The sequence below is a fragment of the Burkholderia sp. SCN-KJ genome (assembly GCF_024656005.1).
Taxonomy (GTDB): Bacteria; Pseudomonadota; Gammaproteobacteria; order Burkholderiales; family Burkholderiaceae; genus Burkholderia.
The window spans coordinates 1-45,194 of record NZ_JANKOG010000037.1; the positions used below are offsets into that span (position 1 = coordinate 1).

The 45,194-nt window shown below is 62.3% G+C and carries 42 protein-coding genes and 4 pseudogenes; 38 read left to right on the plus strand and 8 right to left on the minus strand.

Features of this window, described 5'->3' with window-relative positions; translation table 11 throughout:
• The 3 genes from NQV17_RS34430 to NQV17_RS34440 all read left to right on the plus strand — a co-directional run.
• Positions 1-766: YadA-like family protein (locus NQV17_RS34430; protein WP_257775654.1), on the plus strand; the 766-nt coding region annotated here is incomplete at its 5' end.
• A gap of 141 nt (positions 767-907) precedes the next feature.
• Positions 908-1,219: a hypothetical protein gene (locus tag NQV17_RS34435; protein ID WP_257775655.1), complete on the plus strand. Its 312-nt coding sequence runs from the start codon at positions 908-910 to the stop codon at positions 1,217-1,219.
• Positions 1,220-1,395: 176 nt separating this feature from the next.
• The gene (locus NQV17_RS34440) at positions 1,396-1,746 is read left to right on the plus strand and encodes an H-NS histone family protein (protein WP_257775656.1); all 351 of its coding nucleotides are present in this window, start codon (positions 1,396-1,398) and stop codon (positions 1,744-1,746) included.
• 716 nt (positions 1,747-2,462) lie between these two features.
• Here NQV17_RS34440 and NQV17_RS34445 read toward each other — a convergent pair.
• From NQV17_RS34445 to NQV17_RS34455, 4 genes and pseudogenes are all read right to left on the minus strand, one after another.
• Positions 2,463-2,915 carry a helix-turn-helix domain-containing protein gene (locus NQV17_RS34445; RefSeq protein WP_308237658.1) on the minus strand — a complete coding sequence of 151 codons (453 nt, stop codon included), beginning with the start codon at positions 2,913-2,915 and terminating at the stop codon, positions 2,463-2,465.
• A 204-nt stretch (positions 2,916-3,119) separates the two neighbouring features.
• A complete protein-coding gene (locus NQV17_RS34450) occupies positions 3,120-4,112 on the minus strand; it encodes a cyclopropane-fatty-acyl-phospholipid synthase family protein (RefSeq protein ID WP_257775657.1) in 993 nt (330 codons plus the stop codon).
• Between the two features lie 119 nt (positions 4,113-4,231).
• Positions 4,232-4,741, minus strand: a complete 510-nt coding sequence (locus tag NQV17_RS38205) for a pyridoxamine 5'-phosphate oxidase family protein (RefSeq protein WP_374692793.1) — start codon at positions 4,739-4,741, stop codon at positions 4,232-4,234.
• An 823-nt stretch (positions 4,742-5,564) separates the two neighbouring features.
• Positions 5,565-5,918, minus strand: a pseudogene (locus NQV17_RS34455) (transposase); the annotation flags it as partial.
• 71 nt (positions 5,919-5,989) lie between these two features.
• Here NQV17_RS34455 and NQV17_RS34460 point away from each other — a divergent pair.
• The 8 genes and pseudogenes from NQV17_RS34460 (at position 5,990) to NQV17_RS34495 (ending at position 15,789) form a co-directional block, all read left to right on the plus strand.
• Positions 5,990-6,287: pseudogene (locus NQV17_RS34460) on the plus strand (H-NS family nucleoid-associated regulatory protein).
• A gap of 558 nt (positions 6,288-6,845) precedes the next feature.
• Positions 6,846-8,525 carry a methyl-accepting chemotaxis protein gene (locus tag NQV17_RS34465; RefSeq protein WP_257775658.1) on the plus strand — a complete coding sequence of 560 codons (1,680 nt, stop codon included), beginning with the start codon at positions 6,846-6,848 and terminating at the stop codon, positions 8,523-8,525.
• Between the two features lie 28 nt (positions 8,526-8,553).
• A pseudogene (locus NQV17_RS34470) lies at positions 8,554-9,028 on the plus strand (chemotaxis protein CheW).
• A gap of 8 nt (positions 9,029-9,036) precedes the next feature.
• Positions 9,037-10,509 (plus strand): protein-glutamate O-methyltransferase CheR, encoded by a 1,473-nt coding sequence (locus NQV17_RS34475; protein ID WP_257775689.1) that lies wholly within the window; start codon positions 9,037-9,039, stop codon positions 10,507-10,509.
• Entirely contained in the window at positions 10,506-11,243 is a 738-nt protein-coding gene (locus tag NQV17_RS34480; RefSeq protein ID WP_257775659.1) for a chemotaxis protein CheW, read from the plus strand. The genes NQV17_RS34475 and NQV17_RS34480 overlap by 4 nt, the downstream gene beginning before the upstream one ends.
• Positions 11,240-13,618, plus strand: coding sequence for a hybrid sensor histidine kinase/response regulator (locus tag NQV17_RS34485; protein ID WP_257775660.1), 2,379 nt, complete (start codon positions 11,240-11,242; stop codon positions 13,616-13,618). The genes NQV17_RS34480 and NQV17_RS34485 overlap by 4 nt, the downstream gene beginning before the upstream one ends.
• Positions 13,615-14,622 (plus strand): chemotaxis response regulator protein-glutamate methylesterase, encoded by a 1,008-nt coding sequence (locus NQV17_RS34490; RefSeq protein ID WP_257775661.1) that lies wholly within the window; start codon positions 13,615-13,617, stop codon positions 14,620-14,622. The genes NQV17_RS34485 and NQV17_RS34490 overlap by 4 nt, the downstream gene beginning before the upstream one ends.
• Before the next feature lie 45 nt (positions 14,623-14,667).
• Complete coding sequence (locus NQV17_RS34495) at positions 14,668-15,789, plus strand: diguanylate cyclase (protein ID WP_308237662.1); 1,122 nt, start codon at positions 14,668-14,670, stop codon at positions 15,787-15,789.
• A 79-nt stretch (positions 15,790-15,868) separates the two neighbouring features.
• Here NQV17_RS34495 and NQV17_RS34500 read toward each other — a convergent pair.
• The 3 genes and pseudogenes from NQV17_RS34500 to NQV17_RS34510 all read right to left on the minus strand — a co-directional run.
• Positions 15,869-16,248 (minus strand): annotated as a pseudogene (locus NQV17_RS34500) (IS3 family transposase); the annotation flags it as partial.
• 193 nt (positions 16,249-16,441) lie between these two features.
• On the minus strand, positions 16,442-17,437 hold the full coding sequence (locus tag NQV17_RS34505) for a diiron oxygenase (protein WP_257775662.1): 996 nt from the start codon (positions 17,435-17,437) through the stop codon (positions 16,442-16,444).
• The gene (locus tag NQV17_RS34510) at positions 17,413-17,844 is read right to left on the minus strand and encodes a hypothetical protein (RefSeq protein ID WP_257775663.1); all 432 of its coding nucleotides are present in this window, start codon (positions 17,842-17,844) and stop codon (positions 17,413-17,415) included. Before NQV17_RS34510 ends, NQV17_RS34505 begins: the two co-directional genes overlap by 25 nt.
• Before the next feature lie 356 nt (positions 17,845-18,200).
• Between NQV17_RS34510 and NQV17_RS34515 the strand changes: the two genes are divergently transcribed.
• The 11 genes from NQV17_RS34515 (at position 18,201) to NQV17_RS34565 (ending at position 30,734) form a co-directional block, all read left to right on the plus strand.
• On the plus strand, positions 18,201-19,370 hold the full coding sequence (locus tag NQV17_RS34515; protein WP_257775664.1) for a PLP-dependent aminotransferase family protein: 1,170 nt from the start codon (positions 18,201-18,203) through the stop codon (positions 19,368-19,370).
• A gap of 119 nt (positions 19,371-19,489) precedes the next feature.
• Positions 19,490-20,248 (plus strand): methyltransferase domain-containing protein, encoded by a 759-nt coding sequence (locus NQV17_RS34520; protein ID WP_257775665.1) that lies wholly within the window; start codon positions 19,490-19,492, stop codon positions 20,246-20,248.
• Positions 20,249-20,286: 38 nt separating this feature from the next.
• Positions 20,287-21,255: a bifunctional 2-polyprenyl-6-hydroxyphenol methylase/3-demethylubiquinol 3-O-methyltransferase UbiG gene (locus NQV17_RS34525; protein WP_257775666.1), complete on the plus strand. Its 969-nt coding sequence runs from the start codon at positions 20,287-20,289 to the stop codon at positions 21,253-21,255.
• Positions 21,252-22,391, plus strand: coding sequence for a M50 family metallopeptidase (locus NQV17_RS34530; RefSeq protein WP_257775667.1), 1,140 nt, complete (start codon positions 21,252-21,254; stop codon positions 22,389-22,391). The genes NQV17_RS34525 and NQV17_RS34530 overlap by 4 nt, the downstream gene beginning before the upstream one ends.
• 141 nt (positions 22,392-22,532) lie before the next feature.
• A complete protein-coding gene (locus NQV17_RS34535) occupies positions 22,533-22,712 on the plus strand; it encodes a TglA family RiPP precursor (RefSeq protein WP_257775668.1) in 180 nt (59 codons plus the stop codon).
• Between the two features lie 44 nt (positions 22,713-22,756).
• Positions 22,757-23,683, plus strand: a complete 927-nt coding sequence (locus NQV17_RS34540) for a DUF692 domain-containing protein (RefSeq protein WP_257775669.1) — start codon at positions 22,757-22,759, stop codon at positions 23,681-23,683.
• Positions 23,680-24,540: a hypothetical protein gene (locus NQV17_RS34545; protein WP_257775670.1), complete on the plus strand. Its 861-nt coding sequence runs from the start codon at positions 23,680-23,682 to the stop codon at positions 24,538-24,540. Before NQV17_RS34540 ends, NQV17_RS34545 begins: the two co-directional genes overlap by 4 nt.
• Positions 24,537-27,044, plus strand: coding sequence for a lantibiotic dehydratase family protein (locus tag NQV17_RS34550; protein WP_257775671.1), 2,508 nt, complete (start codon positions 24,537-24,539; stop codon positions 27,042-27,044). Before NQV17_RS34545 ends, NQV17_RS34550 begins: the two co-directional genes overlap by 4 nt.
• Positions 27,007-28,341 (plus strand): MFS transporter, encoded by a 1,335-nt coding sequence (locus tag NQV17_RS34555; protein WP_257775672.1) that lies wholly within the window; start codon positions 27,007-27,009, stop codon positions 28,339-28,341. Before NQV17_RS34550 ends, NQV17_RS34555 begins: the two co-directional genes overlap by 38 nt.
• A gap of 186 nt (positions 28,342-28,527) precedes the next feature.
• On the plus strand, positions 28,528-29,490 hold the full coding sequence (locus NQV17_RS34560) for a fatty acid desaturase (RefSeq protein ID WP_257775673.1): 963 nt from the start codon (positions 28,528-28,530) through the stop codon (positions 29,488-29,490).
• Positions 29,487-30,734 carry a hypothetical protein gene (locus NQV17_RS34565; protein ID WP_257775674.1) on the plus strand — a complete coding sequence of 416 codons (1,248 nt, stop codon included), beginning with the start codon at positions 29,487-29,489 and terminating at the stop codon, positions 30,732-30,734. Before NQV17_RS34560 ends, NQV17_RS34565 begins: the two co-directional genes overlap by 4 nt.
• Before the next feature lie 28 nt (positions 30,735-30,762).
• Here NQV17_RS34565 and argP read toward each other — a convergent pair whose 3' ends face one another.
• Positions 30,763-31,713 (minus strand): HTH-type transcriptional regulator ArgP, encoded by a 951-nt coding sequence (argP, locus tag NQV17_RS34570; protein WP_257775675.1) that lies wholly within the window; start codon positions 31,711-31,713, stop codon positions 30,763-30,765.
• 196 nt (positions 31,714-31,909) lie between these two features.
• On the opposite strand from argP, the gene NQV17_RS34575 reads away from it, so the two are divergent.
• From NQV17_RS34575 to NQV17_RS34645, 16 genes are all read left to right on the plus strand, one after another.
• A complete protein-coding gene (locus tag NQV17_RS34575; RefSeq protein ID WP_257775676.1) occupies positions 31,910-32,833 on the plus strand; it encodes a helix-turn-helix domain-containing protein in 924 nt (307 codons plus the stop codon).
• 165 nt (positions 32,834-32,998) lie between these two features.
• Positions 32,999-33,769, plus strand: a complete 771-nt coding sequence (locus tag NQV17_RS34580; protein ID WP_257775677.1) for a Phenylacetic acid catabolic protein — start codon at positions 32,999-33,001, stop codon at positions 33,767-33,769.
• Between the two features lie 7 nt (positions 33,770-33,776).
• A complete protein-coding gene (locus tag NQV17_RS34585) occupies positions 33,777-34,928 on the plus strand; it encodes a radical SAM protein (RefSeq protein WP_257775678.1) in 1,152 nt (383 codons plus the stop codon).
• Between the two features lie 83 nt (positions 34,929-35,011).
• The gene (locus tag NQV17_RS34590; protein WP_257775679.1) at positions 35,012-35,458 is read left to right on the plus strand and encodes a PaaI family thioesterase; all 447 of its coding nucleotides are present in this window, start codon (positions 35,012-35,014) and stop codon (positions 35,456-35,458) included.
• Positions 35,455-37,134 (plus strand): long-chain fatty acid--CoA ligase, encoded by a 1,680-nt coding sequence (locus NQV17_RS34595; protein WP_257775680.1) that lies wholly within the window; start codon positions 35,455-35,457, stop codon positions 37,132-37,134. Before NQV17_RS34590 ends, NQV17_RS34595 begins: the two co-directional genes overlap by 4 nt.
• 27 nt (positions 37,135-37,161) lie before the next feature.
• Entirely contained in the window at positions 37,162-38,013 is an 852-nt protein-coding gene (locus tag NQV17_RS34600; RefSeq protein ID WP_257775681.1) for a cupin domain-containing protein, read from the plus strand.
• Positions 38,010-38,789, plus strand: a complete 780-nt coding sequence (locus NQV17_RS34605; protein WP_257775682.1) for a class I SAM-dependent methyltransferase — start codon at positions 38,010-38,012, stop codon at positions 38,787-38,789. Before NQV17_RS34600 ends, NQV17_RS34605 begins: the two co-directional genes overlap by 4 nt.
• Positions 38,790-38,891: 102 nt before the next feature.
• Positions 38,892-40,067 carry a fatty acid desaturase gene (locus NQV17_RS34610; RefSeq protein WP_257775683.1) on the plus strand — a complete coding sequence of 392 codons (1,176 nt, stop codon included), beginning with the start codon at positions 38,892-38,894 and terminating at the stop codon, positions 40,065-40,067.
• A gap of 26 nt (positions 40,068-40,093) precedes the next feature.
• Entirely contained in the window at positions 40,094-40,537 is a 444-nt protein-coding gene (locus tag NQV17_RS34615; RefSeq protein ID WP_257775684.1) for a DUF2000 domain-containing protein, read from the plus strand.
• A 4-nt stretch (positions 40,538-40,541) separates the two neighbouring features.
• Positions 40,542-41,234, plus strand: coding sequence for an AzlC family ABC transporter permease (locus tag NQV17_RS34620; protein WP_257775685.1), 693 nt, complete (start codon positions 40,542-40,544; stop codon positions 41,232-41,234).
• A complete protein-coding gene (locus NQV17_RS34625; protein ID WP_257775686.1) occupies positions 41,234-41,554 on the plus strand; it encodes an AzlD domain-containing protein in 321 nt (106 codons plus the stop codon). The genes NQV17_RS34620 and NQV17_RS34625 overlap by 1 nt, the downstream gene beginning before the upstream one ends.
• A 712-nt stretch (positions 41,555-42,266) precedes the next feature.
• Positions 42,267-42,509: a hypothetical protein gene (locus NQV17_RS34630; protein WP_257775687.1), complete on the plus strand. Its 243-nt coding sequence runs from the start codon at positions 42,267-42,269 to the stop codon at positions 42,507-42,509.
• A gap of 217 nt (positions 42,510-42,726) precedes the next feature.
• The gene (locus NQV17_RS38210; RefSeq protein WP_374692795.1) at positions 42,727-42,897 is read left to right on the plus strand and encodes a helix-turn-helix domain-containing protein; all 171 of its coding nucleotides are present in this window, start codon (positions 42,727-42,729) and stop codon (positions 42,895-42,897) included.
• A 21-nt stretch (positions 42,898-42,918) separates the two neighbouring features.
• A complete protein-coding gene (locus NQV17_RS38215; RefSeq protein WP_374692794.1) occupies positions 42,919-43,140 on the plus strand; it encodes a hypothetical protein in 222 nt (73 codons plus the stop codon).
• 195 nt (positions 43,141-43,335) lie between these two features.
• Positions 43,336-44,826, plus strand: a complete 1,491-nt coding sequence (ansP, locus tag NQV17_RS34640; protein WP_124530291.1) for an L-asparagine permease — start codon at positions 43,336-43,338, stop codon at positions 44,824-44,826.
• Positions 44,827-44,894: 68 nt separating this feature from the next.
• On the plus strand, positions 44,895-45,194 hold a 300-nt coding region (locus NQV17_RS34645; RefSeq protein WP_257775688.1), incomplete at its 3' end, for a circularly permuted type 2 ATP-grasp protein.

The window sequence follows — 45,194 nt, forward strand, 5'->3', positions numbered from 1 at the left end:
GAACAGCAACCTCACGTCGCTGTCCACGTCGACCTCGACGGCGATCAACTCGCTGTCGACGGGCCTCAGCTCGACCAACAGCAACCTGACGTCGCTGTCCACGTCGACGTCGACCGGCATCGGCTCGCTGTCGACCGGCCTGAGCACGACGAACAGCACGGTGGCTTCGCTGTCGACCGGCGTGACGAACCTCGGCGATCAGGTAAACCAACTGTCGACCACGATCAACAACAACACGACGCGTACGGCGAACAACAACGGCGTCGCGGCCGACATGAACGGCAGCGGCACCGACCGGCCGACCGTCACCGCCGGCTCGAACTCGGTGGCGATCGGCGCGAATTCGAACGACGGTGGCCGTTCGAACGTGGTGTCGGTCGGCAGCGACACGCAGCAGCGCCAGATCACGAACGTCGCGCCGGGTACGCAGGGTACCGACGCAGTGAACCTGAACCAGCTGAATGATTCGCTTTCCCAGGCGAATCGCTACACGGATCAGCGGGTCAATGAGGTATCCACGCAGGTGAACCAGGTAGCAAAGGCCGCCTATGCCGGTGTCGCCGCTGCCACCGCGTTGACGATGATTCCCGACGTGGATCTTGGAAAGACGATCGCGGTGGGTATCGGCGCCGGCACCTACAAGGGCCAGCAGGCCGTAGCCTTCGGGGCGTCGGTCCGCTTTACTCAAAACATCAAGGGGAGGCTCGGCGCAGGTTATAGCTCGCAGGGCACCAGTGTAGGCGTGGGCGCGGCGTATCAGTGGTAAGCGTCGGCGGATTGAATCGACCGGAGGCAATCGCCTTCGGTCGATCGCAGAAAAGCCTGAAATTGCTCCGCCATCCGGAGCACATTTCGAACATGCCGTATCGCGTAAACGCGGCATGTCCGTTCAATACGAGAGTCAACTATGAAATTGCTGTATGCCAGCCTGCTGACGTGTGCCGCCTTTCTGTCGGGATGTGCAGCATCCGGCCCGAACTACAATCTTGATGCCGTTACGCTGGAGAATGGCGGTCAGGCCTACCGAGTTCAATGCCAGGGCCTGCTCGAGACCGGCAAGGCGTGCGTTGATCAGGCCAACAAGGTCTGTGGTGCCGACAACTATCACCTGATTTCACGGGCCGGGCCTGTCGATGATGCTTATAAGCCTGATACTCCGCGTGAGCTGCTCTTTACGTGCAGAAGCGCTCGTACCCAACCCGAATCGAACGAATCGTAGAAAGCAGGCAATGTACCGCTCGTTGCCTTTTCCCGTGTCGCACCTGACGGGGTGAACGAAACCGTCGTATCAGGCCATTCCGCATGATGTGCGCAGGCGTCGCGGCAAAAGGGGCGAAAAGTGCCACGGTGTCGGCGAAACATTAGCCCGGAGCGGCTTGATTGAGAGGCAATCGAATGGACGAATATAGCAAGCTGCGTACGCTATACGATCGATTGAAGCGGGCGATCGAGGAAGAGAGGCGGATGGAATCCGAACGCCTGGCGGAGCTGGTGATCGCGCGTGTGCGTGAGGCTCTGGATGAACTGGGTATCGATGCCGACGTAGTGCCGCATCAAAGTGGCAACAAGATTGCCAGAAAAAGAGCGCCGCCAAAGTACTGGAACCCGAAAACAGGGCAAACGTGGAGCGGGAACGGGCGACCGCCGAAGTGGCTGGCAGGCGAGAATCACGAGCGATTTCTGATTGAAAAAGATGCCGAGACCGATATTGGCACCGCGCGCCGGGAGCCTGAATCACCGTCATAGAATCGGGATTAGACGCCGCTGTACCGTAGTGCCGTCCGGGAATTTTCCGAGAGATGTCGGTGACCGTGCCGATACCGCTTCAATTCCCCTGCATAGTACGATGTGTGATGCGATATGCCCCGGACTCGCCTTGAACGCGCGCCCGACATGGTGATGTCGGAAGACCCGCAAGCGGTTGCCAGTTCCAGCAGCGTGCGATGGGTAGCCACGTCTTCATGTCGATAACGAGCATGTTGGCACTTGCTGCACACTTCTGCCGGGAGCCGATGATTCGCAAGCATGAGATCGAAGGCGACGGAATCGAAGCTGCCGCCACACCACTCGGGGAAGTAGTCGTGGGTGTCACGGACGCTCCTGATTGGAAGCCTTAATCGACTATGTCGGCTTGGCTTCTCTGGTTGCAGGTTACTGTTTCACACATTGAATTATCCCGCGACTGCGGGCGCCACCGGGACCACGCGGGATACGACTGTTGGAAGCGGCAGCAGTAGATGGCGAAAGGATCAGTTGTTGGCGACGCAACGTGCTCGGATGCACAAGTCAGCCGGCATCTCTTCTTGTGCCTGCGCCCTCGATGAACAACGTGGTAATAGACCGAAATTCGTTCTCAAGGGAGAGGTCCGGGACATTTAGCCACCGAAGTAGCGCCCCAAGGTACAGATGGTGAAACCATGTGGCGAGCTGCGCAGCAGGAAACGCTTTGCTGATTTCACCGCTCAGTTGACCTGCGGCAATGAGGTGCTGCCAGGCAACGGCGATGTCACTGCTGTCTGACGGCCCCCTTGGTAATTCGGTGCTCCGACATGAAGCAGCCGATGCCGAAGAAATGCCATGAGGTGTTCCGGATGCTTCTCGCACCATTCGGCCGATGCACTCAACAAACAACCAAGGCGCGAACGGAACGTCCTGCATCTGGCAATACGGTCTTGCAGGCTTGACAGGTCTCGTTGCAACTCAGCGTCGATCCAATACGCGAGGATGGCTTCCTTGGTCGGGAAGTGGTTGTACAGTGTCCGCTTGGCGACATCGGCTTTTTCTGCAATCCGTTCCATCGTCACGGATTCATAGTCTAGCGATTCAAACAGGCTGGCGGCCGTGTCTGCCAGATGCGCCAGCATCTGCCTGCGCTTGCGTTCGCGGCGCCCCAGGTCGTCGGGTGTAGATTTCATGGCGCAAGCCCTGCGATTCGATATGCGACCTGAATTGTATGCCGTTCATACAATCTCGTGCACACTGTTTGGCGTGCGACGAGTCACCAACGAGTTGTATCTTCAGTTCAAGAAATACAATTGCCTTGCCTGGTGATTTTAAAAAATTTCACTAATATCAATTGGGATCGCTTCCATGGATAAATCAGAAATGAAAGGGGCGAACTATTTCCGGGCGCGGAAGGCATAGAAGCTATCGCCTGGTATTAGTTGAGACGATTCGACTTCTTCGTACCCAGCCTGCCTTAACTGGTGGATCATCTCAGCTGTCTCTGGAAGTCTTCCGCCGTGCAAATTGGAGGCAGCCCAAAGATTCAGTGCTTCAATCCCGAGATTTCCACCTTGACAGCATGTTGTAATTATTAGCTCGCCGCCTTCTTTCAGGAATCCCCTGATTCTATCCAGAACCCTGATCCTCTCTTCGACAGTGAAATAATATATGTTGTTGTGGAGCGTTGCAGCATCGAATTTCGATTCGATCGGTATTGTTCGTATATCGCCAACGCTAATTTCGATGTGATTGCTCAATCCCCATTGCTTCAGATTCTCTCTTGCGATCTGCGCTACGTTTTCTTGTAATTCCAGGCCTAGCGCGACCAGGCGCGGGTTACGTTCTGCAGCATGTCGAATGTAAACCCCGGAGCCACAGCCAATTTCAAGCAACTGGCACGGCTTTGAAGCGGGAATATATCTTTTGATTGCCTCGAGAACAAAGGGTTCTAGTGCGCGGGACGAGCGCGCAGTAAGTGCCCCATCCTGGTTGTCTAGCGGCCACAGCTCGCCGTTACGGATCTTCTTCGGTGTTTCCGAGATGAGACGATAGTGCAGGCTTGCCACTTCTTGTAAGAGTGCCAGCGTCGCGTCGTTCTCCGGCAGTGACAGCTTTCTGGCCAATCCCGTAAGAACATAGCCCTTGCTAGTGGAGGCAAGAACCTTCAGCCGGCAACCCATTTGCAACCAGCTTTCCAACGCTTCCGTGGTCTTTGCATTGCCCGCATAGGATAATGTCAGTTCCTTGAGGGACGTGGGACCGGAAGAAAGTTGATCCAGCACGCCGCAATTCTTTAGTGTCGCTAAATAGCTGAGTGTGTAGAACGGTTTGTAGAGCGCATTTGCCCGAATTGCCGTTATCAGCTTTCCCTCTTTGAGAAGAGTCAAGAATGGTGTTATCGAACTCATGACATTCATCGCCTAACATTTGAGTTGAGTCTGAGGCCCGTAAGAACGGTCAGCCTGCGTGGTCAGTCGTTTGTCTCACTGCAGTGTTATGTCGCTTGTCAGAGTGGTATTGGCCCGCCATCGACAGGAAAGGTCTGATGTGCTTGCCAGTTTCGGTCCTTCCGTGTCAGACGCACTGAATTGAGGCCCAGTGGAGCCGGGGCGACACCCCGCATGCAGCACCATAGCTCAATCCAGTTGGGCTCGCAGGTCACAGTAACCACATGAGGATCGCCCGGCCCGTTGGGGAACCAAGTCCGCAACGACTCCCTCCAGATTCGTTGCTTCAGCATGGTTTCCGCAGAGACTGTTGGGATGGTTCCCATCGTTACGTATCCTCGGTCGGTCATGCTGAGGAATGAAAGACTGATCGTGCTTCCTTGGCGAATCTCGTGCGCTTTGCGAGTCCTCGAATCGGTCATGAATCGGATGGAGAGGTCCGCCCCGATCTCGAGAATCTCAACGACTCTGGAGTTGATCTGCCCCGAAGCGTCGATCGACGAAACAAAGCAGAAGGCGCAATTGCTAACGATTTCGTGTGCATGTTGAAGGAGCTGGCTGGGAATCATAGTGATGAGCTGAAGCGTTTCGGAAGGCTTCGAAAACCCGGAGATCCCGGCATCGATGGGCCAAATTTCGCTAGTTCCTGCTGTTCAGTTTTCCGGCATACCGTCACGAATGCGACTTCTCGAATAGTTGCGTGTTGACGCTCGCCTCCGTGGCGGAGAAGTATGTGAGGACGTGCAGGCTTGCGCCAACAGCGAACACTCCAGCCATGAGCCAACTCAAACGTGTTATGCGAAACAAAGCTCAAGTGGAAATGTGCAAATCCAACGTCATAAACGACACTGAGTGACATCGATAGCGCTTGCTGCACTGCCATGGCTCGAATGGTGAGCGTTGAACGATTCGATTGCCTGTAGCGTCGGGTTCTACTGCGCGTAGCGATCGGTCCAGCCGGCGCCACCTTACGGTGCACGACGATCAATAGTATACGTCGTGCACAAATTGTGCAACCTGTGGCGGGTGCATTTTCTGTATCCGGAAATGGGCCGAAGATTGTCGAAGGAGTGCGCCGCCAGTCGGTGCCGGGGGGAGTGAAACTGATTGGCGAGACCCTCAGCGCAGGGTGTTCGGATGTGGTGGCAAAGCCCACTCGCGCTGCCGACTGGTGCGACGGGAGCACGGCTTATCAGAATGACCACGCTTGGCCGATTGTTTCTCTGCAGTCTTGCCGACCAGTGGCCGTCGGCGCGTCAGCAGTCAGTTGCAGCAGCCTCGAGACCGCCGAGGCGAGGCGCCGTTCGATGTCAAGTGTGTTGCATCGACCAGTTGAATTCACCGCCATCAAGCGCCGTTCGCTCGAACCGTCGCCTGGATGTTCTGATGTCGGACCTCATGTGCGAGAAGCAGGCACCGGAACTTCATCAGCGTGGTCGCATCCGGCACATTCTCGACGGCCAGATCAATCCCGGCAAACGCCCGCATCGCAATGCTGTCATACAGCGCATCCTCCGGCCCTTCGTGCGACAGGCTGTACCACTGCTGCAGGAAGTAGATTCGAAGCATTCGCTCCGGACCGATCGGCGGGCGGCCGCGAACTCCGTTCGGGTAGTACGGCTCGATTGCCGTCAGCAATCGCGACCACGGCACGAGCTTGTCCATCTCGTCCAGGAAACGCTGACGCCGAGTCACGCGCTTCTTGCCCGCGCTTTCCGCTTCCGCAAAGCTCGTTTGCCGTTTCATCGTCGTGGGTTCGTTCCGTGAACTATCTTCTACTCCGTCCTCGGCTGCGTCAGCGATGACCACCGAGCCGGATAAATCAGTGTTTCCTTAACTTGCTCCTTGACGACGCGCGAAAGAAAGAAAAAGCGGCCGTACTGGCCGCAATACATGAGCTGGTCAAGCAATACGGCATCACGGAGTTGGGACTGCTGCGGGCGGCCGGGTTTTGTGAAGGACAAGCCCAAGAAGCTGCCCGCCAAATACTACGATCCGTCATCGGGAAAATCGTGGACGGGACACGGCGCCCGCCCGAAATGGCTGGCCGACAAAAACCTGGACGATTACCTGATCCGGCCACCGGCGAAACCTTGGTGGCCGAGAGACGATTGATCGAGTCTAGCCCGTCAAGCATTCACGTGCGAAGCGCGTGACGTCGAACATTCGGCGAGACGATCGAGGCCACGCTCGGTCAGCGTCTCTGCCAGCGACCAACGTCCCGTCGCCTCTTCACCAACTTACAGAGTCTTTGCGTGGCTTTCACGAGTTGGGCGGCACGAAAATCGATAATCATGCTCACATCCCCATATCGGAAACATTTCAATTGGATTTCAGACGATTCGATCATGCGTCATTGTTCCGCATTTCAGTCAGCCGGAGCCCCGTCGTCGGCCGGCCAGCCGAAATACCGGCAGCAACTTACCCCCGCTCCCTTTCAAATTTCCGCAAACGTCTGCGTATTGACCTATCTTTAATGGGATGAAAAAAGCATGGCTCAATGCGTAAAAAATTCGATTGCGATCAGGCGCGCTGCATGACAGCATGCGGGGCGTCGGCAATCGGGCACCCATTCGGAACGATTCGATCGATCGCGCCGACCCGCGACCGAATCGTTTTCTCCGCACTTCGCGCCGCCGGATCCAGGCGACCCAAGCCCTACGGGAGATAGACATGGCCACTGCGACGACGCCCCGCGCCGGCACGCCCCCTTTGCCCGCCCTGCTGCGCGGCGGACGCTTCACGCTCGGCAAGCGCATCGTGCTCAGCTTCGGCGCGATCTTCGTGCTGATGCTGGTCATGGCCGCGATTTCATACACCCGATTGACGGCGATCGACGCCGCTGCCGACAGCCTCCAGCGGGATTCGGTGCCGGGCCTGTACCTGTCGACGTCGCTGCGCGCCGCGACCAATCAAAGCTATACGGTGGTCGAACGCGCGATCTTCAGCGACGGCGATTCAGACGGCACGAAGCGCGATCTCGACCGGATTCCGGAAGCGCTGCGGCGTTTCGATCAGGCGTCGACGCAATACGAGGCGACGCTGTTCCGCGACGACGACAAGGCGCGCTTCGCCGCGCTCCGGGCCGCATACGACCAGTACCTGCCGCTGTTGAACGACGCAGCGCATGCGGCGGCGAGCGACCGCGCGGCTGCGCGGGCCAACTTCGCGCACGTGACGACGGCGTGGGAGAACGTAGTCCGAGCCGCGGACGCGCTGGTCGACGAAAACCGCAGCGCGGCCGACGATTCGGCACGGCAGATCCGCACGTCGGTCAACACGGCTGAAGCGACGCTCGCGACCGCGCTGAGCGTCGTGCTGCTGGTCGCGCTCGCGACCGGCTATGCGCTGTTCCGCGCGATCACGGGGCCGATGGCGCGGCTCGTCGAGGTGCACGACGCAATGCGCACCGGCAACCTCGCGCAGCGGCTCGACCTGCGCCGCAGCGACGAATTCGGCACGCTGCAGGACGGTTTCAACCGGATGGCCGAACAGCTCGCGAGCCTCGTGTCGCAGGCGCAGCAGTCGTCGCTGCAGGTGACGACGTCAGTCGCCGAAATCGCGGCGACGTCGCGCGAGCAGCAGGCGACCGCCAATGAAACCGCGGCGACGACGACCGAGATCGGCGCGACGTCGCGCGAGATCTTCGCGACGTCACGCGATCTGCTGCGCACGATGAACGAGGTGAACGGCGTGGCCGAGCAGTCGGCGACGCTCGCGGGCGTGAGCCAGAGCGGCCTCACGCGGATGGGCGAGACCATGCGCAGCGTGATGGACGCGGCCGGCTCGGTGAACGCGAAGCTCGCGATCCTCAACGAGAAGGCGCTGAACATCAACCAGGTCGTCGCGACGATCACCAAGGTGGCCGACCAGACCAACCTGCTGTCGCTGAACGCGGCGATCGAGGCCGAGAAGGCCGGCGAGTACGGCCGCGGCTTCGCGGTCGTCGCGACCGAGATCCGCCGCCTCGCCGACCAGACGGCGGTGGCGACCTACGACATCGAGCAGACGGTGAAGGAGATCCAGTCGGCCGTGTCGGCGGGCGTGATGGGGATGGACAAGTTCTCCGAGGAAGTGCGCCGCGGCATGCTCGACGTGCAGCAGGTCGGCGGGCAGCTGTCGCAGATCATCGCCGAGGTGCAGACGCTCGCGCCGCGCTTCCAGATGGTCAACGAAGGAATGCAGACGCAGGCGAACGGTGCCGAGCAGATCACGCAGGCGCTGTCGCAGCTGTCGGAAGCCGCGCAGCAGACGGCCGAATCGCTGCGCCAGTCGTCGCAGGCGATCGACGACCTCACGCTCGTCGCGAACCACCTGCGCACCGGCGTGTCGCGCTTCAAGATCGACGGCTGACGCACGCGGCCTTCGGGCGGACGACACGATGCTCTTCCTTCTTTTTGAACTCGACGGCGAACGCTATGCGCTCGATGCGACGCGGATCGTCGAGGTGCTGCCGCTCGCGCCCGTGAAGTCGATGCTGGGTACGCCGCCATGGCTCACCGGCGTGATCGATCACCGGGGCAAGCTGGTGCCGGTGATTGACGTGCCGCGGCTCGCGCTCGGGCGCGGCGCACGCGCTGCGATCGACGCGGCTCGTCGTCGTGCACTATGCGCAGCAACACGAGGTGGACGGTGCCGATCGATGGCTCGGGCTGATCGTCGAGCACGCGACGCAGGTGCGCGAGTTCGCGCCCGCGCAATTCGCCGACAGCGGGATCGCGATGCCGCACGCGCGCTGGCTCGGGCCGGTCGCCGCCGACGCGACGGGATTCGTGCAGCGGATCGACGTAGAGCAGATGCTCGATGACGACGCGCGCGCATTGCTGTTTCCACCCGCGCAGGCGCTTGCCGGATGATGGCCATGATGAACGCCAACGACCCTCGATTCGAAGCGTGGCTCGCGCGTGAAACCGGGATGGATGCGGCGACGCTCGGCAATCGTGCGCTCGCGCGCGCGGTTGCCGAACGCGCACGCGTCACGCAGGCCGATGCACCGGACGCGCCCGACATACCGCTGCCCGCCGGCGGCATGCCGGACGACGTCGCCGAGGCCGCCGGTGGCGACGCGATCGATGTGTACTGGCAGCGGCTGAATGCGTCCGCGGACGAACGGCAGGCGCTGATCGAAACGCTGGTCGTGCCGGAAACGTGGTTCTTCCGCGACCGCGAGGCATTCGTCGCGCTTGCGCGGATCGCCGACGCGCGGCTCGTGCGCGAGCCGGCGCGCACGCTGCGGGTGCTGAGCGTGCCGTGCTCGACCGGCGAGGAGCCGTATTCGATCTCGATGGCACTGCTCGACGCCGGCATCGGCCCGTCACGCTTCGCGATCGACGCGATCGACATCAGCGCACGCGCGATTGAGCGGGCGCGGGCCGGCGTCTACGGACGCAACGCGTTTCGCGGCCACCCGCTCGAATTCCGCGACCGCCATTTCAGCGAGACGGTCGGCGGCTGGCAGCTCGACCCGCGGGTGCGCGAACCGGTACGCTTCGTGCAGGCGAACCTGTTCGACCTGCCGCTCGACGCGGACACGCGCTACGACTTCATCTTCTGCCGCAACGTGCTGATCTATTTCGACCGACACGCTCAGGACCAGTCGATCCGGCTGCTCGACCGGCAACTCGCGGACGGCGGCACGATCTTCGTCGGCCCGGCCGAGACGGGGCTGATGATGCGGCATGCGCTGGCGCCCGCGCGCATTCCGCTCGCGTTCGCGTTCCATCGCGCGGCGCAGGCTGATGCTCCGGCCACGGGCGCGAACGATGGCGAGCGGCCGCCCACCTTGTCTGCGGCATCTGCGAAGCCGGTGGCGCCGCAGACGTTGCCGCTCCGGCACCCGGTGGCGGCACCCTCCATGGCAAACCATTTCGCAACGGCAACCCTGCACCGCCCGCCGGCCGCGCCACAGCGGCAGCCGGCGACACGCATCGCGCACGCGGCGCCCGATGCCGCGGATGCCGCGCCGAGCGCACCCGCCGCCCCGGCGCCCATGCTCGCCGACGCCCGCCGGCTCGCCGACACGGGCCGCCTCGACGACGCCGAGCGCGCCGCGCACGCATTCACGCTCGCGCACGGCCCCGACGCGGACGCGTTCTACCTGCTCGGCCTGATCGCCGATGCGCGCGGCCTCGATGCGGACGCGCAGGATTTTTATCGCAAGACGCTGTATCTCGACCCGGCTCACTATGAGGCCCTGACCCATCTCGCCGCGCTGCGCGACGCGGCAGGTGACGCGGCAGGTGCCCGGCAACTGATGCTGCGTGCGCAGCGGGCAAGCGCGCGACGCGTCAGCCGTGCCGACGGCGGACCAGACCAGCGAAACGGGCGGAACCCATGACCCACGCCGCTCGTGACGATCGCGCTCCGGCCAGGGCCGTCGACGATTGCTGGAATCGCATCGGCACGCAAGGCGACGGCTCGTGCCCGCGGCTTGTCGTGCACACCCGCTGCCTGAACTGCCCGGTGTTCGAACACGCGGCCGGGAAGCTGCTCGACCGGCCGCTCACCGACGCGGACCTCGCCGAAACGGCGCGCGTCGCACGCAGCACGTCGCAGCCAGCCCCTGCGGACGCACCACTCACTGCATCCGCCGCATCTCCCGACGATGCGCAAGCGCAGCAGTCCGCGCTCGCGTTCCGCGTCGGCGACGAATGGCTCGGCCTGCCCGCCGCCGCGCTGCGGCAGGTCGACGGGCCGCGCCCGATCCATTCGCTGCCGCACCGGCGCGACGGCGCCGTGCTCGGGCTCGTCAACGTGCGCGGCACGCTGACGATCGCAGCATCCCTCGGCGTACTGCTGAATCTGGAACGCAACGCAACCGGACCGCACGAGTCGCGCAACGCGTATGCGCGGATGCTGGTCGTCGAGCATCGCGGCGACGCGGTCGCGCTGCCCGTCGACGAGGTCGAGGGCGTGCTGCGCTTCGCGGCGCATGCGCTGCTGCCAGTGCCGACGACGCTCACCCACGCGGCCGCGATGCACACGCGCGGCCTGCTCGCGTGGCGCGATACAACGATCGGCGTGCTGGACACCGATCGCGTGTTCGACTCGCTTGCGAGGAGCCTGCGATGAGCACCGACGACGACCTGATGCGCCTGTCGCTGCTCGACCTGTTCCGCGACGAAGCACACACGCAGACGCAGGCGCTCACGAGTGGCCTGCTGACGCTCGAACATTCGCCCGGCGACGCGCCCGCGCTGGAAGCGTGCATGCGCGCCGCGCATTCGCTGAAGGGCGCGGCGCGCATCGTCGACCTGCAGGACGGCGTCGACGTCGCGCACGCGATGGAGGAATGCTTCGTCGCCGCGCAGCGTGGCGAGCTGACGCTGACGACCGCGCACATCGACGCACTGCTGCATGGCGTGGACCTGCTGCTGCGCGTCGGCAACGCCGATCCGGCGGCGGCGATCTCGCGCGCGGATATCGACGCGCTGGCCGCACTGGGTCCGACCGACGCGTCGGACGAGCGCGCCGAACGCGCGGTGTCGCTCACACCGCTTACACTGCCCGTACCACCCGCGCCGGAACCAGGCGCCGCAGCGCCGCACATCGGCTCCGCGCCCGACGATACCGCCCTTGTCTCGATATCGCCGCGCACCGGCGACGGCCCCCCGCGCCACCCGCCGGCCGATCCGTCGCCGGGCTTGCATGCCGTCGCGCCCGACGCCCCGCCTTTGCACACCCAACCGCCCCCCCGGCACGATCCGCAGCGGATGCTGCGCGTACGCGCCGAGCAGCTCGACCAGCTGTTGAGCCTGTCCAGCGAATCGCTCGTCGAATCGCACTGGCTGAAGCCGTTCACGGGCTCGATCCTACGCATCAAGCGGATGCAGCGCGACGTCGCGCGCTCGCTGGACGTGCTCGTCGAAACGCTCGCGGAGCGGCTCGACCCGGCCGCGCTCGCGTCGCTGAACGATGTGCGCCAGGGGCTCGGCAACCTGCAGCTGCAGCTCGGCGCGCGCCTGGACGAGCTCGACCGCTTCGACCGCCGCAGCACGCATCTCGCGCAGCAGCTTTACGACGAAGCGTTGCGCTGCCGGATGCGACCGTTCGGCGACGCAACGCACGCGTATCCGCGCATCGTCCGCGATCTCGCACGTTCGCTCGGCAAGCGCGTGCGATTCGCGATCGTCGGCGAAACGACGCAGGTCGACCGCGACATCCTCGACATGCTCGACGCGCCGCTCGGCCACCTGCTGCGCAACGCGCTCGACCACGGCGTCGAGACGCCCGACGAGCGCATCGCGCGCGGCAAGCCGGCCGAAGCGAGCGTGACGCTCGAAGCACGCCACAGCGCGGGCCAGTTGCTGATCTCCGTCAGCGACGACGGCGCCGGCATCGATCTCGACGCGCTGCGTGCAGGCGTCGTGCGGCGCCGGCTCGCCGACGCGGACACGGCCGCGCGGTTGTCCGACCTCGAGCTGCTCGACTTCCTGCTGCTCCCCGGCTTCTCGATGCGCGACCGCGTCACCGATGTGTCGGGCCGCGGCGTCGGCCTCGACGCGGTGCACGACATGGTCAAGGCCGTGCGCGGCACCGTGCGGATCTTCACCGAGCCGGGCCGTGGTGCGCGCTTCGTGCTGCAACTGCCGCTCACGCTGTCGATCGTGCGCAGCCTGCTCGTCGAGGTCGGCGGCGAAGCGTACGCGATCCCGCTTGCGCACGTGCGCCGCACGCTCGAACTCGCGCGCGCCGACATCGACACGCTCGAAGGCCAGCAGCATTTCCGCTTCGACGGCCGCCCGGTCGGGCTCGTCACCGCGCACCAGCTGCTCGGCGCACCGCCGCCGGAACAGGCGGGCGACAGCGTCGCGACCGTCGTGATCGGCGACGAATGGGAGTCGTACGGGATCGCCGTCGACCGGTTCCGCGGCGAATGCATGCTGGTGATCCAGCCGCTCGACCGCCGGCTCGGCAAGGTCAAGGACATCGCGGCGGCCGCGCTGATGGAGAACGGCGAACCGGTGCTGATCATCGACGTCGAGGACTTGCTGCGCTCGGTCGACAAGCTCGTGCGCGGCGGCCAGCTCGACAAGGTGCAGCGCGCGCAGCACACCGCCGTCGCACGGCGCCGGCACGTGCTGGTGGTCGACGATTCGCTGACGGTACGCGAACTGGAGCGCAAGCTGCTCGAAAAGCGCGGCTATGCCGTCACCGTCGCGGTCGACGGGATGGACGGCTGGAACGCGCTGCGCGGCGCCGATTTCGATCTCGTCGTGACCGACATCGACATGCCGCGCATGGACGGCATCGAGCTCGTCACGCTGATCAAGCGCGATGCCGCGCTGAAATCGCTGCCGGTGATGATCGTGTCGTACAAGGACCGCGAGGAGGACCGCCGCCGCGGACTCGACGCGGGCGCCGACTACTACCTGGCGAAGAGCAGCTTCCACGACGAAACCCTGCTCGACGCCGTACGCGACCTGATAGGAGAAGCCCGTCCGTGAACATCGGCATCGTCAACGACCTTCCGCTCGCCGTCGAGGCGCTGCGCCGCGCGGTCGCGCGGCGGCCCGAGCACCGCGTGCTGTGGGTCGCGACCGACGGCGCGCAGGCCGTCGAGTTCTGCGCCGCGCAACCGCCCGACCTCGTGCTGATGGACCTGATCATGCCGAAGTTCGACGGCGTCGAGGCGACGCGGCGGATCATGGCGTCGGGCAAGCCGTGCGCGATCCTGATCGTGACGAGCAGCATCGGCGCGAATGCGTGGCGCGTGTACGAGGCGATGGGCGCGGGTGCGCTCGACGCAGTCGATACGCCGCGGCTCGGCGCAGGCGCGAACGGCGACACCGCGCAGCTGTTGCTCGCGAAGATCGACCAGATCGGCCGGCTGCTCGACAAGCCGGCGGGCGCCAGCCGCCGCGCCGGCACGACGGCGCGCGGCGACGGCGGGCCGCTCGTCGCGATCGGCGCGTCGGCCGGCGGCCCGACCGCGCTTGCGTCGATCCTCGGCGCGCTGCCCACCGATTTCGGCGCGCCGATCGTGATCGTGCAGCATGTCGACCAGGCGTTCGCGGACGGCATGGCGCAATGGCTCGACGGCCAGACGCCGCTCAACGTGCGCATCGCGCGCGAAGGCGACCGGCCGCAGCCGTCGTTCGTGCTGCTCGCCGCGACCAACGACCACCTGCGGATCACGCGCGCCGGCACGCTCGAATACACGCGCGAGCCGGCCGAGACGCCGTACCGGCCGTCGGTCGACGTATTCTTCAGCAGCGTGACCGAGCACTGGCCCGGCGAGGTGATCGGCGTGCTGCTCACCGGGATGGGGCGCGACGGCGCGATCGGGCTGAAGGCGATGCGGATGAAGGGCTACCATACGATCGCGCAGGACCAGGCGACGAGCGCCGTCTACGGAATGCCGAAAGCCGCCGCGACGCTCGGCGCCGCGCGCGCGATCCTGCCGCTCGAGCGCATCGCGGGCGAACTGGCGGCGCTCGTCAGGAACTGAATGAAATGGACTTGCGTGACAGCAATGGCAACAACGGGTGTCGACATGACTAGTGACTCCACGCGACGCCCGGGCCAGGATAACGGCACGTCCGCCGCGGACGGCGCGGGCGCGGCGCTCGAAGCCGCGCGCGCGACCCCGCAGGTGCCGCCGGCGACCGACGTGCCGGCGATGGTGCTGCTGGTCGACGACCAGACGATCGTCGCCCAGGCCGTGCGGCGCGCGCTTGCCGACGAGGACCGCATCGACTTCCACTACTGCCCGCGCTCGGACGACGCGCTCGCCGCCGCAGTCGAAACGCGGCCGACCGTGATCCTGCAGGACCTCGTGATGCCCGGCACCGACGGATTGAGCCTCGTGAAGGCGTACCGCACGAATCCCGTGATCCGCGACGTGCCGATCATCGTGCTGTCGACCAAGGAAGAACCGGTAATCAAGAGCGCCGCGTTTGCGGCCGGCGCGAACGACTACCTCGTAAAGCTGCCGGACCGCATCGAGCTCGTCGCACGGATCCGCTACCACTCGCGCTCGTACGTCAACCTGCTGCAGCGCGACGAAGCCTACCGCGCACTGCGGCAATCGCAGCAGCAATTGCTCGAAGCGAACCTCGAACTGCGCCGCCTCACGCATTCCGACGGGCTCACCGGGCTGTCGAACCGGCGCTATCTCGACGAATACCTGAACGCCGAATGGCGGCGCGGCGCGCGCGAACGCAGCGAGCTGTCGCTGCTGATGATCGACGTCGACAACTTCAAGCTATACAACGACACGTACGGCCACGTGTCGGGCGACGACGTGCTCAAGCGGGTCGCCGCGACCGTCGAAAGCTGCCTCGGCCGCCCGGGCGATCTCGCCGCACGCTTCGGCGGCGAGGAATTCGCGGTGGTGCTGCCGGGCACGTCGCCGGGCGGCGTGCGCCTGCTCGCCGAGAAGATTCGCCTCGCGATCGAAGCGCTGCGGCTCGAGCACGTGCATTCGTCGACCGGCCGCTACGTGACGATCAGCATCGGCGGCGCGAGCGTCGTGCCGGCGGTCGGCACGACGATGACGTCGCTGATCGAAGCCGCCGACCGCGCGCTGTACCGCGCGAAGCGCGACGGCAAGAATCGCGTCGCGATCGATGCGGGGCCGGCAACGGCGAGCGACGGCGGCGGGCAACCGGCCTGATCCGTACGCGGCAGCGTCTTGCGACGGCTATGTCAAGTTGACAAGCGCAGGCTACGTGCCTTCATCAAGAGTAGTTGCAGTTATCTCGCCAGCCCTCCCGTCGCAGGACCACGTGAACGCGCCGATACCCATAGTGCACGCGCGTAGCGGTTATTTCCTTGATACGCATGAGCAGCGCCGACGAATCGCGCGCAACCGACTGATACCGATACAGCGAACGAGACATGCCAAACAACGCGCAAGTCTTCGCCAGGCTGGTTCGATAGCGATCACGCAATTCATCGATCAACATGCGCCGACGGGCAGGCTTCAGAGCTTTTTTGCGAGTACGTCCTGCAGCATAGCCTTGTCCAGGCTCAGGTCCGCCACGAGCCGCTTCAGCTTCGCGTTTTCCTCGTCGAGCTGACGCAAACGGCGCAGCTCAGAAGGCCCCAACCCTCCGAATTTCTTCTTCCAGTTAATGGTATGGACTGCTCCGGCAGGCGTATCGTGACTGCTGGCGTTCCCGTTCACCGGAGTATCGTCATGGACACATCATGCCGAATTTCTCTACTTTTGCACCGGACTATTTCTTGGGTCAGGGTCACTCACAACTCCTTGATTTCTATAGAGAGCCAAAGACAACTTTTCTGAGAGCCCACAGCGTTGATATTCACGAAAGCACTATTCCGTGGCGGGTCAGCGACTCCTGAAATGCATCGCCCATTTCGAGCCGGTTCAGCAGCTTCAGGAGGTTGGTGTAGTTGGACCTGCTCGGTCGCACCGACAAATTCCGAGGGATGTCCAGCACGGCCCGAGGAATGTGCACGCCGTTCAGCGAGGCCAAAGTGTTCCAGCATTCCCGCTCGTCATTATCGAACCAGCCGATCGCCAGCGCGCAGACCTCGGCAAAAAGCCGTTTGTCGGCCGCACTCATGCGAGCGTGCACATAGTCGACGACGAGGCCGAAGATGCTGCCGTGCATCAACTCGTCCATCCGGTGTGCATTCACGGCGTCGACGAACAGTGGCTGCATGCGGCTGGCGTTGTTGATGCAGGCGAGATAGCCGCCGATGAACAGCTCCGAGACGGTGCAGGTCGCGAGCCTGGCGAGAAAGCGATCGTTCTCGTCGTCGAGTGTCGTCAGGTACCGATCCAGTCGATCGACGAACGCATATGCGGGATTGCCGACTCTCAGGTTCCGCTCCCGGCAAGCGATCTGGGACGTGTGTATCGCGAGCAGTGTGTGGAACGATTCGTCCGTCAATGTCTCCGCGACGATTCGCTTCATGTCGTTCGCGAAATCGCTGACGCCGTTGTCCAGAAGCTCCACGCAAACGGGCGTCACGATGCGGCTTTCTATCGTGACTGTCTTGAGGTTGTAGACGAGCCATCCGATCGACAGAAGTCGCGATCGGGTCGCGGCGTTTTCCACCAGTGGCCGGAGTGCGGGATGCGTCCAGAACGGGACCAGGTCTGGGACGAAGTCGTCTTTTTCAGGCAGAAACGAGAAGTCGTCCGTTAGATCGCACTTGCGCGTCTGGGCGCGTGAGGACCAATGAGACGAAAGTTTTCGCACCAATCCGAGCACCGCCGAATCCAAGTCTCGGTCGAGCACTGTGTGCATGCGTACCCCCGATCCCGTCAGCCGGCCGTGGCCGTGCCGCATCGACTGCTATCCGTGAATCTGAACGTGCCGAAGCCGGAGATGCCTGTTTCGTTGGGCGACGTTAACACGACGCCGGCTTGCGCGAGTGTCGATGCGATGCCGCATGCCGCTTGCGCCGACTCGTCCCCACGCTTGTTCGCGTCGAACTGACTGATCCTGTAGAAGGGATTGCGTCCGCGCATGTCCTTGAATCTCGCGTTGAAATTTCCGGGACGGGCCAGGCCTACCCGAATGCCGATCTGTCCGGACGTCAGTGCATACGTACCGCGCAATAGGACATCGCGGAAGAACGCCTTTGCGTGGAGGAGCGGCTTGTAAACCTCCGGCCACTGCTCGATCAGGTCGATGTAGTAATTGCGCAAGCTGCTGAAGGGCATCTGGCGTTCCGAACGAGTGGTGAACTTCATCAATGTTCCTGACGGGGATAACGGGATGATGGCGAGCGCGTTCCGGCGGCAGGCGGGCGCGCCGGCTCGCCGGTGCACCCGCCCGGGGGGCCGGTCTTGCCTCCGGTGGCGTTACCGTAATCGACGCGCACGCGATGCGGTTAGTCATTAGCTGCCGCGACCGTGCTTTCTTGACGTGCCCGGGCGAACGTCGATGCGCGAGCCGGGGGCGTCGCGCGATCGCGAATGCCGACGCGTGCGGCACGGGCAAGCACGCACGACAAGAAGGCGCAACGTTGTCCTGATGGGGCAGGATTTGACTACCTGTCTCCAAAGCGCCGGTCGTAGCCTGATCTTTTCTCATTCTCGATCGAGCCATGGATTTCGATATTTCGGAGCGCGCCAAGCGGCTGACCTCGTCTGCCATTCGGGAAATCCTCAAGGTGACGGAAGATCCGTCGGTCATCTCCTTTGCCGGCGGCATTCCGGCGCCGCAGACATTTCCTGTCACCCTGATGCAGGAAGCGGCGGCAAAGATTCTTGCCGACGCGCCTCAAGCTGCCTTGCAGTACGCACCGACGGAAGGCTATCGTCCGCTGCGGGAATGGATAGCCGAATGCCACGGCGTGCACCCGGACTGTGTGTTGATCACGACGGGTTCGCAGCAAGGGCTCGATCTGCTGGCAAAAGTGCTGATCGATCCCGGCAAGCGCGTGCTGGTCGAGAATCCCTCTTATCTCGGTGCATTGCAGGCGTTTTCGCTGTTCGAGCCCGAGTTCGTGCCAGTCGAGTGCGATGCGCACGGCATCGTGACCGATGCGTTGCAAAAGGATCGCATTGCCGGGGCACGCTTCCTCTATACGATGCCGAATTTCCAGAATCCGACCGGGCGGCGTATGCCCGAAGCGCGGCGGCGCGATCTGATGCGGGCGATGGCGGCGGAAAACGTCGTGGTGGTGGAAGACGATCCGTATGGCGAACTCAGCTACGACGGCAAGCGGTTGCCGAGCCTGCTGTCCATCGCACCGGAACACGTCGTCTATCTCGGCTCGTTTTCCAAAATCGTTTCACCCGGGCTGCGTGTCGGGTATGCGATTGCACCGCGCCCCTTGATGATGAAGCTGGTGCAGGCCAAGCAGGCAAGCGACCTGCACACGTCCGGCTTCACGCAGCGGATCATTCACGACGTCGTGCAAACGGGGTTTCTTGCAGCGCATGTCGACAGGATTCGCGCGCTCTATCTCGCCCAGCGAAACGTGATGCTTGATGCGCTCGAGCGACACTGCCGATCCGGCCTCGACTGGAACGTCCCGGACGGAGGGATGTTCTTCTGGGCGCGCACGCAGTATGGCATCGACACGACGAAGCTGCTGGAGGCGACGCTCGCACCGGCCTCCGGCGCGAAAGTCGCGTTCGTGCCGGGTGCGCCATTCTTCGCGGGTGCACCGGACGTCGCCACGTTGCGTCTGTCGTTCGTGACGGTGCCGCCGGCGCGAATCGAAGAGGGCGTCGCACAGCTTGCACAGGCGTTGTTCCGAGTCGCGTGATGCGCGCCGGATACGCAAGTACGCGTCAAGAAAACGCGGTTGGGGCAGTTAATGACTAGGTATGCCGTCGCGCATTCGAATAACGTCATTCCATCGCCGAGTCACCTGGAGTTTCGCTGATGATCGAAGAGACCTTCACTATCGCGGACGGGCATCATGCGCTTTCCGCCGGCGACGGCATCGTCACGGGAAATGCCGCCTGGAGCTTCGCGGGAGAAACCGCGCGTCAATTCGAGGCGCACGTGTCGAAATCGGTACCGGGCTATGCGAGCGGCCATGACATCGTGCTGGCGCTGAGCGATTTCTTTGTCAAGAACGATTCCGTCTGCTACGAAATTGGCTGCTCGACCGGCGCGCTGACGCGGCAACTCGCGCAGCGGCATGGTGCGTCCGCGCGATGGGTCGGAATCGATGTCGAACCGGACATGATCGAGCAGGCGAATGCCTACCTGACGCAGATTTCACCGACGCCGAAAAACGTTACGTATTGCGTCGACAACGCGCTTTCATTTCCTTACGAGACGAGCGATTTCATTGTTGCCTACTATACGGTCCAGTTCATTGCTCCCCGCGTGCGGCAGGAACTCATACGCCGAATTTACGAATCGCTCAACTGGGGAGGGGCGTTCGTAATGTTCGAGAAAGTCCGTGCGCCGGATGCCCGTTTCCAGGACATCGCGAGCAGTGTCTATGTCGATTACAAGCTCGAGCGCGGCTACGCGCCCAACGAAATCATCGGAAAGTCGCGAAGCCTCAAGGGCGTGCTTGAACCGTTCTCAACCCAGGGAAATGTCGACATGCTCAAGCGTGCCGGCTTCGTGGACGTGATGTCGATCTTCAAGCATGTGTGCTTCGAAGGTTTCTTCGCGATCAAATAGGACGGCGGGTTCGGCAAATGGGGCAATCAGGATCAGGCATGGGCTCGCTGGATGCGGATCTCGACGCGTATCTGCGCGCCGTTGGCATGTCAGACGGTGTCAGTGCGCATCATGTCGCATGCGAAATATGTGGCGGCGGCACATGCGATGTCGTCGTCGACGAGGTGGAAACGATCGACGGTTGCTACCACAGACTGCCGGTCGTAGTGTGTCGGCGTTGCGGGTTTCTTTATCAGAATCCACGTTTTGATCGGTCGTTCTATCAGCGCTATTACGAGCAGTCCTATCGGAATGCATTATTTGGCGACGTCGGTCCCGCACGCGATTTCGTGCTGGATCAGATGCGCCGCGGTGAGCACCTGTTTCGCAACCTCGAAGCCCATCTGCGGCCGGGCGGCCGCATGCTCGATGTCGGATGTTCGGCGGGCGGCATGATGATTCCGTTTGCAAGGCGAGGCTGGCGCGTTACCGGGAACGATCCGGACGCGACCTATTCGGCATTCGGTCGAGAGCGGCTGCGGCTCGACATCGAGACCGTCGCGGCCGAGGACATGCGTCTGCCCGACGCGCAGTTCGACCTGATCGTCATAATCGGTTCGTTGGAACACGTATACGACGTGAACAGCGTGCTCGCTGCATGCCGGAAGGCGTGTGTTCCAGGCGGTCTGCTTTTGATCGAGGGGCGTGCGTTGGGGTATGGCGTGATCAAGGGGCACTTCTCCCACAATCACCGCCGCTATCTGACCATCGCCTCGATCGAAATGCTGATGCTGCGACACGGCTGGGAGCCGGTTCTGTCGACGGATGAGCCGATCTGCGGCCCGACGCGGCCCGGTGCCGTGCACGTGCTCGGCAGGGCATCGGCGCCGATCGGCGACGGCTCGCTGCTTGCCATGCTGGATGAACGGTGGCCGGAGCGTCACGCACCCATCGCACGGATGACGTCGTTGAAGGGCTATATCCGGCATCGCGCGGCAGATTCGCTGCTTCCCGCGAGGGCGCGATGAGGGATGCAACAAGCACGTGCGCGACGGCGCATGTCGGCAGCCACGCGGCGTTTCGCTCCGATTTGCGCGTCTATGCGCCGCAGCCCGATGACGCGGACCGTCGTCATACGGTCTACGATCCGGTGACCGATCTGTCGTACTACCTTGGCGAGAATGAACTGGGCGTCGCGCGACTGTTCAACGGCGCACGCTCGGCCGCAGAAGTTTGCGCGATCCTGTCCGCGGACGGGCGGCGGCTGCCGGTCGGGAAACTCGTCGCATTCGAGCAGCGCCTGCGCCGGCTGGGGTTGCTTGCGTGCGCCGGCGAAGCCGGCGTGAACCGACGAGATCCAGCTGCCGGTATCGACTACGGCCCGTTGAAGCGGACATTGTCGATCCAGGTCATGCGCTTTGCGCCGGAACGCTTGCTCGACCTTGTCTTCAGCCGCGCGCGGTGGCTGTGCTCGCGAGGATTCGTCGGGATCGGCTGCATCGCGATCGTCGCGACGGGCGTGTTGCCGATCCGGCACGCGTCGCAGTTCGCGGCCAATGTCGTCGACGTCTACTCGCATGACTGGCACTGGGTTCTTTGGCACTACCCCGTCGTCGTCGCTTCGATCGCGGTGCATGAGCTCGGACATGCGCTCGCATGCCGTCTCTATCGTGTGCGCGTGACCGACTTTGGCATCGCGGTCTATCTGCTTCTGGCAACGGGCTGGGCGCGCCCGCTACAACGGGACTGGTCCGCATTGCCGTTGCGTGAGCGCTTGGTGACCATCGCGATGGGTCCGTTTGCGAGCCTGCTTTTTGTCGCGGCCGGCCTCGCGATGTGGGCGGCGGTGCCGCGCGAAAGCCCGTGGAATACGCTAGCCGTCGTGATGTCCGTGAGCGCAGCGGCGGCACTTGTGCCAACGTTGCTGCCGTTCTTCAACGGCGATACCTATTTGGCACTGACCGAATGGTTCGGCGTGCCGAGATTGCGGCAGCGGGCATTTCGATACGTCCGCGATCGACTATTGCGTCGCGAGCTTGACGATGCCCCCGTTCCGGAGCGCAGGAGGCTGTACTGGGCGACGGCATTCGGCACTGCGGTCGGCTGGATTGCGGCGTGGACGTGGGTCGCTTCCGGCATCGTACGCTTGATGCGCGCTGGATGACACGGCGGCCGCGCCGCAAACGGAGCAACAGGGAAGTGTGACAACAAGCAGGCGCCGATGATGCGCCCCAAAGAGAACCTGAGTGCGCGCTGGCATGGGGCCAGGGTGAATTGATGCAATCAATCGATGGAGGACACTTTCATGAAAGATCTGACTGGACAAGCGAAGGTCGATAGCGAAATCGAGACCGACGGCGATCGCGCGACGTGCACGGGCGGCGAACGGCTCGATGACGAGTCGAAGCCCGATGGCGCGGAATTCGCGCTTGAGGACTTCAATCTCGACGATATCGAGGTGATTGAAAGTAAAGTGTTCGCGTAACGTTCGGCAGGCCATCGACGAACATGACTCCTCTCGCGACGAAGTTGAGCAAGCCTGATCCAATCGGCGTGGGCATCCAGTACAACCCCGAGATTCTCGACTGGTTTCCGTTCGAGTCGTTGCAGGTCGACTTGTTCGAAATCCTGCTCGATAACGTGATGGGGCCGCTCGACGGCCCGCATCTGATCCGGCCGGGCGCACGCAAGACGCTCGAGCGACTCGCCGCGCGATGGCCGTTGCTCGCCCACTCGAACTACGGTTGCGAGTTCGGTTTCGGCGCGCTCGACGGGTCGCCGGCGGTGCAGCGTCATGTGCCGATCGCACGCGAGCTCGGCAGCCCGTGGGTTGCCGATCATTGCTTTTACGGCGACGACTCCTGGCTCGATATCTGGAGCAGCCCGCTGCAGTTTTCGAGACGCGAACGGCAGCGTTGCGCTGTGCGCGCCGCCGAGCTGCAAGAGTTGTACGGTATGCCGCTAGCTCACGAGAACGCGGCCTACTATCTCGCCTGTCCGGGCTCGGAAATGCGCGAAGCCGAATTTCTCGCCGAGCTTGTCGACGAGGCGGGCACGTTTCTGCATCTGGATCTGCACAACATTTATACGAATTCACTGAACCTGCGGGGCTTCGACGTGGACGACTATCTCGATACGATTCCGCTCAATCGCGTGATTTCCGTTCACCTAGCCGGCGGTAGCTGGCACGGCGGCCTTTATCACGACTGGCACGACTCTCCAATCCCCGAGCCGGTGTGGGAGCTATACGAGGAGTTGCTCGGGCGCGCGTCGCCATGCGCGATCGTGCTCGAATATCAGGGACAGGCTCATCATCCCGATACGCGCGTGCTTGGCGGCAACAGCGACCGCGACATGATCGTCGCTGATCTCGAGCGTGCGCGAGCCATCTGGAATCGCCTTGGTCCGAACGCGTCGCCGGTTCGCGTGCCGGCCGCTCAGGAGGCTGCATCGTGACGACGCTGGACGCACAGGTGGTGTGGCAGGTGTGGCGCAGGATCCTGCGCGAACCCGCATTGCAGCATGCCGTGTTTTCCGCCGATCCCGCCAAGGCGCTCGACGATTCGTTCGGCCTGCACGGTGAGGCACGTGAGGCGGCACTCACTTACGCGATGCGGGCGGACCGCACCCGCTGGTTCGTGACGAACTACCGGTTCCGGCTGGCGAACTCGTTCCTGAACGCGCTGGAGACCGGAGCGCCGCTCACACTGCGCGCGCTGCTCGCACTCGGGTGCGACGTTCATGCTTCCGGAAACGCGTTTCTCGATCGATGCGGCTGGAAGGATTACGGCCCGTACGTTCACGGGTACTGCAAGGATGCGCTGACATTCCTTCGGGAAACGCTTGATAGCGATCGTCTGCGCCGTGTGGCACCGCTGATCGCATTCGAGGAAAGTACAGTGGAGTGGCTGATCGAGCAGAGCCGGCGGCCGCGGGGGGGCGTTCTCGATGCCGCTCGAGATGCGCGCGCCGGGCTGATCGAGCGAACACATCGCGCGCGCTATCACCGCAGCGAGATGCAGCTGTCGGCGTGGTTGCGCGACAAGACGCAGCTCGGCGTGACGTTGCTCGTCGTCGGCGTCGAGCACTATTTCATCTATCTGAAGGATGCGCGCAGCGCCGTGCGGTTTGCTCGCGTGCCTGCCCGTGCAGTGACGCTCTATGATGCCCTCGAGGTGCCTTGCACGCATGCGGAACTGTCGGGCGCGCTCGAACAGCGCGGGGCGGGGCCGCTTACGGAACAAGACCTGCAGTTCCTGTCGATGCTGGAAGCCTGTCATGCAATCCGCGGATCCGGGGCGGTACCGTCATGAAATGGTCGTTGTTCTTCTGGATGAGATCGGCCGGGTTTCCGTTCGATACGCTCGACACGCTTGCCATTGACGCTGGTCTCGATGACGAGATCGATGCGTACCGGCGTCTCGAGCGTGAAATCGGGGAATACGACGCCGAACTGATGGCGCTCGCGCGCGCCGTCGCGACAGAATTCGTCGACCGTCTCGAGCGGCGGCTCGCGACGGCGTCGGCGTTCGACGTCTCGGTGTTGCCCGCCGCGATGCGGGTCGCCGCGGGGCCATTGGCGGACGGCCGGAACGCGTGCATTGCGCGACGTGACGAACGCGAACTCGGTTTGCACCGGACGTATGCTGGAGCGATTCTCGACATTCGACGGAATCTCGTCGTATTCTTTCGGGACGACAGCGCGCGTGAAGCGCTGTATCTGTCGAACCCAGAAGCATTGCTGCGCATCGATGCGCTTGCCGAGCACGATGTCGGGAGCATCGACAGTCGCACGCGGCAACGCCTTCGGCTCGCATGGAATTACATTCAGCGGTTGTGCGCGAAGAACGACACGACGAGCTTTTTCGGGCCGATTGCATGGGGCCGATTCGCGTATAAGTCGACACAGAATCTTGTCGTTCGCCGCGCCGCGGGCTCATGGCTCGCATCACGCAAGACCATGTTCGAGCATTGGGTCGTCGAGCGGTTGGCAGAAGCGATCGCCGCCGATACGGATCTTGCCGACGGCGTGCCGCTGATGCTGAATCCGGGATGCGATCTGCGCGGCACCCGCTTGCATGTGCCGGTGGGAAAGTCGGTCGAACTGGGCACACTGGCGCGGAAACTGATCAGCGCCGTCGCCGATACGCAGTCGCCGCTTTCGGCACGCCGACTACTCGCGCAGTTGGCCGAAGCGGGATTCCCGCACGACAAAGCGCGCAGTTGCCTCGAAGCCATGTTGACGAAGCGCGTCATTGCCAGGCGATTCGATATTGGGCCCGGTTGCGGGATGCCGATTCCGCGCCTTCACGAGGCTGTCACGGCGCTCGATGCGCCCGCTGTAGCGAAAGAAAAATGGCTCGATGTCTGTGCGCGCCTTGAAGTATTGCGCGCCCGGTTCGAAACGGGTGATCTCTTGGCGCGTCAGGCCGCACTCGAGCAGATCGATACGCAACTCGCCGATGCCGGTGTCGATCGTTCACGAGAACATGGGCGGATGTACGTCGGGCGATTTCCGGTTTACGAAGACTGCGCGCGCAACCTTCGGATCGAAATCGGAGGCATGCTCGCGCGCGACGTACAGCGCGAGCTTGACGCACCGCTGCGCCTTTACACATGGCTCGTCGATGCACTGGCCGTTCGTTTGCATGACCGGTATCTGAAGTACTGGCACGCACTGTCGTCGAATGGCGAGCCGGTCGATTTCCTCGCGTTCATCTCGTCGGCGATGGGGGGCGATGCGGGTGAAGCAGTATGCGAATCGATCCGCGCGATTCTGCGCGACGCCTGGGCTGGACTCAGCGGGAGACACGCAGGCGTGGACGAGATTTGCCTGAGCGACGCGGACTGGTCCTGGCTGTTCAGGGTGCTCGACGCGGCGGAGCCGCGCGCAGGCGTTGTAGAGGATTCGACGAGGCGAGTCCATTCGCCCGACTTCATGATTGCGGCGGCGAGTGTCGATGCGGTGGCGCGCGGAGAATACTCGATCGTCGTCGGCGAGGTTCATCCAGGTGTCCATACGGTATCGCAACCCGTCGCGCAACCGTTCTGCCCGTTTGCGGATGCGGTTCGGGACGAGGTCCAGGCGCTTCTCGCGCCGGCGACGCTAGTCGCGGCTGATTCGCCGCGTACTTATCAACGTTCGCACATCGACTGGCTGGATGTGCCTGCTTTGCACCAGCTCGAGCTTCCCGGCGGTGGCGCGCGCGTCGACCACGGCAGACGTGTGCGCGCTGGCGCGGTAGCGGTCGTGTTGTGCGATGGCGTGCTCGTTTGCCGCGATCGCGCGAGCGGTATCGAGGCGAACTTGCTGACGGTGATGCCGACCAGTCTTCAGCGCTTCGGTTTCGCGCTGGCGGGCGAAGCGATCGGGCAATGCGAATCGCGACGCATCAAGTGCGGTCGCGTGCTGATCAAGCGCCGTACCTGGGAGATCGACGGTGACTTTCCGGTCGGATCGGACAATCCGTTCGAGAAAGCCGGCGACTACCTGGCATGGCGCGGTTGGGCGCGGGCAACCGGTTTGCCGAGATACGTGTTCATGAAGTGCGCGAGCGAGCCGAAACCCGTATTCGTCGATTTTCGCAATCCGTTCGCGATCGATCTTCTCGCGCGATGGGCGCGGAAGGGGGAGCCGATTGCGTTTTCGGAGATGCGCCCCGCGGGTGACGAACTCTGGCTTGCCGACGAGCGTGGTCGTTATTGCAGTGAATTTCGCACGTCATGCATCGACACAAGCGCCCATGAAGCGGGCGATACGTTCGGCGAAACGGAAAAGCATGCGCATCCGCTTGCAGATGCACCCGCGTTGTTATGAGTTTGACCAGGGAGGCAGCGTCATGGGAAATATGCAGGGAACCTCGTCCGGTGTTGTGCCGAAACCGGACAGGGCGGTCGCCTCGATCGTCGTCTGTGTGCTGTTGCCGTTTGCGTTCGCGCATTTTCTCTCGTATCTGTACCGCAACGTCAATGCGATCGTCTATCCGGTTCTGGCTCGCGACCTGGGCTTCGATGCCAGCGCGCTCGGCTGGCTGACGAGTGCCTACCTGCTCGCGTTCGCGATCGCGCAACTTCCTATTGGCGTAATGCTCGACCGCTATGGATGCCGTCGCGGACAGGCGCCGCTGCTGCTTGTTGCGGCAGCCGGCGCGCTGCTTTTCGCACACGCGCAATCGCTGACGGAGCTGACGGTAGGCAGGGCGCTGATCGGCTTCGGCGTGGCCGGTTCTCTGATGGCGGCGATCAAGGCAAGCTCGCAATGGCTGCCGCCCGCGCGACTGTCGCTGGCGACCGCAATGCTGCTTGCCGTGGGCGGTCTCGGCGCAATGGCGTCGACGACACCGATGCACACTGTGTTGCATTTCGTCGACTGGCGGACGGCATTCGCGATGCTGGCGGTCGGTACAGTCGCCGCGAGCGTGCTGATTTTCGTCGTTGTGCCGGAACGTTCGTCGACGTCATCCATGGCACGCATGAGCGACATGTGGCGCGACGTCGGACAGTTGTTCCGGAGCTGGCCGTTCTGGAGGCTGTCCCTCTATTCCGTGTGGGCGCACGCCACGTATATGGCGATGCAGGGTCTGTGGATGGGGGCCTGGCTGACCGACGTCGGTCGCCTGGACGGCCGCGAGTCGGCCGCGGTACTGATGGCGGGCACCGCGATGATGGTCGCGGGTTCGCTCGTCTTCGGGTGGCTGACCGATTATCTGAATCGTTTCGGCGTCAGGCCGCTGTCGATATGCGGCGGCGGCATCGTCCTGTTCATCGCATCGCAGGTGCTGATGATAGTTGGCGGCGGGGCAGCACCGCTGCTCGTTGCCTGCGCGTTTACATTCTTCGGCACGGCGACCACGATGAACTACGCGATCATCGCTCAAAGCGTGCCGCCACAGCTGACGGGCCGCGTGAGCACGTCGTTCAACCTGATCGTGTTCCTGCTCGCGTTCGCGGTACAGGCCGGCCTCGGTGCCATGATTGCCCATTGGCCGCGGCAGGCGGGCGCCTATCCCGTGGTTGCCTACCAATGGGCATTCGGCATCAATCTCGCGCTGCAATGCCCGGGTTTGCTGCTGTGGCTGACATTCAAGCCATGGAGACGTGAAACGAGCGCGTAAGACCAGCGCTGCAGCGGCTCTCGCATCGGGATTGCAGCCTCCGTTAGAGCGGCTATCGTCCGACGAAAAATTCTAAATCGTATCGATATTCGAAACGTCGTCCATAAAATCGGGGGGTCTCGTCGTTGCCCGGGTGACCACGGCACAATTCGACATGCGATTCGGTTTCTGATCTGCGGTGATCCAATGAACGCCATAACGAATAGCACGGATGCCGTGGTAACCGACGCATCCATTGTCCACCGAGAGCTGGACGGAGCGGGACGTCGCGGGGGCGGGCTGCGGAATATCGATCCGGCGCGCCCAGTGCTCGATGTCGCATTCGACTGGGCTTTGGTCTTCGTCGCTGCCGCATGCGGGTATCGTTACGGCACGGTCGCGACGATTGCCGCACTGTTCGTCATTGGTAATCGGCAGCGCGCGCTCGGCAACTTGCTGCATGATGCAGGGCACCGGAATCTGTACCGCGACCGCAGGCTTGGCGACACTTTCGCAAAATTGCTGATTGCACCAGCGCTTCTGGTGGATCTCGAGCGCTATCGCGCAACCCATGCGCGTCATCACGCGATGCTCGGCGCGCCGGAACACGATCCGGACTACATCGCGCCTCGATCCACGCGTGTTGGCTGGTGGGAAACCTATCTTGGCCTGCTGTTCTCGCGGAATGCGTGGATCTCCGCGGTGGCGGGGCATTGTGTCGATCCGCAGGTTGGCGCGACGCGGCGTATGCGGCTCGTCGCGTGGTGGATCGCGTTGGGTGCGCTGTTGACGTCCGTCGCCGGCCACGAATTCGCCGCCTTCGTTCTGGTGTTGTGGTATTTGGCGAAAGCGACGACCTTCCATACGATCACGACGCTGCGCGAGATGTGCGATCACTATGGGCTGGCGCCTGGTGGAATCTATTCGTTTACGCGCGACACGACCGTTGCGCGGTATCGGCGGTGGATCATTCACCCGCACAACAACGGCTTTCACCTGACGCACCATTTGCTGCCGTCGGTTCCGTACTATCGGCTGGCCGCTGCGCAGAATGTGCTGTCGGGCCTGCCTAGCTATCGCGCCCGTGGCATGACGTGTACCGCATACTTTTTCGGGGACGACGCCGTGGTGCGCAAATGCCACCGGCCGGTCGACATGGCGGCGCAATGAGCGACGTGCGCATCGGGATGTTGGAGGTGGCCGCGCTCCTCGTGTCGGCGAGCTGCGGCGTCGGCTTCCTGTTCGGTTCGGGCGAGCTCGCGATGTCGCACGGCATGGCGGGAGCGCTGTATCCGTGGTTGACGGGTATCGGCATGCTTCTGCTTGCCGCAGTCGCGGGTCGTGTCTGGCAAATCGGCGTGCCGATCTGGGAATTGTTCGGGCGCTGGTACGGCCCGGCCGTGAACCGTTGCGTCGCGGGCATGTCGGTGATCTGGATGACAGGTGTGCTCGCGGCACAGATTCGAGGCGCCAGTACGTCACTGACGCTTGCTGGTACCCCCCGACACCTGGCGATGCCGATCGTCATGGCGGCGATCGGCATCGCCGCGCATCTGCGTCTCGGGCTTGCCTCGAAAGTGTTTTCGATATGCCTGTTCGCGAGCAGCATCATGCTCGTCTGTGCCGTCGTCAGTCTTGGCGGCACGGAAGTCTATCTGCATGCAGTTCCTCGCTTCGTCAGCGATGTGCAGGTCGTCAGCGGGCCCGAGCTCATGGCGATGACCATTTCGATCGTCTTTCTCGTCGTCACGGGCGCCGACTACCAGCAGTTCGTGATCTCCGCGAAGCGGCGCCGCGATGCGGTGGCGGGCTGCGCGCTTGCCGCATTCGTCTTGATCGTCGTCGGTGCGTTACCGGCGGCGGCCGTGATCGCTGCGCGCGATGCGGGCGTGCTGACGCATCAGACTGCCGCCTCGGAGGCGATTCCTTTCGTGCTGTCGCACGTATCAAGCAAAGCCGGCCGTGGAGCCGGCGCGGCGATGCTGGTCGCGCTGCTGGCGGCGGCGCTCGGCTCCGGTGCCGCCGTCGTGCGGGCCATGACGGGCGCGGTGCTGGCATTCACCCGCGCTCCCGAGCGCCAGGCGGGTGCGATGGCGACCCTTGCTGTCGTCGTGCTGGGAGCGCTCGTCGCGGACCGTGGGCAAAGCATCATCAGCACAATGATCGACCTCAATATCGTTTACATCGCGAGCATTGCGCCTCTGTTCGGCCTGTTGCTCCTGCGAATCGACGTGCCGGCCGCCGTTGCGCAGCGTGCAACGCTCGCCGGTTCCTCGACCTCAGGTGCACTTTACCTGACCAAATGGTCGGGCCTCGTCCAGGGGCAAGTCGAGCTCGCGTTTCTTGCGACGGGTGTACTCGCGTCGGCCGCCGTACTCGTCGCGCACTGGTACAAGCTTCCGCGTACGACTTAGGCAGTTCCGTTGGCACTCGGCCCGTTATCTATGCCGATTCGTTTGGCACGGCGCTCACGACAGGCGGCGAAGCAGGCGGCTGCGGCGTGCTCGCGAGCGCCGTGCGCGCGAAGGCGACGACACGCTCGGTGAACTGTCGGGCGAGCGGCGGCTCCTGATCCCAGTGATGCCAGTAGAGTGGAACGGATAGGCCACGGTGCGGGGCAAGGTCCACCAGCTGTTCCTGGATGGGGGGCGATTGTATCTGGACGAGCGGGACCAGACCGTAGCCGCTCCCTTGCGCGATCGCGCCCAGCAATGCGACGGGCGACGGAAAGTAATGGCGGACATATTGCTTCAGCTGCACGCCGAACAGCATGCCGAGGAACTCGTCATGCAGCGAGTCCTTGCGGTTGAACAGCACCGCCGGCGCGGTCGGGACCTCGCGCAGCGTCAAACCGTGTGGGAAATGCCGGCCGGCGAACGCGTGCGTGGCGACACAGCGATATTCCATCATGCCGAGCGGGGTTGCCCGGAAGCCCTGCGCCGGGGTCGGCTCCGTACACACACAGCCCGTGACTTCCCCTCGCAGCAGCATGGGCCGAGTGTGATCCTGGTCGTCCACGACGATTTCGAGCGCGATCGGAAGTTCGGAGAGAAGCGTGGTGGCGCAGTCTGCGAACCAGGTGGCCAGCGAGTCGGCATTGATACCAACTGTCACGGGTGTGCGCTCCTGCACCGAAAGTCCCCCGTTCAGCCGTGCGTGGACGTCGTGCTCGAGCAGGCGCAGCGCCCTTACGTGACGCAGCATGACTTCTCCGGCCGGCGTTGGCAGGACCGGACGGTCGCGGACCAGCAGGACCGTGGACAGAGTCTCCTCAAGTGCCTTGATGCGCTGCGATACGGCGCCGCGGGTGAGATGAAGCGCACTGGCCGCCTGCTCGAAGCTCCGATGCTCTACAACGGCTGCAAAAGCTTCCAGTTGATTTCGATCGAACATCACATACCCCCGTTAGCGCCATTCACGTCTGAGAAAAATAATTGAATAATAGTGAAATGGATATACGAATTGATAATATCACTGATAAGTCCCCGCGCCGGCGAGACCCGCTCGGTGCGCATGTAATCGGGCTTATGTCCGACTGATTAATCCCCGGTAATTGCGAATACGGAATTCCGGTAAGGAGAGTGGCACCATGAAGCACGCACGCCTCGATTTCAGAAATCCGGAAAGCCGACGATCGATGCTCGGGGACGGTTCGGTACTAACGAGCGACGGCCTCGGTTGGGACTCGATTTATTTCGAGCACCGGTGCGCCGACGCGTTCGAGACCGGCGAACACGTCATCGACGATCACTATCTGATGGTGAAGCTCAATCCATTGTCGAAAGCCGAACGATGGATCGGCGGGAAATTGCATCAGGAAACTCAGCGACGAGGCTCGGCCGTCTACGTTCCGAATGGCTCCCCCCATCGCGTGCGTTATACGAGCGCGTTGGGGAGTCTCAATCTGATGGCGTTGCGGCCCACGTTCGTCGCGGAAGTTGCATATGAACTCGGGGTGACGAGTTTCGAAGCGTTCCCGCAGTTCGCCGAGACGGAGCAACGCCTGATACTCGAAGCATCGGAGATGCTCCACGCCGAGATCGTCGATGGCAATCCGCACGGCAGTCTGTTTGCCGATATCTATGGCCGGATGATTGCGGCTCACGTTGTCAGCCGTTTTCGCCGGCCCAAGGCGGTAACGAGGCAAGCGTCGTCAGCGCTCGGGCAGAGCAGACTGAAACGGCTCGACGCCTATATCGACGCCAATCTGTCGCAACCGATGGGCCTGGCGGAGCTGTCTGCGCAGCTGGGGCTCAGCGAGTACTATTTTTGCCGCAAGTTCAAGGAGGCGACAGGCATATCGCCCTATCAGTACGTGTTGAAGAAGCGCATCGAGTTCGCATGCGCGTGTTTGCGCCAGGACAACATGTCGATTCAGGATATTGCATTTGCCAGCGGCTTTGGCGATCCGGTCCAGTTCTCGAAGCAATTCAGGCGTCTGCAGGGAATTCAGCCGAGCGTCTATCGTGCACGTCACGCCGCATCCGCGCGCAGCATGGTCAGCGTCGGGTGATGTGAATCGCGATTGGAAAAATCTAACGCAGGAATCAACCAGCCGTGCAATTTTCGCCGTGGTAGCGGTATAGGCGACGAGTACGATGATTCTGTCCGGCACACGGCTCAAACGTGCGTCGGTTGATGTTCCCGTTCCTCGTACCAACGTCGATACCTATCATCCATGGATACAGCGCAAAAGATCGAGCCGCTGCTCGGCAAGCATGAAATAAGGACTCCGGAAGATTTTAGAAACATGCCGGATGAGTATCGGCAACTGGCCACGCACTTGATGCTGGTTCATACGGAGGGTGAACTGACAGGGGCTGACGACTACACGCAAGTTTTTTACAACATCGCGCCAAACGCATTCGAGAAATTTGTCTGTTGCGAGCGGGCTTCCGAGGAGGTTCAGCACTATCAGCTCAGCGCCGCTGTACTGAGCGATATCGGTGTCGATACGAACGGCATGCTCGAACAGCATTTCCAGGCGCGTCCGTACTATGCGAACGAACTGGTGCGCGGTGTCAAGACCTGGATGGAGCGCGGCATTTTCTCGTTCCTGGGCGAGGCCGTCGTGCTCGAACACTTGCTCGAGTTCCAGGATTCCAGCTATCAGCCGTTCAGCGAAATCTTCGTCAAGCAGATCATCAAGGACGAACACGTCCACGTCGCTCACGGCTACCGTATTGTGCGCGACGCATGCGCGACCGCCGGGGGGCGCAGGGAAGCACAGGCCGCTGTCGATCGATTGTGGCCGCACGTACTGGCGCTGTTCGGCCATGACGAATCGCGCCGCTCGCGGCTTTATGTGAAGTGGGGGTTGCGCAAGACGACAAACGGAGAATTGCGGAAAAGCTTCGTTCGCAAGACAGTGCCGCGGCTTCAGTCGCTCGGACTGGTCGTACCGGAGATGCAGGCATTGCCTGCCGATATCGCGAACTCGATCAACTGACAATGACATGAACGAATCAAGAAACGTTCACGCGGAGCGCAAGGCCGTCATCGCCGAGCGCCTGCCGGCCCTGCTCGGTTCGGATGCCGACCTTGCGCGCCGGTTTGCCGAAGTCCGCGGATTTTCGGCGCTCGTGCGTGCCTGCGAATACCACTTGACCAACGCCTGCAATATCCGGTGCGAGGGCTGCTGGTTCTTCGAATTCGGTCACGACAAGGTGTCGAAGGAGAGCAAGGACATCGAGTCGTGGCGCGCGTTCGCGAAGAATCAACGCAAGCGGCGCATCAATTGCGCGTTGCTGATCGGCGGCGAGCCGACGCTGTTCCCCGAACGTGTCGAGGCGTTCGTTGATGCGATGCGCTTCGTGTCGATTTCGACGAACGGCCTGGAGTCGTTTCCGAATACGGATCCGTTTCGCAATGTGACGGTGTTCATTTCGTTGTTTGGTGGCGGGCCGCTCGACGACGCGTTGCGTGCGATCAAGCCAGGCGGACGGCGGTTCACCGGGCTGTTTGAGACGGCGCTGAAGAACTATCGGGACGATCCGCGCGCGACGTTCGTGTTTGCGGTGACCGAGGACGGCCTCGCGCATATCGAGCCGACGGTGGAACGCATCCGTGCCAACGGCAATTTCGTAAGCTTCAATTTCTACAGCAAATACAACACCGGTCATCCGCTGCGCATGGAGAACGAGCGGCGCTTGCTGGCCGAAATGCTTCGCGTGAAAAGCCTGTACCCGGACACGGTTCTCAACCATCCGGCGCATATCGAGGCGATGGTCACCGGGCGTGCATGGTGCGGCGAGTTCAGCTATGAGACCTGTCCAAGCATCAGCCAGGACCATCCGGATAATGTCGAGCGCATGCACAACGGCAACCCGACGCTGCCGTTCTTCAATACCTGGAAAGCGGATCTGCAGACGCTCGAGCGATGCTGCACGTCCGGCCATTGCGCGGACTGCCGGGACAGCCAGGCCGTCTACAGCTGGCTTATGGTGAGCCTTGCCCGCTCGCTCGACAGCGTCGATACGTTGCGCACGTGGGTGGAGGTGGCCGAGAGCTATTGGCGTCAGTTTATCTGGTCGCCCTATCGGCAGACCCCGACCTCTGTAGCGACGCAGGCCACTGTCGTGCCGGTTTCCGAAGAGGTATCCGCGTGAACGCCGTTGCTGAATCGCGTGACGTGCTGGCTTTTCCGCTGACGCTAGATGAACGCCGCGTGTGGCGCGATCGGTTGTCGAAGATGGCGATCCTCGAGCATCTGGGCGTCGAACTCGATCTCGACGACAAACACGCGGTTCGTCTCGCGCTCGTGCGCCGCACGCGTGCTCACGATGGCGGGCTCGGCGCCGCGGCGCTGAACGGCGCGATGATCGCGGGAATGATCGATTGTGCGATGTCGGTCGCAGGCATTCTGCATTTTCGCGGAAGGACATGCGGAACGATGCACTTGTCGATCCAGTTTATGAAAGCCGTGCGCGATCCACGCCCGGTTATCGAGTGCCGCGCGATCCGACGCACGCAGTCGCTCGTCTTCGTCGAGGCCTGTCTTGTCGGCCGCGGCGGTCGTTGCGACGTGCTGGCGACCGGAATCGTCGCCGCTGCGCAGAGCGGCGGCGAATCGACGAACTGGCTCGCGCCGGCCGGCATGGTGCAGGATTGCGCGATGGGTGCCGTGGAGCAATCATGATGCTGCATACGATGATGAATGTTCCGCTGACGATCGGCGGTATCCTCGAGCATGCAGCCCGCGTGCACGCGAATGTGGAGATCGTGTCGCGCATGCCCGACCGCGGATGGCACCGATATACGGTGGGCGAATTTGCCGGGCGTGTCGCACGGCTCGCGTCGATGCTATGCGATTGCGGATTGCGGGTCGGCGATCGCGTCGCGACCTTGATGTGGAATCACTACGCGCATCTCGAATCCTATTTCGCGATTCCGGCCGCGGGCGGCGTTACACACACACTCAACCCGCGCATGCCGGCCGACAACCTTGTGTTTGTCGCGAATCATGGCGGTGCGCGTCTTCTGATCGTCGACGAGATCCTGTTGCCGGTTTACGAATCCATTCGCGAGCGAACGCATTTCGAGCAAGTGATCATCGTGCCGTTCGGCACACGCGTATCGACGGCTGAACGGCCCCATGCGTGGCTGGACTATGAAGCGCTGATCGAAGCCGGTCGGACTGGATTTCGCGGTGTGACCGCCGATGAGAATCGTCCGGTGAGCATTTGTTATACGTCGGGTACGTCCGGACAGCCGAAAGGCGTCGTATACAGCCATCGGGCGCTGGTGCTGCATGCGTTCTGCATCGCATTGCCAGACGTGTTCAACCTGTCAATGCGGCAGACACTTGCGCCCGTCGTTCCGATGTTTCACGTCAACGGTTGGTGCCTGCCGTTTGCAGCGCTCCTGACGGGTACCAGGCTTGTGTTGCCCGGACCCCGGCTCGACGCCGATAGTCTTTTCGAATTGCTGGCCGCCGAGCAGGTCACGCTGTCGGCCGGCGTGCCGTCGCTGTGGCATGGATTGATCGAGCGGCTGCAAGGCGACGATTGTGCACGTGCGCGCCTTGCGCCGGACCTGCATCTCGTCGTCGCGGGGGCCGCGTGTCCTGCGGCGATGCTGGCGGCGCTTGATCGCTTGAATATCTCGGCGACACACGCGTGGGGGATGACCGAGATCTCCCCGGTGGGGGCGTTCGGCACACTCAAGCCGCGTCTTTCAGAGGGCGCGAGCGAGCAGGTATTCTCGCGTCGGCTCAAGCAGGGGATGCCGCTGCCATTTGTGGATGTGCGCATCATGACGACCGATGGCGAGGCCGCCTGGGACGGCAGCACGGTCGGCGAGCTGCAGGTTCGGGGCCCATGGGTGGCCGCGCGCTATCACGATTTGCCGGCGAGCGAGTCGTGGACCGAGGATGGCTGGCTTTGTACCGGCGATGCGGCTCATATCGACGACGAAGGCTACGTTCAGATCGTCGATCGCATGAAGGATCTCATCAAGTCCGGCGGAGAATGGATCAGCTCGATCGAACTCGAAAACGCCTTGATGGGGCATCCGGCGGTGAAGGAGGCTGCTGTCGTCGCACGCGTGCATCCGAAATGGCAGGAGCGGCCGGTTGCATACGTGACATTGCGGGACGGCGCAAGCGCGAGTGCGCAGGCGCTGTTCGATTACCTTGCCGTACGATTTACCCGTTGGTGGCTACCGGATGCGATCGAGTTTATCGACGAGATTCCGAAGACCTCGACCGGCAAATTCCAGAAGATGACGCTGCGCGAGCATGACGCGATACGGCGTGCGGCCGTGCTGAGCGGATCATCGATGGCGACAAGAAACGACGGTAACGGCAGCTTTTGACTAGGAAGTGCATTCCCGTATCGATTAATGTTTTTCTCCGACATCAATACGGATCAGTCTGCGAAGCAATATCGGGGCGCGAGCATTGGCGACTCGTTGACAAACCGTTGTTGGAATCAACACGAACCTGAGGGCGATATCATGGACACTGGCACGCACTTGCCCGTGAATGACAGGATGTTGGTGTTTCCGCTGGGCGGGGCCGCCGTGCTTGACTACTCCCAGTTGGAAACACCGACCAAGGTTGTCGTGTCGCCCGGCGGCATGCAGCAATTCGATTCGGATTCCACACACTTTATCGTTGTTCAGTCCGGTGAGCTCGACGTGTCGCACAAGGACAATGCCTATCGACTGCGAAGCGGCCAGTTTGGCTGCTTTCCCGGCGGCGTGTCGCTGGCAGGCGATGCCCAGGCAATCCTTGTCACGAGCCTCGGCTATGAAGGTGCAACGCTGGTAGGTGGTCCCGTTGAACCGCTCGGCCGGCTGAAATATATCGACGGATGCACCAGCAGCGTGCTGCTTGCTCCGCCGGTGCGCGGCGAGCCTTGCCTCAATTTCCTGCACTTGCCGCGCAATACGTCACAAACGTTGCACACCCATCCGACCATACGGGTGGGCGTCATTCTGTCCGGCGACGGGCACTGTGAAACCCGGCATGGACTGATGGAGTTTCGTGCAGGTACGGCTTTCGTGATCCCGCCTGGTGTCGCGCACAGCTTCCAGAGTCAGGGCGAGAGCATGCGCATCGTAATCTATCACCCGGACTCGGACTCCGGTCCCACGCACACGGATCACACGATGCTCAACAGAACATACGTCGACGGCGCGACCGCAAAAACGATGACCAATATTCACACGCGATTCGAGGTTCAATCATGACGCGGAAGATTTTTGAACGTGGCACATCGCAACGCCAGAAGTGGAGTCCTCAGCTCTATGAAAGCAATGCTCGGTTTGTCGGCGATCTCGCCGGTCGCGCGATCGAGTTGCTGAATCCGCTTCCGGGCGAACGCATTCTCGATCTCGGCTGTGGAGACGGGTACCTCACCGAAAAAATCGCCGCGACGGGCGCACGACTGACGGGTGTCGACTACAGCCCGGAGTTGGTAGCGGCCGCGAAGGCGCGTGGTCTTGACGTACACATCGGCAACGGCGAGGAACTGGACTTTAGCGAGCAATTCGATGGCGCGTTCAGCAACGCCGCGATGCACTGGATGCGTCGTGCGGATGCTGTTGTGCGCGGTGTTGCGAAAGCGTTGGTACCCGGAGGGCGTTTCGTCGGCGAGTTTGCCGGCGCGAGGAACGCGTACTACATCCGGCAGGCCGTGCATGAAGCATTGATGGCGCGAGGCCATGATGCGGAAGAGATCGACCCCTGGTATCTACCGGAAGAGCAGGAGTACCGGGGAGTGCTCGAAGCGGGCGGGCTCATCGTCACGCATATCGAACTGTTCGATCGGCCGGTGGTGATCGACTACCCGGTGCGTGACTGGATCAAGACATTTGGTAGTCCATATCTCACTGTATTGGCTGAAGACGAGCGAGAGCCCCTGCTTGACGACGTGACCCGCCAACTGGCGCCGCGTTTGCTGGGCAACGACGGGCGCTGGACTATCGATTACACGCGCCTGCGTTTTCGCGCAGAGAAGCCCTAAAACGTCCTGGTGCCACTTGTGCATGATGTTATCGGTGTGTCCCGGTTTCATTGGGCTGATCCTAGAGTGAATAGCATGTTTGAAAGTGGTACGAGAGAGTCGATGCGCGGTTTGCCGGGTATCGTGCAACCTGTCCTGACCTGGATGACGGGCAAACCCCTCGACGCGGCCGAGCGGCCGTTTGGTGTCCCTCGGACGCTGGACGTAGTTGTGACTTTCGCGTCGAGCGTGGTCGTTTTTGGGGCCCTCGTCGCGCTCGCCTTCCGCGATACCCTGGGGACATGGATCGCTATCGTCGTGGGCTGGCTTGTTCTGGTTGGTTTGCTCCGGAAGATGCAAGTCACCCATCTACATCACGCGATCCACAATCGGCTGTTCGAGCGCCCGTCGCTGAACAAGCTCTATGCGCGGCTTATACCGTCACTGATCTTCGTACAGAACGGGGTGGAGTATCGCAGGGAGCACCTCGAGCATCACAATTCGGATATTTTTACGACCGAACGCGATGCCGATGCCGCTTTTCTGGCAAAGCTCGGCTTCATCCCGGGGCGGGAGAGAGGCGAACTCTGGGTAAATCTCTGGATGACGATCGCGAGCCCCGTGTTCCACATCATGTTTGCGCGTGCGCGCCTCGAATCGGTGTTTCTGCGCAACAGGTTGGTTGAGACGCTTGTAGCGTCGGCAATGCTGGCAGGTCATGCCGCGCTGATCGTATTGGCCGGATGGAAGGCCTATATCATTGCCGTGCTCGTACCCATGTTTTTCATCTATCATGTCAGCGCTTTGCTGCAATTCCTGACTGAACATGCCTGGAATATTGCGGGAGCGCCGGTTGCCGACTGGCATGAATACGCCAGCCGGTGCTGGGGCCGATTTTGCGGAGAGCGGTTTCCGTTACTCGCATCTGGAAGCAATGGGTACGGTCGGTTCGTTCATGTCCTTTGCGTGGCCGGATGGGTGGCAAGGATGCTGGTGTTTCATCTGCCGGTGCGGGTCGCTTGCCTAGTCTCGGATCTCCCCGCGCATGACTGGCATCATCTGGCACATATGGCGGGCCAGAACTCGCGAGACTGGCCACGGAGTCTGTACCTGCGACAAGCGGCAATCGACAGCGGGGATCGGGCCGGCTTTGCGCTGCGCGAGCTGTGGGGCATGCGCGGGATGATCGAGCATCAGTTTTCATGGCTCGAAAGCGTTACCTGTACGTATTCGATCCCGAATGTGCGCGGACTCGATAAGCCGGTGAATTCCGCGATTAACTCAGGAGAGCTAAAATAAAATATCTCGATAATTCCAAAAAAGCGGTGCTGGTCGTCAATTCGGAGTTTCCGGCGCCTACCATTCTCAATGCCGTCGCCCATACCATGCTTGGTCTGGCGGGAACGAACGGCGCCGAATCCTGGAACTTGCTGCCTTATCCAAGCCCAGCATTTGGCGTAGAAAGCCGCATTAGCGAGTACCCCGTCATCGTGCTTCGCGCGAAGCGCTCGAGCCAGCTGGAAAAGCTGGTGGCGCAGCTGAAGCAGGCGGATGTCGTACACAATGTCTTTATCGATTCGATGCTTGGTGCGAGCGCGTCCGAGCAGCAATCGGCGACATTGTCAGCCTCGCCCGGGGAGAACCGCATGGTGTGTGTCGGCCTCTTTGGCGCGGAGGAAACGATTCGTCCGTTGATCAAATCGTTTTCGCTTTACAAGACATCGGATGCGCTGGTGCACGACGCGTCATCCGTCGAGATTGGACAATGACACGATGACAAGCAGGCGAAAACTGATCGTGCGCCTCACGACGCCGGTCGGGATGGGCTACATTCCAACCGGTTTTGCGTTTGGCGTACTCGCGTGTCAGGCGGGACTTTCGCCCGTGCTCGTGATCGCGATGAGCGTGTTCATATTCGCCGGCGCGCTGCAATTCGCCGCGGTTCCGATGCTTGTCGCCGCAAGCGGCTTGAGCACGGTTGCCCTCAGCACGCTGCTGATCAATTTGAGACACATACTCTACGCCATTCCACTGCTGGATCATCTTCCGAAGTCGCTTGTAGGCCGGTGCTATGTCATCGCGGCGCTCACCGATGAAAACTATTCCGTACTGTTGACCGTACCCGAGGCCGACCGACAGTCTTTGTCGACGGCGATTAGCTTGGTCAATCATGGCTACTGGATCGGCGGCACGGTGCTGGGCGTTCTACTCGGCAATCATGTTTCACGGTGGATTCCCAACCTGGATTTTGCGCTGCCAGCGCTCTTCGCCATTCTCGCCATCGAGCAGTATCTGGCTCGACGCAGCTGGGCACCGGCCGCCATCGGTGTCGGAGCGTACTTCGTCGCGAAGGCGATGTTCCCGGACTATGCATTGATTGTTTCATTGGGAATCGGTTTGGTCCTGTTGTTGGCGCGAGCGATTGCATTCCCTCTGGCGATGGGCGGTAACCGGGGGCTGAAATAATGATTGGAACGACTGAAAACTGGCTGGCGGTCGGCATCATGGGCGTGCTGACCATTGCGCTGCGGGCGCTGCCGCTCTTGTTGCACCGTTCAGTGCTTCGCAGCTCATGGATGACGACGCTGAATCGAGACCTTCCGCTATGCGTGATGGTGATTCTCGTCACGCATTCGCTGTCGGGAAGCCATTCGACGGCACCGCTCGGCGCGGAAGTCATTGCGCTCGCGGTCGTGGCGCTCAGCTACCTTCGCTGGCGCAACGCGTTGCTCAGTGTCATAGCGGGATTGGGTGTGCTAGCTCTGCTTACACAGTTCATTCATTAAAGGATGCCGCCTCCTGAGCGCGTGAGTGCATATGCGTGCCTTGCGGAGCCACGCCAACGCTCGGCTGCCGGCCCCGCTCGGCCTGCCGGTTCTTCCCAAGAACGAATTTTCTGGGAAGTCCCGTGCCTTAGGACATCTTTTCCGGGTGCCCACGGGATCCCCGCGTCACATCGCATACGCAGACGACTAGCCTGAATGTCCGCGCGGCCTTGTCTCGGAGACGGTCTACTACTCATTGCTGCAATCGTCACCCGCGGCATCGCGCGATCACGTCATTGGCGTGTCATACGTCGCGGAGCGCGCCGGGGTCGGGCTGGGCATGCCGGCGGTCGGGTTCGCGTTCTCGCCGTTGGAAACAGACGTCACGGCGTGGGTTGTTCTACGGCGGCTCCATCGCACCGGCCGGGCTGGTGTTCCTGGGCGTCAGGATGTGCCTGACACCGGCATGGGGTTTTCAATCGATAGATCGAGCCGGAGTACCCACGATGCGTCGCAGTTCGAGTACGTGATTGACACACGACGAGACTTGCCTTGATTCGTCTCATGAACGCACGTTTCGTCACGACCACCACCACGACCGCCAAGGGCGGGCCGGGGGGGAGGTTGCGCGTAGTAGGCCGGTGCGTCACGCCATCCCCAGGAGCCCCGCCGGAAACGGATGGGGCTTTTTCATGCTCCGTTCGACCGGCGCCGAACGTCGACGGAGAACTTGATGGACGATTTCGATCATCGAGTGCTTGGCAACAGACTCGATCTGATTCACCAGCAGGACGACAGTCCGGGCGCCATTTTCTGGTATCCGCGCGGCATGATCCTCTATCGCGTCCTCTACGAGTACATGCGTGTCCGGATACGGCAAGCCGACTTCGCGGAAGTCAGGATGCCTACGATTGCATCGCGAGAGCTTTGGGATGCGGATTCAACCCGTCGATGCAGCACACTTGAAGCTGCATAGCAGCAAGGAGTGTCGCAATGAAACAGAGACGGCGGATCTACCATCCAGATAGTCGAAAATCACTACTGTAAGGGCGCTGGCGCAAGAGCGAGTCGCTGCAGCAAATCGCACAGTTGTTTGATTGGAGGCATTCCTCCGTACAGCGGATTCTGGCCGAAACGAGCGGCATACAGCCGAAGCAACGGCGCCGCTCAAGATTGGCAAGATCTCGCGCTCAGTGGTTGCTGGTGATTCGATTCGCGCGATTGCGAATCGGCTCGGACGCACTCCGTCCACCATCGGCCGCGAGCTCAAGCGGAACGGAGGTATGCAGGGCTATCGGGCGAACAATGCTGACGAACTTGCCTGGGAGCGAGCCCGTCGCCCCCAAGTCTGCAAGTTCGTCTGAAACCGGGAACTCGCCCAAGTCGTGGCAAGCAAGCTCCGGCTGCAATGGTCGCCCGAGCAGATCTCCGGTTGGCTTAAGCACGTGTACGCGGTCAACAGGGGACTATCAGGCGTCGCACGAAAACAGAAAAATCGAAACGACAATCACGCCCGCGCGATATGCGGCGTCGCACGCGACGAGCCCGCTAACGCACTTTGCGGCGCGATGGCCGAGGCCCGTATGCAGGAATTCGAACAGGCCTAGTCCAAATTCGCATTCTGTTTGTGATGGGAATTACGGCTGAATAAGTTCGCGACATACCGCGCTTTTCGCCAAGATCGGTGAATCGCAATCAGGATGGGTGCGCTTGATTCCGCACCCTGATCCTCCGGTACCGGTGGTCCCGATCGTCTCGCGATCGGGATGAATCCAATTACATCCGTGCACGAGGATACCGTCATGGCATCGATTCCCGAACCGTCGACAACCGGCGAAACCGACAAACGCAGCTGGCTCGAATCGCACGAAGCCGGCTACCACAAGACCCTCGGCAATCGACAGGTGCAGATGATCGCGATCGGCGGGGCGATCGGCACCGGTCTGTTCCTCGGCGCGGGCGGCCGTCTGCAGGCCGCCGGGCCGTCGCTCGCGATCGTCTATCTGGTGTGCGGCGCGTTCTCGTTCCTGATCCTGCGCGCGCTCGGCGAACTCGTGATGCATCGCCCCAGCAGCGGCAGCTTCGTGTCGTACGCGCGCGAATTCCTCGGCGAGAAGGCTTCGTTCGTCGCGGGCTGGATGTACTTCCTGAACTGGGCGATGACCGGCATCGTCGACATCACCGCCGTCGCGCTGTACATGCATTACTGGGCGCCGTTCGCGGCCGTGCCGCAGTGGATCTTCGCGCTCGTCGCGCTCTGCATCGTCGCGACGATGAACCTGATCGGCGTGAAGTGGTTCGCCGAGATGGAGTTCTGGTTCGCGCTGATCAAGGTCGCCGCGATCGTGCTGTTTCTCATCATCGGCTCGGTGATCCTCGGCACGGGCGTGCAGGTCGCCGGCCGTGACACCGGCATGCATCTGATCACCGACAACGGCGGCTTCTTTCCGCACGGACTGATGCCGGCGCTGGTGCTGGTGCAGGGCGTGGTGTTCGCGTTCGCGGGCGTCGAACTGGTCGGCACGGCCGCCGGCGAATGCAAGGACGCGCGCAAGGTGCTGCCGCGCGCGATCAACAACGTGATCTGGCGCATCGCGATCTTCTACGTCGCGTCGGTGGTGCTGCTGGTCTGCCTGCTGCCGTGGAGCGCATACAAGGCGGGCCAGAGCCCGTTCGTCACGTTCTTCGGCGCGCTCGGCGTGCCGGGCATCGGCTCGGTGATGAACCTGGTGGTGCTGACGGCGGCGCTGTCGAGCCTCAACTCGGGCCTGTATTCGACCGGGCGCGTATTGCGTTCGCTGTCGATGGGCGGCTCGGCCCCGGCGTTCCTCGGCCGAATGAGCGCGCAATCCGTGCCGTACGCGGGCATTCTGGTGACGGTCGCGATCTACGTGGTCGGCGTGCTGCTCAACTATCTCGTGCCGTCGAGCGTGTTCGAGATCGTGCTGAACATCGCGTCGCTCGGCATCATCAGCACGTGGGGCTTCATCGTCGTGTGCCAGATGAAGTTCCGCGCGGCGGTCAGGCGCGGCGAGGTGGAGGACGTGCCGTTCAGGATGCCGGGCGCGCCCGTCACATCGTGGCTCACGCTGCTGTTCCTGCTCGGCGTACTGGTGCTGATGGCGTTCGACTACCCGAACGGGACGTGGACGATCGCGTCGATCCCGCTGGTCGCACTGCTGCTCGTGGCCGGCTGGAAGTGGTTGAGCAGTCGCGCGCGTCGTGGGCTGCTCAAGCCGACGATTCCGTCGGTCACGCTGACACGGCAAGTGCTCGAGAAGGGCGACAACTGAGTCGACGCGCAATCGGGGGACGGCCTGCGGCCCGAAGCAGGCCGCCTCGCAGAAAAAGAGAAAATTCAATGGCACCGTTTGACGAAATGCTTGCAGGCGATCAGGTTCGCCCGCCCTACTCGCGAGTCAAGGCATGGCTCGACACGCAGAACCCTGCAAGCCTCGCCCAGAAGGCCCACGATGCGGAAGGCGTGTTCCGCAGGACGGGCATCACGTTCGCCGTGTACGGCGACGCGCAGGCCGCCGAGCGCCTGATTCCGTTCGACATCGTGCCGCGGATCATCTCGGGCGCGGAATGGAGCCGGCTGTCGCTCGGCATCGAGCAGCGCGTGATGGCGCTCAACGCGTTTCTCGACGATATCTACCAC

What these genes read in the sequence shown, in the direction of transcription:
- NQV17_RS34625 (WP_257775686.1), top strand. Translation starts at nt 41,234, where the DNA reads ATGATTGGAACGACTGAAAACTGGCTGGCGGTCGGCATCATGGGCGTG.
- argP (WP_257775675.1), bottom strand. Translation starts at nt 31,713, where the DNA reads ATGTTCGATCGAAATCAACTGGAAGCTTTTGCAGCCGTTGTAGAGCAT.
- NQV17_RS34620 (WP_257775685.1), top strand. Translation starts at nt 40,542, where the DNA reads ATGACAAGCAGGCGAAAACTGATCGTGCGCCTCACGACGCCGGTCGGG.
- ansP (WP_124530291.1), top strand. Translation starts at nt 43,336, where the DNA reads ATGGCATCGATTCCCGAACCGTCGACAACCGGCGAAACCGACAAACGC.
- NQV17_RS34485 (WP_257775660.1), top strand. Translation starts at nt 11,240, where the DNA reads ATGAGCACCGACGACGACCTGATGCGCCTGTCGCTGCTCGACCTGTTC.
- NQV17_RS34555 (WP_257775672.1), top strand. Translation starts at nt 27,007, where the DNA reads ATGCGCATCCGCTTGCAGATGCACCCGCGTTGTTATGAGTTTGACCAG.
- NQV17_RS34605 (WP_257775682.1), top strand. Translation starts at nt 38,010, where the DNA reads ATGACGCGGAAGATTTTTGAACGTGGCACATCGCAACGCCAGAAGTGG.
- NQV17_RS34515 (WP_257775664.1), top strand. Translation starts at nt 18,201, where the DNA reads ATGGATTTCGATATTTCGGAGCGCGCCAAGCGGCTGACCTCGTCTGCC.
- NQV17_RS34565 (WP_257775674.1), top strand. Translation starts at nt 29,487, where the DNA reads ATGAGCGACGTGCGCATCGGGATGTTGGAGGTGGCCGCGCTCCTCGTG.
- NQV17_RS34550 (WP_257775671.1), top strand. Translation starts at nt 24,537, where the DNA reads ATGAAATGGTCGTTGTTCTTCTGGATGAGATCGGCCGGGTTTCCGTTC.
- NQV17_RS34585 (WP_257775678.1), top strand. Translation starts at nt 33,777, where the DNA reads ATGAACGAATCAAGAAACGTTCACGCGGAGCGCAAGGCCGTCATCGCC.
- NQV17_RS34530 (WP_257775667.1), top strand. Translation starts at nt 21,252, where the DNA reads ATGAGGGATGCAACAAGCACGTGCGCGACGGCGCATGTCGGCAGCCAC.
- NQV17_RS34520 (WP_257775665.1), top strand. Translation starts at nt 19,490, where the DNA reads ATGATCGAAGAGACCTTCACTATCGCGGACGGGCATCATGCGCTTTCC.
- NQV17_RS34600 (WP_257775681.1), top strand. Translation starts at nt 37,162, where the DNA reads ATGTTTTTCTCCGACATCAATACGGATCAGTCTGCGAAGCAATATCGG.
- NQV17_RS34475 (WP_257775689.1), top strand. Translation starts at nt 9,037, where the DNA reads ATGAACGCCAACGACCCTCGATTCGAAGCGTGGCTCGCGCGTGAAACC.
- NQV17_RS34525 (WP_257775666.1), top strand. Translation starts at nt 20,287, where the DNA reads ATGGGCTCGCTGGATGCGGATCTCGACGCGTATCTGCGCGCCGTTGGC.
- NQV17_RS34495 (WP_308237662.1), top strand. Translation starts at nt 14,668, where the DNA reads ATGACTAGTGACTCCACGCGACGCCCGGGCCAGGATAACGGCACGTCC.
- NQV17_RS38205 (WP_374692793.1), bottom strand. Translation starts at nt 4,741, where the DNA reads ATGATTCCCAGCCAGCTCCTTCAACATGCACACGAAATCGTTAGCAAT.
- NQV17_RS34505 (WP_257775662.1), bottom strand. Translation starts at nt 17,437, where the DNA reads ATGCGGCACGGCCACGGCCGGCTGACGGGATCGGGGGTACGCATGCAC.
- NQV17_RS34440 (WP_257775656.1), top strand. Translation starts at nt 1,396, where the DNA reads ATGGACGAATATAGCAAGCTGCGTACGCTATACGATCGATTGAAGCGG.
- NQV17_RS34610 (WP_257775683.1), top strand. Translation starts at nt 38,892, where the DNA reads ATGCGCGGTTTGCCGGGTATCGTGCAACCTGTCCTGACCTGGATGACG.
- NQV17_RS34535 (WP_257775668.1), top strand. Translation starts at nt 22,533, where the DNA reads ATGAAAGATCTGACTGGACAAGCGAAGGTCGATAGCGAAATCGAGACC.
- NQV17_RS34575 (WP_257775676.1), top strand. Translation starts at nt 31,910, where the DNA reads ATGAAGCACGCACGCCTCGATTTCAGAAATCCGGAAAGCCGACGATCG.
- NQV17_RS34590 (WP_257775679.1), top strand. Translation starts at nt 35,012, where the DNA reads ATGGCGATCCTCGAGCATCTGGGCGTCGAACTCGATCTCGACGACAAA.
- NQV17_RS34630 (WP_257775687.1), top strand. Translation starts at nt 42,267, where the DNA reads ATGGACGATTTCGATCATCGAGTGCTTGGCAACAGACTCGATCTGATT.
- NQV17_RS34580 (WP_257775677.1), top strand. Translation starts at nt 32,999, where the DNA reads ATGGATACAGCGCAAAAGATCGAGCCGCTGCTCGGCAAGCATGAAATA.
- NQV17_RS34560 (WP_257775673.1), top strand. Translation starts at nt 28,528, where the DNA reads ATGAACGCCATAACGAATAGCACGGATGCCGTGGTAACCGACGCATCC.
- NQV17_RS34595 (WP_257775680.1), top strand. Translation starts at nt 35,455, where the DNA reads ATGATGCTGCATACGATGATGAATGTTCCGCTGACGATCGGCGGTATC.
- NQV17_RS34445 (WP_308237658.1), bottom strand. Translation starts at nt 2,915, where the DNA reads ATGAAATCTACACCCGACGACCTGGGGCGCCGCGAACGCAAGCGCAGG.
- NQV17_RS34465 (WP_257775658.1), top strand. Translation starts at nt 6,846, where the DNA reads ATGGCCACTGCGACGACGCCCCGCGCCGGCACGCCCCCTTTGCCCGCC.
- NQV17_RS34480 (WP_257775659.1), top strand. Translation starts at nt 10,506, where the DNA reads ATGACCCACGCCGCTCGTGACGATCGCGCTCCGGCCAGGGCCGTCGAC.
- NQV17_RS34435 (WP_257775655.1), top strand. Translation starts at nt 908, where the DNA reads ATGAAATTGCTGTATGCCAGCCTGCTGACGTGTGCCGCCTTTCTGTCG.
- NQV17_RS34510 (WP_257775663.1), bottom strand. Translation starts at nt 17,844, where the DNA reads ATGAAGTTCACCACTCGTTCGGAACGCCAGATGCCCTTCAGCAGCTTG.